Source organism: Nocardia crassostreae (genome assembly GCF_001613405.1).
In the GTDB taxonomy this organism is placed as follows: Bacteria; Actinomycetota; Actinomycetes; order Mycobacteriales; family Mycobacteriaceae; genus Nocardia; species Nocardia crassostreae.
The window spans coordinates 168,435-225,986 of sequence record NZ_BDCH01000003.1; the positions used below are offsets into that span (position 1 = coordinate 168,435).

Genomic DNA, 57,552 nt, shown 5'->3' on the forward strand with positions numbered 1-57,552 from the left:
CGAGTTCGTCGCGTTCCTTCTCGTCGCGTTCGGCGCTGACCTGCTTGGCCTCGTCGTCGGCGGACTTCACCAGTTCGTCGGCGGCGGCGTAGGCCGCGGCGGGGCGGGCGGTGGCGGCAACCAGGGCCAAGGCCCGCTTGCGGCGGGCGCGGGCGGAATCATCGGTGGCCAGTCGCCGGGCGCGGCCGACATGACCGCCACTGACGGAAGCGGCCCAGGCGGCGGTGTCGGCGTCCAGGCGATCGCGTTCGCGCAGCACGCGGGCAATGGAATCGACCGACGGGGTCGCCAAATGCACATGGCGGCAACGGGATCGCAGGGTGATCGAGATGTCCTCCGGATCGACCGACGGCGCGCAGAGCAGGAAGACGGTGCGGGCGGGCGGTTCCTCGACCACCTTGAGCAGAACATTGCCCGCGGCCTCGGTGAGGCGATCGGCATCCTCGACCACCACGACCTGCCAGCGACCGGTGCTCGGGCGGCGCGAGGCGACCTGGACGATCTCGCGCATCTCCTTGGTGCCGATGCTCAGGCCCTCCGGCACCACGCGGCGCACATCGCCGTGGGTACCGGCCATGGTGGTGGTGCAGGCATGACAATGCCCGCAGCCCGGTCGCTCCGGATCGGTGCACTGCAGCGCCGCCGCGAAACACAGCGCAGCGACCGAACGCCCCGATCCGGGCGGTCCGGTGAAGAGCCAGGAATGAGTCATGGCCGAAGACGCCGCCCCGGCGCCGCCGCGCGCGGCCACCGCGGCAGCGGTCAGTTCGGACTCGACCGCATCCTGGCCGACCAGCCGATCGAAGACACCCGCCACGTCGTACACCCTAGCGGCAGGCGCCGACAGCGAATGCAACAGCTCAGGCGCGCTGATAGGTGGTGTTCGCGCCGTCCAGGGCTTCGCGAATGATGTCGGCGTGCCCGGAGTGGTGCGAGATCTCCCGCAGAATGTGCAGGATGATGTGCCGCGCCGTCTGCCAGGTCAGCTCCGGCTGCCACGGTGCGGTCGGAATCGGAATGGACGCGTCCAGGCTGTCCAGCTCACGAATGAGCGTCGCCGTCTGCTCGCTCACCGCATCCCACTCGGCCAGCAGGCCCTCGAGGGTCTCGTCCGGCCCCATCCGATACTGCGAATCCATCTCCGACAGATCGAATTCCGCCTTCTCGTCCCGTTCGGTGACGACGGTCGTCCAATGCCGTTCGGTCGAGACGAGGTGGTACAGCAGCCCGCCGAGCGTCAGTTCACTGACCGTGGTGCGCTGCCGCGCATCGGCGTCGTCGAGCCCGCGCAGCGTGATCCTGAAGATGTCACGCTGCTCGGCGAGTATGGCGATCAGGTCCTGACGATCCTGGGCGACGGCCATCGAATGTCCTTCCGCTGGTGCGTTTTACAGGCACCAGGCTACGGCAGGGCACCGACAGAAACCGCCCGTGTAATGCGAAAACCCCCGCCGCGGCGGGGGTCTCCGATCAGGACTGCGAGGCGGCCGCCTTCTTGGCCGCGGCCTTCTTGGTGGTGACACCGTCGGCCGTCTTCGCCGCCGCTTTCTTGGCCGCCGCCTTCTTGACCACCTTGGTGGCGGTCTTGGCCGCAGCCTTCTTGGCGGCGGTCTTCTTCGCCGGGGCCTTCTTCGCCGCGGTCTTCTTGGCCGCCTTCTTCACCGGCCCGCGCGCCCGCCGATCCGCCAGCAGCTCCGAGGCGCGCTCATCGGTAATGGACTCCACCTCATCGCCCTTGCGGAGGCTGGCATTGGTCTCACCATCGGTGACATACGGCCCGAAGCGGCCGTCCTTGATCACCATCGGCTTCTCCGACACCGGGTCCACGCCCAGTTCGCGCAGCGGCGGCGCACTGGCCGCCTGCCCGCCGCGCCGCTTGGGCTCGGCGTAGATCTTGAGCGCCTCCTCCAGCGTGACGGTGAAGATCTGATCCTCACTCGTCAGCGACCGCGAATCGGTGCCCTTCTTCAGATACGGCCCGTACCGGCCGTTCTGCGCGGTGATCTCGGCATTGGACTCCGGATCCATACCCACCACACGCGGCAACGACAGCAGCTTCAGCGCATCCTCGAGCGTAATGCTGTCCAGGCTCATGGATTTGAACAGCGATCCGGTGCGCGGCTTGGGCGCATACGCCTTCTTGGCGCCCTTCTTGGCCGTCTCCTCCTCGGGCGGCGCGGGCAGCACCTCGGTCACGTACGGACCGAAACGCCCTTCCTTGGCCACGATCTCATTGCCGCTCTCCGGATCCACACCCAGCGAGCGACCCTCCTGCGGCGTCGCGAACAGCTTCTCCGCGACCTCCGGGGTCAGCTCGTCCGGCGGCAGATCATCGGGCAGATTGGCGCGCTGCGAGATCGGATCCCCGTCCGGGTCATCGGGATTGACGACCATGCGCTCCAGATACGGCCCGAACTTGCCGACCCGCACCACCACATCGCGACCCTCGTCGTCGCTGAAGAGCTTGATGGAGTTGACTTCTCGCGCATCGATACCGCCGAGCCGTTCGCCCACCATCTTTTTCAGGCCGCCCGACCGCGCGACCGAACCCTCGGCCCCGTGATCGCCGCCGAAATAGAAGGAGGACAACCAGTTTCCGCGCTGCTCGCGCCCACCGGCAATGGCGTCCAGATCGTCTTCCATGGCAGCGGTGAAATCGAAGTCCACCAGCCGCCCGAAGTGCGCCTCCAGCAGCCCGACCACCGCGAACGCCACCCAGGACGGCACCAGCGCGCTACCGCGCTTGTACACGTATCCGCGATCCAGAATCGTCTTGATGATCGAGGAGTAGGTGGACGGACGCCCGATGCCGAGCTCTTCCAGCGTCTTGATCAGCGAGGCTTCGGTGAAGCGCGCGGGCGGATTGGTGGTGTGCCCATCCGGCAGCAGCTCGACCGCGGTGACGCCCTGCCCCTCCGACAGCGCGGGCAGCCTCGATTCGGCATCGTCGGACTGGCCGCCCGCCTCCTCGTCGACACTCTCGACATAGGCCTTGAGGAAGCCCGCGAAGGTAATGGTCCGGCCCGAGGCCGAGAACACGCACTCCTCACCGGTATTCGCCACACCGGTGATCCGCACCGTCATGGTGGTGCCGCGCGCATCGGCCATCTGCGAGGCCACCGTGCGCTGCCAGATCAGCTCGTACAAACGGAATTCGTCATTGTCGACCCGCGAATGCAGCTGCCCCGGCGTGACGAAGGTGTCACCGGCGGGACGAATGGCCTCGTGCGCCTCCTGCGCATTCTTGACCTTGCGGGTGTACTGCCGCGGCGTCGGGCTCACGTACTCCGCACCGTAGAGCTGCGTCGCCTGCGACCGCGCCGCCGCGATGGCCGAGTCCGACAATGTGGTCGAGTCGGTACGCATATAGGTGATGTAGCCGTTTTCGTACAGCCGCTGCGCCACCCGCATGGTCCGCTCGGAGGTGAACCGCAGTTTCCGCGCGGCCTCCTGCTGCAGGGTCGAGGTCATGAACGGCGCATACGGTTTCCGCGTATACGGCTTGGACTCCACCGAGGTGACCGACAGATCCACCCCGTGCAGCGATTCCGCCAGTCGCCGGGCATACCCGCCGTCCAGCACCGTCACACCCGAGGTCTTCAACTGCCCATCGGAGCCGAAATCCCGTCCCTGCGCCACCCGCGACCCGTCGACGGACACCAGCCGCGCGCCGAAGACCCGCGGATTCCCCTCGCCCTGATCACCGGCGTCCAGCTTGGCCGCGATATCCCAGTACTCCGCGGACCGGAACGCCATGCGCTCCCGCTCGCGCTGCACGATGACGCGCGTCGCCACCGACTGCACCCGGCCCGCCGACAAGCGCGGCATGACCTTCTTCCACAGCACCGGCGACACTTCGTAGCCGTAGAGCCGGTCCAGAATGCGGCGCGTCTCCTGCGCGTCGACCAGATCCTTGTCCAGTTCGCGCGTGTCGGCGGCCGCGGCCCGAATGGCCGATTCGGTGATCTCGTGGAACACCATGCGCCGGACCGACACCTTCGGCTTCAGCGTTTCCAGCAGATGCCACGCGATGGCCTCGCCCTCGCGGTCGGGGTCGGTGGCGAGATAGAGCTCGTCGGCATCGGCCAGCAGGCTCTTCAGCTCGCTGACCTTGGCCTTCTTATCCGGGCTGACGACGTAGATGGCCTCGAAGTCATTGTCGACATCGACGCCGAGCCGCGCCCACTGCTGTCCCTTGTATTTGGCCGGTACATCCGCCGCGCCGCGCGGCAGGTCCCGGATATGCCCGACAGAGGCCTCGACGACATAACCGCGCCCCAGGTAGGGGGCGATTTTCTTGGCCTTGGTCGGCGACTCGACGATGACGAGACGACGCAGGGAGCGGCCCTGGGCAGGCCCGGTCGATGCACCGCGGTCTCGTGTTGCCACCGGCGAACACACCTTTCCTGTCGATCCGCGCGGCGCTGGTGTGCGCGCGATACGCGGCTGGGGCAAGCGGCTGCGACTAGATATCGCTGCCAGGAACATTTATACCGTCTGTATTGGCTGCACTCGTGTTGCAGCGACGATATGGCCCCGGGTCGTGATCGAGTGTAATGGGTCCAGATATGGGTCGTCCCCCACCGCCGGAGGCGATGGGGGACGGAACCCTGTGGGTAGGCCCGCTCAGCTGAGCGCGCGAACACCGGTGGCCTGCGGGCCCTTGGTGCCCTGGCCGACCTCGAACTCGACCTTCTGGTTCTCCTCGAGGGTGCGGAAGCCCGTCCCCTGGATCTCGGAGTAGTGGACGAAGACGTCAGCGGAGCCGTCCTCGGGCGCGATGAAGCCGAACCCCTTCTCCGCGTTGAACCACTTCACAGTTCCCTGTGCCATTCTGTTCCTTCTCTTTCCATACCGGAACGGCGGACAAGTAGGTTCGTCCGCCGGGTCCGTTCCGAGCGCTGTACTCTGTTCCCCCTGCAGGAAAGCCTCTAGTACACCGTTCGCAACATCGATCCTGCTGATGGTTTGGACTTTGGATCCGTTCCCTCGAACACAGAAGCTTGCGACCAGGAACCAGTGAACCATGTCTTCGCGCAATTCAACAGCTGAGTTACCCACAATTTGCAAAAAAGTTGATCTTGCGAATGCGCAGGTGAGGGTCATAATGCCCAAATCCGTACTTGAAGTTGGTTTGCTTCCAGATAACAGAGCGAGCATCTGGCAAACCGGGTGTGAGCCAGGCCGCTACTCTGTAGTGAAATGGCAGGTAGAGGACCGGACATACACACGTTTCGCACCCCCGGCGCGTGTCGCGTCGCCGCACCGATGAAAGCAGCCGACTCCATGAGCCGCGCGGGCGCGGAAAGCCACCACTCCTACGGTAGATCGTTGCTGAATCGTGTCCTAACCGGGTGCGATGCCGGTGACCCCCGCCTCACCCATGTCACGGAGCTACCGTCACGTGCTGCTCAGGTCACGAAATGGCCCGAATGGATATCCCCCGAGGTGATAGCTGCGGTGCGTGCCACGGGCGTGGAGGCGCCCTGGATTCATCAGAGCCGGGCCGCCGACCTGGCCTTTTCCGGAGCGCACGTGGTGGTGTCGACCGGCACCGCCTCCGGGAAGTCGCTGGCCTATCAGCTGCCCGTACTCACTGCGCTGCAAGCGGATCCGCGCGCCACCGCGCTGTATCTGTCACCGACCAAGGCGCTCGGGGCCGATCAATTGCGCGTGGCAACCGAGCTGACCGGGGCGGATGCGCTGCGCAGCATTCATCCGGCCCCGTACGACGGGGATACGCCCGCCGAGATCCGGCAATGGGTGCGGTCGAATGCGCGCTGGGTTTTCACCAATCCGGACATGCTGCATCTGGGTATGTTGCGCGGCCACGAACGGTGGGGACGACTGCTGCGGCAATTGAAATACGTCGTGGTCGATGAATGCCATACCTACCGTGGGGTTTGCGGATCGCATGTGGCGCTGGTCCTGCGTCGGCTACGGCGAATCGCCGCGCAGTACGGGGCGGATCCGGTTTTCGTGCTGTGTTCGGCGACCACCGCGGAACCCGCTGACACCGCCGCCCGGCTCATCGGCGCGCCGTGTGCCGCGGTCACCGAGGACGGGTCGCCGCAGGGGTCGCGGACGGTGGCGCTGTGGGAGCCGCCGCTCATCGGGGCGGGCCTGACCGGGGAAAACGGTGCGCCACTGCGCCGTACGGCCGGAGCGGAGGCCGCGCAGGTCATGGCCGAACTGGTGGCGGGGGGGGCGCGCACGCTCACCTTCGTGCGCTCCCGGCGCGGTGCCGAACTCATTGCCATGGACACCCGGCGCCTGCTGGCCGATCTCGACGCGACGCTGCCCGAGCGGGTGGCGGCGTACCGGGCCGGATATCTCGCCGAGGATCGGCGGGCCCTGGAAAACGCGCTGTCGGAGGGGTCTCTGCTGGGTGCGGCCACCACCAACGCGCTCGAGCTGGGCGTGGACATCGCCGGGCTGGATGCGGTTGTGGTGGTGGGTTATCCGGGCACGGTGGCCTCGTTCTGGCAGCAGGCCGGGCGGGCCGGACGGCGCACCCAGGGGTCGCTGGTGCTGCTCATCGCCCGCGACGATCCGCTGGACACCTACCTGGTGCATCACCCGCAGGCACTGCTCGGGCGGCCGGTGGAAGCCACCATCACCGATCCGCACAATCCGTACGTGCTCGGCCCGCACCTGTTGTGCGCGGCCATGGAACAGCCGCTCACCGATGCCGAAGTGCTCGAATTCCGGGCCTGGGAACTGCTTTCCGACCTGGCCCGGCAGGGTTTGATCCGGCGGCGGGCGGGTGCGGCGCGCGATGGTTCGGCGCGCTGGTTCGTCACCGCGGACGCCCATTCGCACGATGCGGTGGACGTGCGCGGCGGTATCGGCAGCGCCATCGCGGTCGTGGATGTCGAGACCGGGCGCCTGCTGGGCACCACCGATGCCGGGCGCGCCCCGGCCACCCTGTATCCGGGCGCCGTGCACCTGCATCAGGGTGAGAGTTACGTGGTCGACGAGCTGGACCTGGACGAGGGCGTGGCGCTGGTGCACGCCGAAACCCCGGGCTGGACGACCACCGCGCGGACGCTGACCGCCATCGAGATCGAGGCGACCACGGCCGAGCGCGAACACGGCGCGGTCACAACGGCATTGGCGAATGTGCTGGTCACCCGGCAGGTGGTGGGGTATCTGCGGCGGCTGCCCAGCGGTGAGGTGCTCGATATGGTGCCCCTCGACATGCCGGAGCAGACGCTGCCGACCCGGGCCGTGCTCTACACCGTCACACCGGAGTTGTTGGCGCGCGCGGGAATCGACGCGCGGCAGGCGGCCGGGGCGCTGCATGCCGCCGAGCACGCGGCCATCGGCCTGCTGCCGCTGGTCGCGACCTGCGATCGCTGGGATATCGGCGGCGTGTCGACGGCCGAGCATCCGGATACCGGCCTACCCACCGTCTTCGTCTACGACGGGCATCCCGGCGGGGCCGGGTTCGCCGAACGCGGGTTCGCAAGGCTGCGGCACTGGCTCACGGCCACCCGCGCGGCCATCGAATCCTGTGCGTGCGCGGTCGGCTGTCCGTCCTGCGTACAGTCCCCGAAGTGCGGAAACGGCAATAATCCGCTGGACAAGGCGGGTGCGTCGCGCCTGTTGGAGGCGGTACTGGCCGAGCTCGGCAATGGTGACGGCGATCACATCGAAACGTGATCGGGCCGTCGCCGGAGTGAGGCCGGAACTCTATCCGACCGGCCGGTCCGAGTCGGGCAGCTGAACGGTATCGGGGACGGGTCCGAGAGGCCCGTCACGAGCCCCGCGGGGCGTCGCGGATAGCCGAATAAAAAGGGATGTGATCCTGTTAACTGGATGATTGCTCCGTTCGATAATGTCGATTACGCATTTACCTGCGAATTCATTCGAAAGCGACTTCCGGAACGAATTGGAAAGCGATCGGTACCCAATCCTTTCGGTCGGGACTTTCATCCAATTCAGGTATCGATCGACCGTTGATGTGGCCCGCGCCATCCAATTTCTAACCAACCGCTCGGTATGAGATAGTGGCTGTCATTGCCATTACGCCAACTTCTACTCCACATGATCGATCGGCCCGGCCCGAGCCATGGCGCGCACGACTCGAGCGCCGAGCGGACCGAGCGCCATTCGGGCCTCGACGGTAACCGTCACATCCCAGTCCTCCACCACGCATCCGGACCCTCGCATCGCCATTCGGCCCGCGATCTCCGCCGCCCGCGCGCAGCCCGCCGCGGTGCCGCGAGTCAGGTCGTGGGCCGCCGCAAGCGCCGCCAGATCGGCCGCGGATTGCGCCTGGTGACGACCCGCCACCGCCACCCCGACCTGCGCCACCAGCAGCGTGACCGCCAACATGGCCAGAACGGCCAGACATGCGGCCACCGTCACACCCCCGGCCTCGCCATTCCGATACGAATCCCGCACCCGGCGCCGATGCACCGATCCACGCCGTGCGCTCATCGATCCACGCCGGGTGGTCATGGCTCCGCCTCGGGTTCCCGGGCGGCGACCGCCTCGGCGCGCAGAGTGAGCGGCAGCAGCGGCGAGCGGGCGCTCACCACCGCCACCACCAGGTCACCGTCGGCCCGCACCGTAATTTCGGCCCGCGGCGGGGCCACCTGCCGAGCAGTCGCCACGGCTTCGGCGTCACCCCGGGCAGCCAGCCGCGCCGCCTCCCGGGCAGCGTCGACGCAACGCACCTGCGCGGCGGCCGCCAGCAGCGCACCGGCGCAGAGCACGAGCACAACGACCAAGGCGGCCAGGGCTAGGCGGCCTCGACGGTCGCCATACCGGCCTCGCCCCGGCCGCTCACCCGGCCTGGGCCTTCAGGGCCTTGTCGATGATCTTGGTCAGGGCATTCACAATGCTGTCGCCGGTGACCACCGCGTACAGCACGGCCCCGAAGGCCGCCGCGGCAATCGTCCCGATCGCGTACTCCGCCGTACTCATTCCGTCCTCGCCCACCGCCAGCGTCAGCATGCGCCGCCGCAGTCCCCAGCCGAAGTTCCGCACTGTCGATCCCACCAGACTCTCCTTCCTCGAATCCGATGCGGCGGTTCCGCACCGGCACAGTCGTATTCACATCAGTCCCCCGCCCAGTACCCGGCCCGCCAGTCCGATCACCACCGGCACGATCCCCAGGCAGACGAAGGCGGGCAGGAAACACAACCCAAGCGGTCCTCCGATCAGCACCCCCGCCCGCTCCGCCCGCGCGGCCGCCGCATCCTCGACCGCACCCCGCCGCTGCTCCGCCAATTCCGCCACCGCCCCGGCCAATCCGGCCCCCGACCGCGCCGACCGCCGCACCATCCGCACCAGGGCGCCCACCACCTCGTCCGCGCACCCGGCCCCGGCCTGCTCCCACGCCGTCACCGGATCCGCCCCCAGCGCAAGCAGATCCGCCGCTCGCCGCAATACCGTCCGCAGCGGCTCCGGAGCACCGGCCGCCACCGCTCCCGCCGCGGTCGACGCGGGCAGTCCGGCCCGCAAGCACGCCGCGAAGAGATCGAGCGTCCCCGCCGCGCCGAGCGGATCGGTGGCAATCCGTCCGGTTCGAACCCTTTGCCCGCCAGCCCGACCCGCAAGCACCCGCAACCGCCGCCGCCCTCCCACCCGTCCGGGCAGAACGAGCAGCGCCAGTGCAACCAGCGCCACGGCCCCCGAGAACCCGCCCACCGCAACCCCTTCCCAAGACCATTGATCCGCGTTCAGCGCAGGACTTTCGCCTGGATCGCATCGGTCCACAGCAAGCCCGCGCAGGCCAGGCCCGTACCGAGCGGAAGCAGCACCGCACCGGTGGGGGTGAGGAACAGGACGCGCACGGGCGCCGCGCCCATGAGTTGTCCCAGACCGATGCCGAGCACGGGGAGCATGGCCAGGACGGCGGCCGTCGCGCGGGCACCGGCCAATGCGGCGCGCGTGCGGTCGCGGAATCGCTGGCGGGCCGATAGATCGGCGCGGGCCGCCGCGAGCAGTTCGGCCAGCGCCAGGCCGTGCCGCTCCGCCACCGACCAGGCGTCGGCAATGCGCGACAATTCCTGCGCGATGGCCGTTCCCGGCCTGCGCAGTCCCTCCGCCCCGGAACCGCCGAGACGGCTGCGCGCGGCGCTCGCGGCAAAGGCGCGCGCCGCCTCACCGGACGTCTCGCGGGCGGCGGTCGCGCTCGCGGCGCTGGGATGCGCCCCGACGCGCAGTTCCCCGATGACGGCCTCCATCCCCTCCAGCAGCTGCGTGATCTCCGCGGCCCGCCGCCGCTCCCACAGCGCTCGCCGCCTACGCACCGTGAGAGTTCCTGCCAGCAGCGCCGCAGCCACCAGCGCACCGATACCCGCGACCAGTGCCACGGGAACCGATAGCCCGGCCCCCACTCGAATCATCCGGCTGACCACAGGTTTTCGTAGCCGGTCCGGCGTGCCGAACACCCGCGCCAGCCGTCGGCGCACGGCGGGCTCGGGCATTACCAGCAGCGCCGAGGCGAGACAGACCAGGACCGCCTCGGAATGCCCCGGGACCGGAATCATGGGGTGTCGTCCCGGTGTACTTCGGGCTCCACTACGGCGCAGCCAACCGGGAACTCACAGGCGCGATGCCGACCGCCAGTGAAATCGGCTGCCGGGCAACGCACCTGGCGGCCTGGCGGATCCGGCGGTCCGGGATTCCCGCAATCGGGGCAAAATTCGCGATCCTCTCCCGAGGGCGGTTGCTTGGCATCGGAAGCCTTGGCGAGTGAGACCGGGAAATTAGGGCGCGGGTCGGCACCAGGTGGATGAGATTGCAGTTGTATGAACATGGGGTGACTTACGTCACTTGACGTTTCTGGTCGACATGGTGACGGCGCGACCGATTCGGAAGCGGTATCCGCGCAGTGGTTTCGCCAACTGAGCCGAGGGGACGGTGGTTTCGAGCGGCGCCAGCCGAAGAGGGCGGTGCAGAGCTGAGCCGACGGTCGGCAGGCGGCTTCGGGCGGACAGCAGGGAGGTTGGTGCGGATCCTCCGGGCGGAGAGGGGGCTTCACTGGTTCGCCCTTTCGTCGAGGAGGGTGGCGAGGAGATCGGATGCGGGAGTCGGTCGCCTGTCAGCGGTCCAGGCGGGGACTATGCGGACTTGGTCACCGGAGCGAGTGACCATGCCGATTTCGCGAAGGCGGCGAGCGCCGCCGGGATACCGGTGGACATGCAGGACCACGTGGATCGCGGCGGCCAGCTGGCTGTGCAGGGCGGTGCGGCTCATACCGCCCAGGGCCGCAAGGGCTTCCAGGCGGGCGGGAACCTCGCGCAGGGAGTTCGCGTGCACGGTGCCCGCACCGCCGTCGTGGCCGGTATTGAGGGCCGTGAGGAGGTCGACGACTTCCGCGCTGCGAACCTCGCCCACGACAATGCGCTCGGGCCGCATGCGCAGGGCCTGGCGGACCAGGTCGCGGACGGTCACCGCGCCAGCGCCCTCGACATTCGCGGGACGCGCCACCAGGCGCACCACATGAGGGTGGGGCGGGGCCAGTTCCGCGGCATCCTCGACACAGATAATGCGTTTGGCCGCATCGACTTTGGCGAGCAGTCCGGACAAGAGGGTGGTTTTGCCCGCGCCGGTTCCGCCGACGACGAGAAAGGCCAGACGGGCGCGAATTATGCGCTCCAGCAAGACTTTCGCCTCGGCGGTGACCGCACCGGCACGCGCCAAGGCATCCAGCCCCTGGGAGGCGGGGCGCAGGACGCGCAGGGACAGGCAGGTGCCGCCGCGGGCAATGGGAGACAGTATGGCGTGCAGCCGGACGCCGAACGAATTGCCCAGGGCCGCTTCGGTTCCGGTGAGTCGACCGTCCACCCAGGGTTGCGCGTCGTCGAGTCGGCGGCCCGCCGACAGGGCCAGGCGCTGCGCCAGGCGGCGGACGGCGGCCTCGTCGGGAAAGCGCACCGAGGTGCGGCGCAGACCCCGCCCGCGATCCACCCACACCGCATCGGGCGCGGTAACCAGCACATCGGCCACCTCGGGATCGTGCAGCAGCGGCTCCAGCGCACCGGCTCCGGTCATCTCGGTTTGCAGCAGGCGCAGTGCGCGCAGCAGATCGGTATCCCCCAGCACGCCACCGGCTTCGGCGCGAATGGCGGCCGCCACCTGTGCGGGCTCCGGATCGGCGGCGCCTTCGGCCAGGCGCTCCCGCACCCGTTCCAGCAACTCCGCCGATACCAGCCCGCTCATGGCCGGGCCGCCGCACCGAGCGGCCGCTGGACCGGAGCGGATACGCGAGACCGCGGTTCGCCGACGGCATCCAGCGCGGTGAGGACGGCCTCGGCGGCGAGGCGGAGCGGGCCGCGGCGGCGGACGGTGAGGCCGGTGTATTCGAGGCGCTCGGTCAAGCGGGGCTGCGGCGGGACCGAGGCGAGCAGGGGCAGGTGCAGCACTTCGGCCACCTCCTCTCCGCGCAAACCGACGGGAGCCGGGCCGCGAACGACCAAGTGCACATTGGGATTTCGGACGACCACGTGGGCGGCCACGGATTCCGCGGCGGCCACCGCGCGAAAACGCGCGGGCACGACCAGGATTACGGCATCCGCCGCGTCCAGGATCTGAGCGGCATGCGGGCCGCGTTCGCTGGAGAGATCGCAGACCACGAGATCGCCCGCGGAGCGACCGGCCTCCACGACGGACCGGACGGCCGTGGGTGCGAGTTCCGTTGCGCCCGCGCCTCTTCCGCAGGACAGCAGGGATACCCCAGCGGTTGCGGGCAGGGCGTCGTGCAGGGCGGCCGCGGCCACCCGGCCGTCCTCGATCACGAGATCGGGCCAGCGCAGGCCGGGCGTGTTCTCGAGGCCCAGCAGCAGATCCAGCCCGCCGCCGAACGGGGCCGCATCCACCAGCAGCGTGCGCTCGCGGAAATGCCCGGCGGCCGTGAGGGGTACGGCGGCGGCCAGGGTGGACGCCCCCGAGCGACCGCAGGCGCCAGCCACCGCGACCACCGCGCCGTCACCACGACCACGCTGGTCGCACGCGGCGAACGCGGCGATCAGGGCGTCGGCCGCGGCGGGCAGGGCGAGGACCTGCTCGGCGCCGACCGCGGTGGCCGCCTGCCAGTCGAGCAAACCCGGCTCACCAGCGGTTACCAGGAGAATTCCGGCACGGCGCGGATGGTCGGCACTCGCACAGCGCAGGGCGGCGGCGGTGTCCACAATGACCACTCCGGCGGTGGTCCAGGCGTGCCGGGCAGGGGGTAGGACGGGTTCGTCGAGGGGTCGGTCGGCCGCTGCGGCGATGCGGCGCACCTCATCGCGCAACCAGAGGTCGGAGAGCAGGGCGAGGGCCCGGGCGGGAGCGACGGCATCGGAGTTCATGCAGGTCAGCGTCGCTCGCCGCGCAGCCGGGAAAAAGAGCCCCAACGGCGAGTGTGGATAACACGCGACCTGTGGATAAAAAACGCGGAATGGGGAGTGCCGGAACTGTCCGGAAATAGAGGACGGCCCCAGCCGGGGGGGGGGGGGAGGAGGCTGGGGCCGTCGGGTTCAGCCCCGGGGGGTCGGGCTGAACGCGCCTGGACCATGTCCAGGTATCTGCGATACTACACCCAAGCCCTGGCACGTTTGCAAGTCCGCCGGGCGAGTCTTTTTCTCGCCAACCGGGCCCGGTTTCCAGCTGGCTAACTCGGGCAATTGCCCCATGACGCACCTCGATGCCCGGCGAAACATATTCTGGACCCCATGACGGCCGAAAGCGGACGAGTCGCCGCCTTCTTCGATCTCGACAAGACGGTGATCGCGAGGTCCAGCGCCTTCGTGTTCAGCAAGCCGCTGATGGACCAGGGCCTGCTCAGCAGGCGCGCGGTACTCGAAAGCAGTTACGCGCACTTCCTGTTCCTGCTCTCCGGTGCCGACCACGACCAGATGGATCGCATGCGCGAACATCTCACCAAGATGTGCGCGGGCTGGGATGTGGACCAGGTGCGCTCGGTGGTGAACGAGACGCTGCACGACATCGTGGATCCGCTCATCTATGCCGAGGCCGCGGATCTCATTGCAGACCACCGGATTCGGGGTCACGACGTGGTCATCGTCTCGGCCTCCGGCGAGGAGGTGGTGGCGCCGATCGCGGCCGCGCTGGGCGCCGATCACTTCGCCGCCACCCGCATGGTCATCGAAAACAACAAGTACGCAGGCGAAGTCGAGTTCTACTGCTACGGCGAGGGCAAGGTCGAGGCGATCAAGCGGCTCGCGGCGCGCGAGGGCTACGAGCTGGAGCGCTGCTACGCGTACTCCGACTCCGTCACCGATCTGCCCATGCTGAGCGCGGTCGGGCATCCCACCGCGGTCAACCCGGACCGGGCGCTGCGCCGGGAGGCCACCGCGCGCGGGTGGCCGGTGCTCACCTTCTCCAATCCGGTGTCGCTGTGGGCGCGGTTGCTACAGCCCTCGACCACCACGGTGGCGGCGAGCGTCGCGGTGGGACTGGGCGCGGTGGCGGCGGGGGCGCTGAGTTACCGCCTGCTGCGTCGGCGGCGGTAATGCGCGGTGGCTCTCGGCCGTGAAACACGCGGAGGCAAAATCATGCGGACACGCCGGATATTTGAAAGTTTCCCCAGCTCTTGATGTGGGGGGCATCACAGAGTAACAATGGACTCACGGAAGGACGGAAGGCCAAGATCGGATCGGAAGAGAAGATCCCCTCTCCCAACCCACCCTTCCCAGCACGGACACCAGGCACCCACGCGGAGCACGCCGCGACAAGGGCATGAGTGTTGTGGGCCTGCGTTATCCGCGGATTCGACGGCAAGGGCCTCGCGTAGATCGCGGGGATGAACCGCCGGAGCGTGGAGAGCTCGCCGAGGCCGAAGACACAACCCGAAAAGCACGCTTGGTAACCGGGTAGTCCGTGCTAGCGGGCGGTGAGGTCGCATATGCGGCAACGCCGCCCGCTTTGATGTGCACAACTCTCGTAGCTCTCAGGGGCTTCGCCCCCGAACCCCCAGGGGCTGTCTTGGGGGCTCCGCCCCCAAACCCCCGACGACCCTCGTAGGCTGCGCCCCCACCCCGACGACTCTCGTAGGCCCCACCCCGACGACTCCCCTGGGCTCCGCTCGACACGCTCACGGCCCCAGTGAGCTCTGTTCTCCAACCCGGTAGACCGCCAGGGGTCTTTACCCGGCTGCGGCGTCTGCGATCGATTTCGCTTCGCGGGCACCGTCTTCCAGTGCGCCGCAGGTGAAGATCACCCAGCCGCCCACGCCGTCGGGGGTGCCCATGCCGAAGGCTGCGGCGGCGTCGAGGTAGGGCTGGCGGCGGCGAAGCCAGAAGACTTCGGGGACGCCGAGGCTGTGGGGGTCCAGGCCACTGGACACGGCCACCAGGCGGGAGGCGGCGCGGGCGACTATGCCGTCGGCAGTGCCGAAGGGGCGCAGGGCCAGGAGTTCGCCGTGGACGATGGCGGCGATGACGGGAGCGGGGGCTTTGGTGGTCACCACGGTTTGAGCAAGCAGATCCAGACGTTCGGCTACGCCGGGGACATTGCGGGGGCGGCCCAGTTGCTGGTCGTCATCGACCAGATCGGCGGCCGCGAGGAGGTGCAGGCGGGCCAGGGCTAGGAGGGGCGCACGCTGCCAGATGGCCACGAGATTGGTGAGGGCCTCACCGTCCAGGGCTTGGCCGACGCGCAGGGCGCCCGCCAGGATGGGGTCTTCGACCACGCCGTCGGCGGGGATGTCGATGGTGCCGCCTTCGATGGCGGCGGAGGAGCGGGCCGCGCGGACGGCGGCTTCGGCGGCGGTGGTCGGCCAGCCGCGACGGTTCGTCTTGTGCCGATGTACTTCGGCGAGGGCGTCGCGAGCCTTGTCGGCGGCGTCGCGGACGCCGGGCAGGTCGACGAGGGGCTGTAGCGGGTCGGTCACGAAATAGGAGGCTACCGAGGGTGAGGCGGCGTCCGGCCGCCGACCGCCGGACACGGCGCGCAGGCGCCCGCGCATGCCGCGGTCGGACCGCCAGCGCTACACGCCGCGAATACGACCGCAGACGACACATGCGTCGAAGAGGCCGTGCACACGGCATCCGACCCGCCTACCTCCGAACACGTCGAAGCGGCCGCACACGGCGATCTGACGCCTACCGCCACGCACGTCGAAGACACCTCGCACGCTTCGGTTCGACTGCCGACCGGCGTACACAGGTGTGCGGACACTCGTGTACGCCGGGCCCGCCGCGCGGTGTGAGAGATCCGCGCGGCGGGGGCCGGAGCTAGCAGGCGAGCAGGTCTCGGCCGGGGATGGCGTCGAGGAGTTTTCGGGTGTAGTCCTGCTGGGGGTTGTCGAAGACCTCCGTGGTGGTGGCGGCTTCGACGACCTTGCCCTGTTGCATGACCACGACGTTGTCGGCGATCTGGCGGACCACGGCCAGGTCGTGGGTGATGAACAGGTAGGACAGGCCCAGTTCGGTTTGGAGCTCGTTGAGGAGGGTGAGGATCTGGGCCTGGACGAGGACGTCGAGAGCGGAGACCGCCTCGTCGCACACCACTACTTCGGGCTGTAGGGCCAGGGCTCGCGCGATGGCTACGCGCTGGCGCTGGCCGCCGGACAGCTCCTTGGGGTAGCGGCGCATGATCGAGGCGGGCAGGGACACCTTGTCCAGGAGATCGCGGACGGTGGCCTCCCGTTCCTTGGTGGTGCCGATGCCGTGGGTGCGCAGTGGCTCCTCGATGGTGCGGTAGATCGAGTACATGGGATCCAGTGATCCGTAGGGGTCCTGGAACACCGGTTGCACTCGCCGCCGGAAAGCCAATGCGGCCTTGACTTTCAGGGACGCCACCTCTTGGCCGTCGAAGCTCACCCGGCCGGAGGTCGGCGCGAGCAACCCCAGGACCATTTGCGCCACAGTCGATTTGCCGGAACCGGATTCGCCGACAATGGCGGTGGTGGTGCCGCGCCGCAGCCGGAAGGACACCTCGTCGACGGCCTTCAGCGGCGTGGACTTCCACGGTGTGCTGCCGCGCACCTGGAACACCCGGGTGAGCCGGTCGGCGATCACCACATCGTCCGGGCTGTCGGCGAATCCGGTATCGGTCTCGACGAGTTGCCCGGCCATGCGCTCGGCCTGCTCGCGCACCTCGGCGCGCTTGCGCACCGAGGAGAGCCGCTGCGAGGCCAGCGAGGGCGCGGAGTTCACCAGCTTCTTGGTGTACAGATGCTGTGGATCGCGCAGAATCCCCAGTGCCGGACCGGATTCCACCACCTTGCCGCGGTACATCACCACCAGGTGCTCGGCGCGTTCGGCCGCCAGGCCCAGATCGTGGGTGATGAGCAGGACGGCGGTGCCGAGTTCGCGGGTGAGCCCTTGCAGATGGTCGAGAATCTGCCGCTGCACGGTGACGTCGAGCGCCGAGGTGGGCTCGTCGGCAATGAGCAGTTTGGGCCTGCAGGACAGGCCCATGGCAATGAGCGCGCGCTGACGCATACCGCCGGAGAACTCGTGCGGATACTGATTGACCCGCCGCGCCGCATCGGACATGCCCGCCTCGTCGAGCAGTTCGATGGTGCGCCGCTTGGCGGCGAAGCCCTTGGCGATCCCGTTGGCCTCCAACGTTTCCCGAATCTGGAACCCGACCTTCCACACCGGGTTCATATTCGACATCGGGTCCTGCGGCACGAAGCCGATGCCGCGGCCACGCACCGCGACGATCTCGTGCGGAGACGCCTTCGCCAGATCCTTGCCGTCGAAACGGATGGAGCCGGAGGTGATCTTCCCGGTGCCGGGCAGCAGGTTGATGACCGCGTGCGCGGTGGTCGACTTCCCGGAGCCGGATTCGCCGACGATAGCGACGGTCTGGCCCGGATACACCGTCAGATCCACCCCGCGCACCGCCGAGGTCTGCTTGCCCTCGGAAGTGAAACACACGTTCAGATCACGTACTTCGAGTAGTGGCTTGTCCATGGCCGTCACCTCTTTCAAGCCTTGGGATCCAGCGCGTCACGCAGTGCATCGCCCAGCATGATGAAGCTGAGCACGGTGAGCGCCAACGCTGTTGCGGGATAGAACAGGATTGCCGAGGTGCGGATCTCCTTCTGGTTGGTGGCGATATCCGAGCCCCAAGACACGACCTCGCGAGTCAGACCCACCCCGAGGTAGGACAGGGTCGCCTCGGTCACGATGAAAACACCGAGCGAAATAGTGCTGACAACGATCAGCGGCCCGGTCGCGTTGGGAAGTACATGACGAACCAGGGTCCGGGCTCGTGAGACTCCCAAGGCCTTTGCCGCCGTGACATATTCACTGTTCTTGGCCTGGATTACCGAACCGCGCGCGATGCGCTGAGCCTGCGGCCAGCTGAACGAGGCCAAAATGACCATGACCGTCCACACGGTGCGCGTTTGGATCATCGTCATGAGCACGATCGCGACGAGCATCAGCGGCAGCGCGTAGAAGATCTCTGCGATCCTGGACATGATGGAGTCCAGTAGACCGCCGAAGTAGCCGGAGATGGCTCCCAGAGTGCCGCCGATCAGCACGAACAGCACGGTCGCGCCGACACCGGTGATCACCGATGCGCGGGCGCCGTAGATGGTTCGTGCGTAGACGTCACAGCCCTGTCTGTCGTAGCCGAACGGGTGCCCGCCGGTGGGTGGGTCCATGCTGAAATCGCCGCTGCAGAAGCGCGGATCCTGGCTGGTGAACAGTCCCGGCCAAGCGACGACCAGCAGCACCAGCGCGATCAGCACCGCGGCGGCTATGAAGATCGGGTTGCGTCGCAACTGCTTCCAGGCTTCACGCCACACACTGGTGGGTGGGGCGGTCTCGTCCAATCGGTCGGTGGCCACAACCTCCACCTCGTCCGGTGGAGCGACGAAATGCGCCTGTCCCGGCCGATGCTCTTGTTCCTCTGTCGGATTCTTACGAGTCGAAATCGCCGCTGGTTCAGGCATAGCGGATCCTCGGGTCGAGTGCGGCGTACAGCAGGTCGACGATGACGTTGGAGATCAGCAGGATCACGATGATCACCGTCACGAAGGCGACCCCCGTGGGCGGTTCGCCGCGAATGATTCCCTGGTACAGCTTCCAGCCGACGCCGGGGACGTTGAAGATCCCTTCGGTGACAACCGCGCCGCCCATGAGGAATCCGAGGTCGGCACCCACGAAGGTGACCACCGGAATCATGGAGTTGCGCAGGATATGCACGACGATGACCCGTCGCCGGCTCAGCCCCTTCGCGGTGGCGGTGCGGACGTAATCAGCACTCATGTTCTCCGCCACCGAGTTTCGGGTCAGTCGCAGTACGTACGCGAACGACAACGAACCGAGCACGAATGCCGGAACCAGCAGGTCGGTGAAGGATGCCTTGCCACTGACGGTTACCGGGGCGATCCCCCATTTGACGCCCAGCAGGAACTGGGCAAGGAAGCCGATCACGAAGATGGGGACCGCGATGATGACCAGGCTGACCACCAGCATGGTCGAGTCGAACCACTTGCCTTTGCGAAGACCGGCGATCAGGCCGAAGCCGACGCCGAACACAGCCTCGATGGCGACCGCCATGACGGCCAGCCTGAAGGTGATCGCGAAGCCGTCTATCAACTCCTCTCGCACCGTGCGGCCGGAGAACGAGACCCCGAAATCGAGGGTGACGATGCCCTTCAGATACTCCCAATACTGAATGAAGAAGGGCTGATCCAGATGATACCGAGCCCGCAGAGCGGCCTCGACCGCCGGGGTCAGCTGCCGTTCACCGGCCAGCGCTCGGATGGAATCGCCGGGTAGGTAGAACACCAGCGTGTAGAGCAGCAGCGTAGCTCCGAGAAATACCGGAATCATCTGGAGCAGCCGCCGAATGACGTACCAAACCATATTTCACTCCGATGCCAGGCGGGGGCCGTGCCGCACACCATTGTGTGTGGGCACGACCCCCGCTAACAGCTACTTCTCGATGTTCTCGAAATCGAACAGGCCGGACCAGGTGACCTCGGCCTTCTGCACCTTGTCCGAGCGCCCGGCCGCGACGTTGTAGTCGAAGATCGGGATGTCGGCCATGTCGCGGAAGAGCACCTGCTGGGCCTTGGCGACCAGGTCGTAGGCGGCGTCGGTGGTCGGCGCGGCCTGCGCGTCGGCGAGCAGCTTGTCGAACTCCGGGCTGGAGTAGTGGGCGTTGTTGGTTCCGGATCCGGTCAGGTACAACGCGGTCAGGAATTCGAACATGGACGGGTAGTCACCCTGCCAGCCGTAGCGGAACGCCTTGCCGATGGTGTTGTTGCTGATCTCGTCGCGAATGTTCTTGAAGGTCGGGTACGGCACGCCGACCGCCTCGATGCCGAGCACGTTCTTCGCGCTGTTGGCGACCGCCTCGATCCAGCTCTGATGGCCGCCGTCGGAGTTGTAGGCGATCTCGTACTTGCCCAACCACGGCGAGATGGCATTGGCCTGCGCCCACAGCTTCTTCGCCTCGTCCGGGTTGAACTTCAGCACCTCGGAACCGGGCAGGTTCTCCCGGAAGCCGTCGAGGGTGAAGGCGGTGAAGTCCTGGGCGGGCACGCGGGTGCCCTGGAAGATGTTCTGCGCGATCTGTTCCCGGTTGATGGCCATGGAGATGGCCTTGCCGCGCAGCACGCCTTCCTCACCGGCGAAATGCGCGGTGGTCGGCTGGACGCCGATGTGCTGGCTGTAGGCGATCGGCTTGGTGATGGCGCGGTCGCCGAGATCCTACTTGAAGGAGGTCAGCGCGGTTTCGGGGATGACGTCGAGCGCATCGAGGTTGCCTGCCAGCAGATCGGCGTAGGCGGTGTCGTAGGACTGGTACATCACGAACCGCAGGCCCTTGTTCTTGGCCGGGCGGCCACCCGGGTAGTCCGGGTTCGGCACCAGATCGATCTGCACATTGTGCTGCCAGGCATCGGGTCCGGCAAACTTGTAGGGACCGTTGCCGATCGGGTTGTTGCCGTAGGCGTCCATGTCCTTGTAGGCCGACTCGGGCAGCGGGTAGAACGGCGCGAAGCCCAGCTGCAGCTCGAAGTCGATGGAGGGCGACTTCAGGTCGACGGTGAAGGTCTTGTCGTCGACCACCTTCAGACCCGACATGGTCTTGGCGGTCGGCGGATCCGCCGAGACCTCGTCATATCCGGCGATGGAGGCGAAGGCCCAGTTCTGCTTCTGGCCATTGGTGCCGAGCGAACCGTAGTTCCAGGCGTCGACGAAGGACTTCGCGGTGACCGCGGTGCCGTCGGTGAACTTCCAGTCCGGCTTGAGGGTGATCTTGTAATGCTGCCGGTCGGTGGACTCGATGGATTGTGCGACCTCGTTGTACGCCTTGCCGTTTGCGTCGTAGTACTTCAGACCCGCCCACAACCGGTCGACCACGCGGCCGCCCATATTCTCGTTCACATTGGTCGGCACCAGCGGATTCTGCGGCTCGCCACCGTTCACGGTGACAATGTCGGAACTGCCGCCGCTGTCCGAGGAGCAGGCCGTCAATGTGAGGCTCGTGGCCAGGGCTGCCGCGGCCAAGGCGGCAATCATCTTTGCTCTCAACGCATTCTCCCGATTTCAGGAAGGCGGACCCGTCAGCGCGCACGGGGATCCGCCAGTCCGCACCGAAAGGTCGTCTTAGGTGAAACGGACAGTAGCCATCCGGCCGGAGATTCGCAGCGGATCGCGTCGGGTTTGTTCAGCTTGTTAGCAAGACAGCAACACGCACGACCCAAAACAGGGCGCTTGGGTGACACTCTGCACACTTCGCGCAACGTTCACGGTTCGATCATGAACGGCCGGGCAGGCTCGGTGGCCAAACCCCCCGACCCCACCTGCCGGGACCCGGCCGCGGCACAGGTCACAGTCCGTTAGGGTCGGAACGTGGCCGCGGTCACCACCCGGCCGAAGCGCATGCGAAAGAAGAGACGAGAGATGACCGAAACCGCCGATCACCTGGATGCCTATCCACCGAGCGCTGAGTTCGCCGCCTCCGCCAACGCCGATGCGTCTCTCTACGATCGGGCCGCCGCGGATCGGGACGCGTTCTGGGCCGAACAGGCCCGGCGACTGCACTGGCATCAGCCCTTCACCCAGGTGCTGGACTGGTCGGACGCCCCCGTCGCCCGCTGGTTCGCCGACGGCAAGCTGAACGTCGCCTACAACTGCGTCGACCGCCACGTCCTCGACGGGCACGGCGAGCAGGTCGGCATCCGCTGGGAGGGCGAACCCGGCGACTCCCGCGCCATCACCTACAACGAGCTGCTGGCCGAGGTCTCGCGGGCCGCGAACTACCTGACCGAACTGGGCCTGCACGCCGGTGACCGCGTCGCCATCTACATGCCCATGGTTCCCGAGGCCATCGTGTCCATGCTCGCCTGCGCGCGGCTGGGCCTGACCCACTCCGTGGTCTTCGCCGGGTTCTCCCCCAGCGCGCTGCGGCAGCGGGTGGACGATGCCGAGGCGCGGCTGGTCATCACCACCGACGGCCAGTGGCGGCGCGGCAAGCCCGCCCCGCTCAAGGCCGCGGTCGACGAAGCCCTTGCCGCCGACGGTGATTCGACCGTCGAGCACGTGCTGGTGGTGCGCCGCACCGATATCGACACCCCGATGACCGAGGGGCGCGATCTGTGGTGGCACGAGACCGTCGCCCAGGCCTCCGATGAGCACGAGGCCCAGGCCTTCGACGCCGAGCACCCGCTGTTCATCCTCTACACCTCGGGCACCACCGGTAAGCCGAAGGGCATCCTGCACACCACCGGCGGCTACCTGACCCAGGCCGCCTACACCCATCACAACGTCTTCGACCACAAGCCGGGCGCCGACGTGTACTGGTGCACCGCCGATATCGGCTGGGTGACCGGGCATTCGTACATCGTGTACGGCCCGCTGGCCAACCGCGCCACCGAAGTGGTCTACGAGGGCACCCCGAACTTCCCCGACGAGCACCGGCACTGGCAGATCGTCGAAAAGTACGGCGTCAGCATCTATTACACCGCTCCGACGCTGGTGCGCACGTTCATGAAGTGGGGCCGCGAGATTCCCGACGCCCACGATCTGTCCTCGCTGCGGCTGCTGGGTTCGGTCGGCGAGCCGATCAATCCGGAGGCGTGGCGCTGGTACCGGGATGTGGTGGGCGGCAACAAGACCCCCATCGTGGACACCTGGTGGCAGACCGAGACCGGCGCGATCATGATCTCCCCGCTGCCCGGCGTCACCGCCGCCAAGCCCGGCGCGGCCATGACTCCGCTGCCCGGTATCTCGGCCAAGGTCGTCGACGAGGAGGGCAAGCCCGTCATGCTCGGCGAGACCGAGGCCAATGGTTATCTGGTCCTGGATCAGCCGTGGCCGTCCGTGCTGCGCGGCATCTGGGGCGATATGGAGCGCTACAAGTCCACCTACTACGAGCGCTACGCCGCGCAGGGCTGGTACTTCGCCGGTGACGGCGCCAAGCTCGACACCGACGGGGATCTGTGGGTGCTGGGCCGGGTGGACGATGTCATGAACGTGTCGGGCCACCGCATCTCCACCGCCGAGGTCGAGTCGGCCCTGGTCGGCCACTCCGGCGTGGCCGAGGCCGCCGTCGTCGGCGCCTCCGACGAGACCACCGGCCAGGGCATCGTCGCCTTCGTGATCCTGACCGCCGAGGCCAAGGACACCGGCGAGGAACTGATCAACGAGCTCAAGGCCGAGGTCTCCCGCGAGATCAGCCCCATCGCCCGCCCCCGCGAGATCCACGTCGTGCCCGAGCTGCCCAAGACCCGCTCCGGCAAGATCATGCGCCGCCTGCTGCGCGATGTGGCCGAGGGCCGCGAGCTCGGCGACACCTCGACCCTGGTCGACCCGAACGTCTTCGAGGCCATCCGGGCCGGTAAGGCGTAACCCGGCACAGCCGTACCGAAAACCCCCTCGCGACCGGGTCGCGAGGGGGTTTCGCATGTCGGCGGTCAGGACGAATCAGGCAGACCGTTAGGATTACGTAGAAATACAAAAGGTGTGCCGGGAAGTCTGGTCGGCATGCGGTAGTGCATTCGGCCGGAAACTTGGTGGTTCGCACGCCGCTGGTCTTGTCGAACGTCCGGCTGAAAGGTGCACCAGTGTTCTCCCACGTTCGCTCCGAGCTCACTCGTTATCTGCGAACCGAAACCGTCGGTGGTGCACTGCTTCTCATTGCGGCCGCGCTGGCCGTGTTGTGGGTGAACTCGCCCTGGGAGGCGAGCTACACCACCATGATCGACACCAAGCTGGCCATTCCGGCGCTGCATCTGGACCTCACCCTGGCGCAGTGGACCAAGGACGGTCTGCTCGCCATCTTCTTCTTCGTCGCGGGCCTCGAGCTCAAACGCGAGCTGGTGGTGGGCGAGCTCGCCGATCGCAAACGCGCCACGCTCCCCATTATCGCAGCCGTCGGCGGCGTGGCGCTGCCCGCGGTGATCGCGATGGCGGTCGGCTGGGGTGTGGAGGGCATGGATCGGGGCTGGGCCATTCCGGTCGCCACCGATATCGCCTTCGCACTGGCGGTGCTGGCCCTCACCGGCTCGCGAATTCCGGCCAGCGCCCGCATCTTCCTGCTCAGTCTGGCGGTGGTCGACGATCTGATGGCCATCATCCTGATCGCGGTGCTGTTCACCACCACCGTGGCCTTCCTCTGGCTGCTGGTGGCGGCGCTGAGCTTCGCGGCCTGGTCCTTCGCGCAGTACAAGCGGTGGAGCAGCCCGATCACCTATGTCCCGCTGGCGCTGGTGGCCTGGTATGCCCTGCACGAGGCCGGAATTCACCCGACGCTGGCGGGCGTCATCCTCGGCTTGCTCACCCGGGTCCGGCCCGATCCCGACGAGGACGAGTACTGCGTGCCCGCCGCCAATCTGGAGCACTTCTTCCAGCCCATCTCCGCGGCCATCTGCGTTCCGCTGTTCGCGCTGTTCGCCTCCGGCGTGCCGCTGGATTCGGAGGTGTTCTCGCAGCTGTTCACCAACCGCCTGTCGCTGGCCATCATTGTGGGCCTGCTGGTCGGAAAGACCGTCGGCATCTTCGGATTCGGTTGGATGGCGGTGCGTCTGGGTATTGCCGAGAAGCCCGGCGATCTCGGTTACCGAGACATGTTCGCCCTGTCGGTACTCGGGGCGATCGGCTTCACCGTTAGCCTCTTGGTGGCAGAACTCGCACTGGAGGACGTCGGCGACGGCTCCGCGGCGGAACTCGCAAAAGCGGCAGTGTTGCTGACGTCATTGGCGGCTTCCCTGGCGGGTTCGGCGCTATTGTTGCGTCGGGGACGTGCCCATCAGGCACTACGTGACGAGCGGGCGCTGCTAGGACAAGAGTGAGTTCACGGGCAGTACCGGGACATGGAGAAGGGTCGAGCAATTGAGCTTCACACAGGGCGGTAACGGACAGGACTTCGGCCGCACCCGCACCATTACCTCGATTCCGTTGTCCGATGTCGACGCCCACGGCTCGGCGACCATCGGCACGCTGGTGCGCGATGCCACCGAGCAGATGTCGACGCTGGTGCGCGCCGAGGTGGAACTCGCCAAGGCCGAGGTGACCGGTGAGATCCGCAAGGGCCTGCAGGGCAGCATCTTCTTCATCGCGGCGCTGACGGTCCTGCTGTTCAGCTCGTTCTTCTTTTTCTTCTTCCTGGCCGAACTGCTGGACGTGTGGGTGTACCGCTGGCTGGCGTTCCTCATCGTCTTCCTGTCGATGATCGTGACCACGGCGGCGCTGGGCTTCTTCGGCTATCTCAAGGTGCGCAAGCTGCGTGCCCCAGCGAAGACCATCGAATCGCTGAAGGAGGCGAAGACCGTGCTGCCCAGCGGTTTCGGCGGCGCGGCCGAGCACGGCGCGGAGGCGTCGGTGGAACTCGGCAAGTCCCGGCGGTAGGTCCTCGACTACGCTTCCGGCGTGTCGTCGAATTCGCTGCCGGATCCGTCCGCCGTCCGCTACGACGGACCGTGGACCCATCGGGACGTGCATGCCAACGGCATTCGCTTCCATGTGGTCGAGGCCGTCCCCTCCGGTCCGGGCCTCGCCGATCCGGATGCCCCGCTGGTGGTGCTGCTGCACGGTTTCGGCGACTTCTGGTGGTCGTGGCGGCATCAGCTGACCGGACTGGCCGAGCGCGGCTACCGCACGGTGGCGGTGGATCTGCGCGGTTACGGGGATACCGACAAGCCGCCGCGCGGCTACGACGGCTGGACGCTGGCCGGTGATGTCGCCGGTCTGATCCGCGCGCTGGGCCACACCGAGGCCACCCTCGTCGGGCATACCGAAGGCGGCCTGGTGTGCTGGGCGACCGCGGTGCTGCACCCGCGGGTGGTGCGCTCCATCGGGCTCATCTCCTCACCGCATCCGGTGGCCCTCAAACGCGCCGTGCTGCGCGATCGCAGGCAGCGCCGGGCCTGGCTGCCGAACTTCCTGCGCTCGCAGCTGCCGCGCTATCCGGAGCATGTGCTCACCACCGACGACGGCGCGGAGCTGGAACGGCTGCTGCGCAAGCGCGCGGGCGAACGCTGGTCGGCCACCGCGGAATTCGCCGATACCGCGCAGCGCATGCGCACCGCCATCCGGATTCCGGGCGCCGCGCACTGCGCCCTGGAATACCAGCGCTGGGCCTTCCGCAGCCAATGGCGGCCCGACGGCACGCGTTTCATGTCGACCATGCGCGAGCCCGTGCGCATTCCGGTGCTGTCGCTCTACGGCGCGCACGATCGGTACATCCTGGCCGGGACCATCCGCCGGGGCGCCGATCTGGCGCCCGAGCGCCGGGTGCTGCCGATTCCCGGCGCCGGGCATTACGCCCACCAGGAGAGCCCGGAGGCCGTGACCGCTGAGCTCGCCAAACTGCTGGGGCACAGCGTCGCGTAGCGACTCCGTGAGGGGTGGTGGCCGGGCGACGGGTGGGCTAACTCAGTACGCAGCTGCCGGTGCCGACCGGGGCCGAAGCGGCCGGGGCGGCATCGATTTCCGGGCGCACCTCGTCGAGGGTCAGCACGTAACCGGTGTCCTCGTCAGTCACGGCCGCGCCGAAGACCACGCCCAGCACATTGCCGTCGGTGTCGACCAGCGGCCCGCCGGAGTTGCCCGCCCGCACCGAACCACGCACGGTGTAGACCTCGCGCTGCACATTGTCGTCGCGATAGATATTGGGGCCCTTGAGGTCCAGCGTCTCACGCACGCGCGCGGCGCTGGCCGTGTAGCGGCCGCCGCCCGGATAGCCGAGCACGATGGCGCTCTCGCCGGACTGGGCGGGCTTGGCGGCCAGCGGGATCACATCCGCGGTCAGCCCGGGCACGGCGAGCACCGCGACATCCTTGAACGGATCGAACAGCACCACGGTGGCATCGAGGGATCCGCGCGGGGTGTCCACGCTCACGCTGTTGGTGCCCGCCACCACGTGCGCATTGGTCATGATCCGCTCCGGCGCGACCACGAAGCCCGTACCCTCCAGCTGCCGTTGGCAACTCGGCGCGATACCGCGGATGCGCAGCACACTGCCCTGCAGCGATTGCGCGACCGGCAGTTGCAGCACGCTCGGATCCGGCGGCTCCACGGCGGCGATGGGCACCCGCCCGAACGGCCCGATGACATCCGGCAGCCCGGAGGTGTTGAGCAGGTTGGAGAATTCGTTGGGTACCTTGCGCAGCCAGTCCGGCGCGACATGGTCCACATTGATCAGGACCTGAGAGTTCTTGACCGCGGCCGCGATTCCCGGCTGCGAGGAGTTGGTCAGCGGCAGCGCCAGCAGCCAGGCGGTGGCCAGCACCGCGACCGCCTGCAGGCCCGCGCCCACCACGCTGTCCACACTGCGGGTGAACGGATCGCGCATACCGCTGCGCGCCGCCCGGCCCAGCACCATGCCCGCGACCTCGCCGACGATCACCAGGGCCACGATCAGCAGCACGCCGACCAGCACCCGGGAGCGGCCCTCGCTCAGGTGGATGAGGATGTGCGGCGCGATGAGAATGCCCGCCACCGCGCCCAGTACGACACCTAGGAAGGCCAGCGCCGACGCCACCGCGCCCTGCCGCCACCCGGAGGTCGCGGCCAGCAGCGCGAGCAGCACGATCGCTATATCGAGCCAGCCCGAGGAAGTCATAACGTCATCCCAACCGCGGCCAGCGAGGCCTGCAGATCACGCACATCGTGATGGTCCCATTCGTGTTCCCAGCCGGAAACGGCCAGCAGCCCGGCCAATACGCCCGCGGTGAAGCCCCACACCAGCATGCCCTCGACCGCGAAGGCCGGGCCCATATAGCCGAGCGGATGCCGCACCACGAAACGATTGGCCGGATCGAGCAGATCCTTGATCGGCACCCGCACCACCCGCGCCGCCTCGGTCTCGCTCACCACGCCGACCTCGCCGGGCGTGCGCCAGTAGGCGACCACTGGCGTCACATCGAAGCGCGAGGGCGGTACGAAGATCTTGGGCAGCACCGCGAACGGCTCCACCCCGGCGCGGTCGAGCCCGGTCTCCTCCCAGGCTTCGCGCAGCGCGGTATCGATCGGCCCGTCGTCGCCCGGCTCCACGCCGCCGCCGGGAAAGGCGACCTGGCCGCTGTGCTGGCGCAGGGTGGCGGCGCGCTGGGTCAGCAGCACGTCCGCGTCGGCGGGCAGCCCGCCCAGGGCCTCCGGATCCGAGTCCGGCGAGCCGCCGAACAGCACCAGCACCGCGGCCTGGCGCGGGCGCGCGGCCGCGGCGGCGAAGCGGCGCATGGCTGTGCGCCGCAGCACCGGATTCACCCCGGTGGGATCGGCCGGATCGTGGTCGGCGACGCCGCGCAGCCACTCCGGAATCGGATGGGCCGGTACGAATTCGGTCATTTCCGCGCTCACGCCCGCACCCCTAGCTCGGCGGCGACGGTATCCGAGATATCGGCCACGCTGGTGAACGCGCGCACCTCGACCTTGGCCACGGTGCCGTCCGCGCGCAGCAGGACCGAGACCGGGAGCACCGCGGGCGCCCCAACGGCCTTGCGGACCTGCGCATTCGGATCTTCCACACCGGGCAGGTGGATACCAAGACCGGTCAACCGAGACAATCCTTTCGCGATGCCCGGATCGCTGTGCACCGTGAGCACGGTGATCGCGTCTCCCGCCTGCTGCGAGAACTGTTGCAGCATAGGCAGTTCTTCCGCGCACGGTCCGCACCAGTAGGCCCAGAGATTGAGCAGGGCGGGCTTTCCGGCGAGGGCGGCGGTCAGCTCGACGGGCTTGCCGTCGGCGAGACAGTTCAGGGTGAGCCCGCGCAGCGGGCTGTCGCCGACGGGGGCGCCGGAGGGTTGCGGGCAGGTCGCCAGCGCGGCGGCCGACCGCTGCGCGGCGGCGACGGATTCGGCCGTGGTCTCGGTTGCCACGCCCTGCGCGTGCTCATTGTCGCCCCCGCCGACCGCACCGGCCACCACGATGGCGACGGCCACGGCGACCACCACGGCCGCGAGCGCCCAGCGCCACCAATTGTTCGTTGCCGTCACAGGCCCACCAGTTCGAGCAGATGCTCGGTCTCGGGCCCCTTGATCAGTTTGGCGGCGGTCACCGGATCGGTCGGCCCGGTCCCGAAGGACGGGCAGTCCTTGGCCAGGACGCAGGCGCCGCAGGCGGGCTTGCGGGCATGGCAGACACGGCGGCCGTGGAAGATGACCCGGTGCGAGAGCATCGTCCAATCCTTGCGCTCGATGAGCTCGCCGACGATCTTCTCGACCTTCACCGGATCCTCTTCGTCGGTCCAGCCCCAGCGCCGGACCAGGCGGCCGAAATGAGTGTCGACGGTAATACCCGGAACGCCGAAGGCATTGCCGAGAATGACATTGGCGGTCTTGCGCCCGATACCCGGCAACTCCACGAGTTGTTCCAGCTTGTGCGGCAGCACCCCGTCGTACCGTTCGACCAGCGCCTGCCCCAGCCCGATCAGCGAGCTGGTCTTGTTGCGATAGAAACCGGTGGGCCGGATGAATTCCTCCAGCTCGGCGCGGTTGGCCTCGGCGTAATCGCGGGCGCTGCGATAGCGCGCGAACAACGCCGGGGTGGTCATGTTGACCCGCACATCGGTGCACTGCGCGGAAAGAATTGTGGCGACGGCCAATTCGAGGGGTGTGGTGAAATCCAGCTCACAGTGCGCGTCCGGGAATGCCTGCGCCAGCGTGCGGTCCATGCGGCGGGCGCGGCGCACCAATCCGAGCCTGGTCTCCTTGGCGCGTGACTTCGCCTTGGCTGCTTTGCCGCTGGTGGGCACGGCGGTAACGCCGGATTCGGCCCCGTTCGCGGCCACAGTGGATTTGTCGACACGCACGCGTCCACCTTACGGAACCAGCCTGGCCCGACAACCGGGCTGAGCACCTCCCGTGTTCCATCTGAGACCTTCGCCGTGTTTACTGCTGCCTATGCAAGGACTCGCTGTGGTGCTGTTTCCGATAGCGCTGATGCTGTTCGCATTGGTGATGGAACGGGTCGAGAACAAGCTTCGGAAGCTCCTCGAGCCGGACCCGGAGGTTCAGCAGTACCTCGATCGAGCCACGAACGCCGAGGTCAGTGACCTCACGAAACTGGGTCTGCCCGCCGCGGCCGCACGTCCGCGCCGCGCCCGGCCGGCCGCCAAGGGCATGGATGTCGCCCAGGCCAGTTGACCTTTTCAGGTCTGCTGATGACTCACCTGGTACAAACCAGGACAATGCTCTTTAGCACGGATCCTGATCTTCCTTAGGGTTATCGGCGGCGTGTCGGCGTGCGTGTCGCGTAATCGGGCCGTCTTGGCCGATAAGCACGGCGAGCGTGCCGGAGAATGAGCACGCTGCGTGGTGTCTATCACTACCCGGCGGTATTGCAAAGTAGACTGCACTGTCGGCCGAATCGCTTCGGTCCAGGACAGAGCCATTTCCCATAAGGAGCACATTCGTGGACGAGGCCCTCGCCAGAGCAGGCATCTTCCAAGGCGTAGAGCCCACCGCGGTGGCGGCTCTCGCCAAACAACTTCAGCCTGTGGACTTTCCGCGCGGCCATGTCATCTTCAATGAGGGCGAGCCCGGCGATCGGCTGTACATCATCACCTCCGGCAAGGTGAAGATCGGCCGTCGTTCGCCCGATGGCCGTGAAAACCTGCTGACGATCATGGGTCCGTCGGACATGTTCGGCGAGCTGTCGATCTTCGATCCGGGTCCGCGCACCTCGACGGCCACCACCGTCACCGAGGTCCGCGCGGTCACCATGGACCGGGACGCCCTCAAGGCGTGGATCGATCAGCGGCCCGAGATCGCCGAGCAGTTGCTGCGGGTGCTCGCCCGCCGCCTGCGCCGCACCAGCAACAACCTGGCCGACCTCATCTTCACCGATGTTCCGGGTCGTGTCGCCAAGGCGCTGCTGCAGCTCGCACAGCGTTTCGGCACTCAGGAATCGGGCGCGCTGCGCGTGACCCACGACCTGACCCAGGAAGAGATCGCCCAGCTGGTCGGCGCCTCCCGCGAAACCGTGAACAAGGCCCTGGCCGACTTCGCGCACCGCGGCTGGCTGCGGCTGGAGGGCAAGAGCGTGCTGATCTCGGATTCCGAGCGGCTCGCCCGCCGCGCGCGCTGATTCCGGTCCGACACGGACGCAGAGACCGGGCCTCACGGGGAGTGACGGCCCGGTCTCGACGTGTTCTCAGCCCCTGCGAACTTGCTCAGCCGTGTGAGCGCAGATAGGCCAGCTGAGCCTTGACCGAACTGTGCGCGGCGGGCCACAGCCGCTTGTCCACATCCGCGTAGACCTTGGCGACGATCTGCAGCGCCTTGGCGTTCGGGCCCAACTCCGCGAGGGCCGCGCGCACCTGGTTCAGCCGTTCCTCGCGGTGCGAGAGGTAGTACCGCAGGACTGGTTCCGCATCGGGGTGTTCGGGCCCGTGTGCGGGCAGCAGCGCGCGTCCCGCGCCCGCCTCGATGAGTTTGTGCAGCGACGCGAGATAGTCCGCCAGCGCGCCGTCCCGGGACTCGAGAACGGTCGTCCCGCTGCCGAGCACGGTGTCGCCGGTGAGCAGGACCCGCTCGCCGTCCGGACCGTCCACGAGGAAGCTCACCGAGTCCTCGGTGTGCCCCGGCGTCGCGAGGACCGTGATGCGCAGCCCGGCCGCCTCGATCGACTCGCCGTCGGCCAGTGGCGTATTCGAGCCGTGCAGGAATTCGGGGTCCAGGGATCGCACGACCGTCCCGGTCTCCTTGACCAGACGCGCAATGCCGCCGGTGTGGTCGTGGTGATGATGGGTGACCAGCGTCAGCGCGATGCTCCCGCCGGTTTCGCGCACGATGGCCTCGGTGTGCTTGCGATCCTTCGGGCCCGGGTCCACCACCACGCACTCCGGGCTCCCCGGTGCGCGCAGGATCCAGGTATTGGTGCCCTCCAGCGTCATTCCGCTGGGATTGTCGGCCAGCAGTACCGAGGCCGACGGGGTGACCGGCCGCAATTGCTCATAGGCGGGATGAGTGAGGGTCATACATTCGTCCTAACGCACGAAGCGCGGCGCGTCCATGGTTGAACGCACCGCGCTTGCCTTGCGCTGCACACGCTTTCGCGTCAGCGCACTTCCGCGATGAGCTCCACCTCGACCGCGCTGTCCAGCGGCAGCACCGGGACGCCGACGGCCGAGCGCGCATGCACGCCCGCATCGCCGAAGACCTCGCCGAGGAAATTGGAGGCCCCGTTGATGACACCGGGCTGGCCGGTGAAATCCGGTGTGGAGGCGACGAATCCGACGACCTTCACGATCCGCACCACATTGTCGAGGCCGACCAGGGCGTGCACGGCCGCGAGCGCATTGAGTGCGCACAGCTGGGCCAGTTCCTGGGCTTTTTCGGGGGTGACGTCCGCGCCGACCTTGCCCGCGGCGGGCAGTTTGCCGTCCACGAACGGCAGTTGGCCGGAGGTGTAGACCAGACTGCCGGTCTGCACGGCGGGTACGTAGGAGGCCACGGGCGGCGCGACCGCGGGCAGGGTGAAGCCCAGCTTTTCGAGGTTGGCGGCCCAATCCGTTGCGGCGGCCATCAGTTCTTGGCTCGCTTCAGATAGGCGACATGCTGTTCGCCGGTCGGGCCGGGCAGCACGGTGACGAGCTCCCAGCCGTCCGCGCCCCACTGATCCAGGATCGCCTTGGTCGCGTGCGTCAGCAGCGGCACCGTCGCGTATTCCCACACGGTCACATCACTCATGCTGTGACATTCTGCCCTGCGCTTCGCACATGCGGATGAGCGGCCGCAAGTACGAGTGGTGTATCAGACAGTCGCGTTTCGGTGCTGGGCAGGAATCAGGAACGAGTTATAGGCTCGCGATTGTGGGAGTACCGATAGCAGTGCCCGTTTCGGTTGAGCCGGGGGTCGAAGCAGGTTGGCCGGAGCGGGCGGACAAAGCCCGCCTGCATTACGTATCCGGCAAGGGTGGGACCGGAAAGTCCACGGTCGCGGCCCCATTGGCGCTGGCGCTGGCGGCCGGGGGCCGGAAGGTGCTGCTGGTCGAGGTCGAGGGCAGGCAGTCGATTGCCCAGCTGTTCGATCTGCCGCCCCTGCCGCCCACCGAAACCAAGATCGCCACCGCGGACGGTGGCGGCGAGGTGATCGCGCTGGCGCTGGATGTCGAGCATGCCTTCCTGGAATACCTGGACATGTTCTACAACCTGGGCTTCGCCGGGCGGGCCATGCGCCGGGTGGGCGCCATCGAGTTCGTGACCACCATCGCGCCGGGGCTGCGGGACGTCATTCTCACCGGCAAGATCAAGGAATGCGCGGTGCGCGTCGACAAGTCGGGTAAGCCCGTCTACGACGAAATCGTCATCGACGCACCGCCGACCGGTCGCATCGCCAGCTTTCTGGACGTCACCCAGGCCATGGCCGAGATCGCCGGGGGCAGGCCGATCGCCTCGCAGGCCGTCGGCGTGTCCAAGCTGCTGCACTCCCCGCAGACCATGATCCACCTGGTGACGCTGCTGGAGGCGCTGCCGGTGCAGGAGACCGCGGACGCCATTGCCGAGCTCACGGCCAATGAGCTGAATATCGGCACGGTCATCGTGAACCGGGCCGGTGAGGGCTATCTGCCGAAGTCGCTGCGCGCCAAGGCCGCCGCGGGCGAACTGGACGCCGACGCGCTGCGAGAGGGCCTGGCCGAGGCCGGAATCAGCCTGTCCGAGGCGGACTTCCAGGGCCTGGTCACCGAGACCCTCGAGCATTCCGCTCGCCTGCAGGCGCAGGACGAGAGCGCCGCCGAACTGGCCCAGGTCGACATCTCGCGGCTGTACCTGCCGTCGCTGGCCGACGGTATGGATCTGGGCGGGCTCTACGAGCTGGCCGAAGTCTTGAGCGCACAGGGGGTCCGCTGACCATGATCGTCCCGGCTAGCACTGTCCCGCTGGACATCTCGAAGATCGTCACCGATCCCTCCGCGCGCATCGTGGTGTGCTGCGGCTCCGGCGGCGTCGGCAAGACCACCACCGCCGCCGCCATTGCGCTGCGGGCCGCCGAAATGGGCCGCAAGGTCGTGGTGCTGACCATCGACCCGGCCCGGCGGCTGGCCCAGTCCCTGGGCGTCAGCGATCTCGGCAATGTGCCGCAGCGGGTGGAACTCGGGCCCGAGGCCAAGGGCGAACTGTTCGCCATGATGCTGAACATGCGCCGCACCTTCGACGAGATGGTGCTCGAGCACACCAGCCCGGAGAAGGCGGAGCAGATCTTCGCCAATCCGATCTATCAGACCGTGGCGTCCTCCTTCGGTGGCACCCAGGAGTACATGGCGATGGAGAAGCTGGGCCAGCTGGCGTCCAAGCGCGAGTGGGATCTGATCGTGGTCGACACTCCCCCGTCGCGGAACGCCCTGGACTTCCTGGACGCGCCCAAGCGGCTGGGTAACTTCCTCAACGGCAAGATGATCCGCGTCATCATGGCCCCTGGCCGGGGCGTCGGGAAGTTCGTGGCCGGGGCCATGAGTCTGGCGCTGCGCGGCGTCTCCACCATTGTGGGCGGGCAGCTGCTCAAGGACGCCTCGGTGTTCCTGCAGTCCCTGGAGTCCATGTTCGGCGGCTTCCAGGACCGCGCGGACCGCACCTACGCCATGCTGTCGCGGCCCGGCACCCACTTCATCGTGGTGGCGGCGGCCGAGCCCGACGCACTGCGCGAGGCGTCGTTCTTCGTGGACCGGCTCTCGCACGACAAGATGCCGCTGGCGGGTCTGGTGCTCAATCGGACGCATCCGGTGCTGCTGGGGTCGCTGTCCGCGGAGCAGGCTCAGGTGGCGGCGGACCGTCTAGCCCCGGAGACAATGGCGGCGGTCGATGGCGAATCCGAGACCCCGGCCGCGCTGGCCGCCGCCGTCTTGCGCATTCACGCGCACCGGGCGACGACCGCCAAGCGCGAAACGCATCTGCTGCACCGCTTCACGGGCGCGCACCCCAGCGTGCCGATCGCCGCGGTCACGGCGCTGCCGTTCGAGGTCGCGGACCTGGAGGCGCTGCGTGCGGTGGGCGATCAGCTGGCCGAGGCGGGTACAGCGCGGACCGCGTAGGAGCAGGGCGCGATCTGCGTGATTTGCCCGATCTGTCCCCAGAAACGGACCGAGCCCGCGAAAGCGGGCTCGGTCCGTTCTGCTTTTGGGGATACTCGGCTACATCGCTACTTTCTGTGCACGCTGGACCCGGAAGAAATCGGCCCAGGATATCACCTCCGGATGTTGTTTGAGCAGCGCGCGGCGCTGCCGCTCGGTCATGCCGCCCCACACTCCGAACTCGACTCGATTGTCCAGGGCATCCGCCCCGCACTCCATCAGCACCGGGCAGTGCCGGCAGATGGTCGCTGCTTTGCGCTGTGCTGCGCCACGCACGAACAGCTGGTCGGGATCCACTTCCTTGCATCGGGCCTGGGAAACCCAGGCGATTCTCGCTTCGGCCTGCTCCACGTCCAATCGAGCGATCGGGGTAGTCATGTGCATTTGGTGTGCCCCTTTGCAGTCCGAACACCGGGTCACGGCGCTCCAGAATCGCGTGTACAGCGCGCAGCTACCCAACCCCACTGCGTCCTGTACCACATTCCACTTTGAGTGTTAGCTCTATCACACTGGGTTCTCAATCTAGGTAAGAGTGTGCGGCTTGCGCAAGACCGTCCCGAGATTTTCTGGTACATCCGTCCATGCATTCGTCACCTAAAACCGGGCAGTCGGCACCTTTGCGACGAACTGACACCCGAGCGACACGGGCACCGACTGTGCGGAAGGCCAATTAGGCTAGGGATCGTGCCGATCACACGAACGCTCGCGAGACTGGCCGGCAGCTGCGTCCTGGCCGCCGTCCTCCTCGCCGGGCTGCTGTTCCCACTCGCCGGCGGCTTCGGCTATATGTCGAACCGCGCCGCCGACGCCGTCGACAATGTCTCCGCCGAACTGGTGGAAGGCACGGTGCCGGCGGTATCGACCATGGTGGATACGAACGGCACGCCGTTCGCGTGGCTTTACGAGCAGCGCCGCTTCGAGGTCCCCAGCGAGAAGATCTCCAACGATATGAAGCTGGCCATCGTCTCCGTCGAGGACCGGCGCTTCGCCGAGCACGGCGGCGTCGACTGGCAGGGCACCTTCCGCGCCTTCCTCACCAACACCACCGGTGGCGAAGTGCAGCAGGGCGGTTCGACCATCGACCAGCAGTACGTGAAGAACTATCTGCTGCTGGTGGTCGCCAAGACCGATGCCGAACGCCGCGCCGCCATCGAGACCACGCCCGCCCGCAAAATCCGCGAGATCCGCATGGCGTTGACGCTGGAGAAGGAACTCACCAAGGACGAGATCCTCACCCGGTACCTGAACCTGGTGCCCTTCGGAAACTCCTCCTACGGCATCCAGGACGCCGCGCAGACCTACTTCGGCATCGACGCCAAGGATCTGAACATCGTGCAGTCGGCCATGCTCGCGGGCATGGTGCAGTCCAGCTCCAAGCTGAACCCCTACACCAACCCGCAGGGCGTGCTGGAGCGGCGGAACACGGTGCTGGACACGCTCATCCAGAACATTCCGAGCCGGGCCGAGGAATTCCGCAAGGCCAAGGCCGAGCCTCTGGGCGTGCTGGCCGAGCCCAAGGGGCTGCCGCGCGGCTGTATCGCCGCCCAGGACCGCGGGTTCTTCTGCGATTACGCGCTGCAGTATCTGGCCAATGCCGGGATCAGCCGCGATCAGATCGACAAGGGCGGGTACCTGATTCGCACCACGCTGGATCCGGCGGTGCAGGACTCGGTGAAGGCCTCGGTCGTCCAGAACGCCGATCCGAATCTGCCGGATATCGCGCAGGTCATGAATATCGTGGCGCCCGGGCAGGATTCGCATCCGGTGCTGGCCATGGCGTCGAGCCGGACCTACGGTCTCAATGGCGACGCCAACGAAACGGTGCAGCCGCAGCCGTATTCCATGGTCGGCGATGGCGCGGGCTCGGTTTTCAAGATCTTCACCACGGCCGCGGCCATGGAGAAGGGGCTCGGCATCAGCGCACAGCTGGATGTGCCCGGGTCCTTCGCGGCCAAGGGCATGGGTAATTCGGGCACCCCGGGCTGCCCGGCCGAGACCTACTGCGTGAAGAACGCCGGCGCCTACAAGTCGCCCATGTCGGTGACCGAGGCGCTGGCGACCTCGCCGAACACCGCGTTCGTCAAGTTGATCCAGTCGGTGGGCGTCACCCCGACCGTGGATATGGCGGTGCGGCTGGGCATGCGGTCCTACACCCTGCCCGGCACCTCCGGGCACGGCAATCAGAGCCTGGCCGACATGATCAAGGACCAGAACCTGGGCTCGTTCACCCTCGGCCCGGTCGCGATCAATCCGCTGGAGCTGTCGAATGTGGCGGCCACCATCGCCTCCGGCGGCAAGTGGTGCCCACCCACCCCGATCCGGGAAGTGGTGGACCGCGGCGGGAAGACGGTGCCGCTCACCCAGCAGGCCTGTGAACAGGTCGTCGAGCCCGGATTGGCCAATACCCTCGCCAATGCGCTGGGCAAGGACGATGTGAGCGGTACCGCGGCCGGCGCCGCTCGCGCGGTGGGCTGGAACGCGCCGCTGTCGGCCAAGACGGGAACCACCGAAAGCCACCGCTCCTCGGCCTTCCTGGCCTTCACCAACTCCTTCGCGGGTGCGGCCTACATCTACGGCGACAGCCCGACGCCGGGCGAGATCTGCTCGTTCCCGCTGCGGAACTGCGGCGCCGGCAACCTGTTCGGCGGTAACGAACCCGCGCGAACCTGGCTCGGGGCCATGAAGAACGTGCTCGACCGGTTCCCGCCCGCCGGATTGCCGCCGCTGGACGACAAGTACGTGCAGGGCGCGAACAATTCACGCATCCCCGACGTCATCGGCATGACCCAGGCGGAGGCGACCTCCACCCTCATCGGCGCGGGCTTCCAGGTCTCCATCGCCTCGGCCCCTGGCGCCGCCAAGGGCACGGTCCTGAGCATCTCCCCGGACGGCTCGGCCATCCCGGGATCGGTCATCACCGTCTACATCAGCGACGGCACCCAGATCCCGCCACCCCAACCGGCCGCCCCGGCTTTGCCGACCCTGCCCGGACTACCGGGAATCCAGCTGCCGCCGATCCCGATTCCCATCCCGATTCCCATCCCGATTCCCCGGTAGGCCCAACTCTCGGGAAGCTCTCAGGGGCTTCGCCCCTGAAACCCCTGACCAACGAAAGAGGCCCCCGCGTCCACTGGACGCGGGGGCCTCTCGCTTCCCGCGACTTCAAGGGCCCAGCCCCGTCGTCCCCGCGGCGTCGGACCACAGCCCCTGACAGCCCTGCGGCTGTCAGGGCGAAGCTCCTGTCGTCCTTTTGGGGGGTTCGGGGGCGAAGCCCCTGAGAGTTCCGAGAGTTGGTTACAGGCGGGCTTTGACGGCGGCGGAGATGCGGGAGCCGTCGGCGCGACCGGCGGCCAGGGCGGTGGCGATCTTCATGACCTGGCCCATCTGCTTCATGCCGGGGCGCTCACCGATCTGCTCGGCGATGGCGGTGTCGGCGATATCGGCGACCTCGGCCTCGGTGAGCGGGGTGGGCAGGTATTCGTCGATGACGGACTCTTCGGCGCGCTCGTTGGCGGCGAGTTCACCGCGACCGGCCTGCTCGTAGACGACGGCGGCCTCGTTGCGCTTCTTCGCTTCCTTGGCCAGCACGGCGATCACGTCGGCGTCGGTGAGCTCGCGCGCCTGGGCTCCGGCGACCTCGGCGTTCTGGATCGCGGCCAGCAGCATGCGCAGCGTTCCGAGGCGCAGCGCGTCCTTCGCCTTCATCGCAGCGGTCATGTCCGCATGCAGCTTCTCTTTGAGTTCCGACATGCGGCCACGGTAGCGCCTACCGGTGTGGTGGCCCACCTCATTTAAAGCGGTGTTTCCGCCGCCGGTCGCCTATTCTGGGCAAATGCCCGTTATCTCGACCTCCGCCCTCAGCCGTGCCGCACTGGGAGCCGCCGGGGCCGCGGTCGCCGGAATCGGTTACGCCTCGCTGATCGAGCGCAATGCGTTCATGCTGCGTGAGGCGACACTACCGGTGCTGGAACCGGGTAAACCTTCGCTACGAGTGCTGCACATCTCCGACTTGCACATGATGCCCGGTCAGCAGTTGAAGCAGGCGTGGCTGCGGGAGCTGGATCGGCTGGAACCGGATCTGGTGGTGAACACCGGCGACAATCTGTCGCATATGAAGGCGGTGCCTTCGGTGGTGCAGTCGCTGGGCGGGTTGCTCGGGCGTCCGGGTGTTTTCGTTTTCGGGTCCAACGATTATTTCGCGCCGGTGCCGAAGAATCCGCTGAAGTACTTCAACAAGGACCACAAGCGCGTTTTCGGTGACCCATTGCCGTGGCAGGATCTGCGGGCCGCGTTCACCGAGCGGGGCTGGCTGGATCTCACCCATGTGCGCCGCGATATCGAGGTGTCCGGAGTGCGGATCTCGACGGCGGGCGTGGATGATCCGCATTTGCAGCGCGATCGCTACGACACCATCGCCGGATCGCCGAATCCGCTGGCGGACTTGAGCATCGGGCTCACCCATTCGCCGGAGCCGCGGGTACTGGATCGGTTCGCCGAGGACGGGTACGACCTGGTGATGGCCGGTCACACCCATGGCGGGCAGCTGTGTCTTCCGTTCTACGGCGCGCTGGTCACCAATTGCGGTATCGATCGGGCGCGGGTCAAGGGTGCGTCGAAGTGGGGCGCGCACACCCGGCTGCACGTCTCGGCCGGTGTCGGCACCTCGCCGTGGGCGCCGTACCGGTTCTGCTGCCGCCCGGAGGCGACGCTGCTGACCCTGGTGGGCGCGCCGCCCAAGAAACCGGTTTCGGAGTCCGGTCGCGGACGAACCGTAACGGAGACTGTCGCGCGTTGAGCGTTTGCCGCGATATACAACGCGGTATGTAGTCGTCAGTCAGGGGACAACCGTGACCAGTGGTAACGATAAGGACGATCCGGGGCAGCGCGGTCCGGAGCCGGACTGGTGGCAGCAGGGCACTCCGGCACAGGATCCGAATTACGCTGGGCAGCAGTCGGATCCGACCTTGGTGGGGGGTTACACCTCGCCGCCGCCGACCGCGCCGATCACGGGTGGGCAGTATCCGCAGGATCCGCATCAGGGGCAGCCGTACACCGGGCCGCAGCCGTATCCCGGACAGTCGCCGTATCAATCGGGGCCGCAGCCGTATCAGTCAGGGCCGCAGCCCTATCCGGGGCAGCCGCAGCAGTTCGGGCAGCCGGGATATCCGCAGCCGTATCCGCCGCAGCAGTCGCCGGGTGGCGGCAAGGGCAAGATCTGGTTGTTCGCCGGTATCGGCGTGCTGGTGCTGGCGATCATCGGGGCGGTGACGGTGGCGCTGGTGAACCGGGATTCGAGTGAGCCTTCGGCGCAGTCGAATACGACGCCCTCACTGATCAGCGCGCTCACTCCCACCAAGACCTCCACCGGGCCGACGACCAAGACGACGACCACGCCCAAGACCACGGGTCCGGCCGCGGTGGTGCCTGGCTATCAGGTCGTCACGATCCCGGACAATGGTGCGGCGTACGACATTCCGAAGAATTGGACGGTCGACCGCACCGGTCAGAGCACCTTCGATTCCGGCGGGGATTCCATCCCGATCGCCGGGCTCGCACAGGACGGCGTCGGTTACTGCCCGAATTATGTGCGCACCAACGTCTTTCTGACCCAGTCCACCGAGACCGATCCGACCAAGGCCGCGACGGATATCGGGGAGCGCATGGGCCGTATCGGCTGGTCCCCCACCTCCCTGAACGCCTCCACCCCCGAACCCTTCAGCTCCACCGACAATGCCCTGCACGGCGTCTACGCCGAAACCACCGGCACCTTCACCCCACCCGACCCGACCTGCGCCTCCACCTACGCCATCTACACCTTCGCCCTAGGCGGCGAATCCGGCGCCCTGGTCCTCACGATCGCCGCCGACACCGGCGTAGACCGCGCCGTAAACCGCGGCCTGGCCCGCCGCCTCCTAGCCACATTCCGCCTAATTTAGCCACCTGACCAGCCGATTTAACGACCACACCGGCCATGCGCTAAGCTACTGCAGGTTCACTTCACGGGGTGTGGCGCAGCTTGGTAGCGCGCTTCGTTCGGGACGAAGAGGTCGCAGGTTCAAATCCTGTCACCCCGACGTGTTGGTTGAGACACAGTAGAAGGGCCCTGACCACCAGCTGGTCAGGGCCCTTCCTCGTTCTCCTCACCCCAACCGCTCTTCTTGCGGCATAGACGGACTCGAGGTGACGGCTGTTGCCGGTGCCACCTCTTATCCGTATGCGGTGATCAGGAAGGTGCGGGTTAGCCCAGGTGCAGGCGCTTCATGAGGCGGAGGGTGATGAGGGTGGATTTCAGTTGCTTTTCGTAGGGCATGTTCGAGCGGGCGGCCATGATTTGTTTTTTCTGAACGCCGATATTGATGGTGTCGGTGTATTTGAGGAGGCCTGCGGCGCCGTGGCGGGTGCCTACGCCGGATTGTTTGATGCCGCCGGAGGGGGTGCCTTTGGCGGCGTAGGTGGTGACGAAGCCGTCGTTGATGTTGACGGCGCCTGCTTCGATCTTGGCGGCAATTCTGGTGGCGCGGTCCAGGTTTCCGCTCCAGACGCTGGCATTCAGGCCGTAGGTGGTGGCGTTCGCCAGGCGGATGGCCTCTTCCTCGGTGGAGAACTTGTAGATGGATACGACGGGGCCGAAGGTTTCGAGGGTGGCGTGGGCCATGTCCAGGGTCACGTCGGTCAGGACCGTCGGCTCGTAGAAGGCGGGGCCGAGGTCGGGGCGGGGCTTGCCGCCGGTGAGGACCTTCGCGCCCTTGTCGCGGGCCTCGTCGACGTGGGAGGCGACGCGCTGCATGTGATCGACCGAGACGAGGGAGCCGAACTCGGGATCGAAGGTGTAGGAGGCGCCCGCCTTCGAGCCCAAATCCTCTGCGGCGGCGACGAATCGGCGGACGAACTCGTCGAAGACGCGGTCCTGGACGTAGATGCGTTCGATGTGCATGCACGCCTGGCCGGTATTGCCGTAGACGGCGAAGGTGGCCGAGGGAATGGCCTCGTCGAGGTTGGTGTCGTCCAGGACGATCATGGGGTTCTTGCCGCCGAGTTCCAGGGAGCAGCCGATGAGGTTGCGGCCCGCTTGCTCGCCGATCACGCGGCCGGTGGCGGTGGAGCCGGTGAACATGACGAAGTCGACATTGTCGATGAAGGTCGGGCCGACATTCGGACCGCCGCCGCAGACCACCTGGATCAGCCCGCGCGGCAGGCCCGCCTTGTGCAGCAGTTCGATGCCGTAGAGCGTGCACAGCGCGGTCTTGTTGTCCGGCTTCATGACAACGCCATTGCCCGCGATGAGCGCGGGGGTGGAATCGGACACGGAGATGGCGAAGGGGAAGTTCCACGGCGCGATGACCGCGACCACGCCCTTGGGCCGGTGCTCCTCGGTGGAGCTGGTGATGACCGGCATGGGTCCGCTGCGCTTCTTGGACTTCAGCGTCTTCTCGGCCGTCTTGAGGTAGTGCGCGATCACCATGGGGGTGTCGCAGGCTTCCTCGATGGCCATGCGCCGGGTCTTGCCGCAGCCGATCTGAATGAGGTCGGCAATGGTCTCGATCTCGGAGAGAATCAGCTCGTGCGCCCGCTCGAAGACCTCGAGCCGCTGCCTGAGTGGCCGGGCCGCCCACTCCTTCTGGGCGGCGCGCGAGATCTCGACCGCGGATCGCACATCCTCGGGCGAGGATTGCGGCAACTGCCCGACGATATCGCCGGTGTAGACCTCGATCATGTCGTACGGTTCGCGGGTCTCGCCCGCCGTGCCCGCGGTCACCATGGCGGTGAGCCGGTTGACGAGGGATTCCGTAATGCGCGGGGGCAGCTTCGCCCGCGAGCCGCTCTGCGTTGTGCTCATGGTGCTCTCTCCATTACTTGCCGCCCGTGAAGGCGGTCACCATGATCCAAACTAGAACACGTTATTGTTCAGTACAACGGCGCGAGGTAGTTTCATCCCGGAATCGACGGTTGGATCCTGCGGAAAGAAAGGTCGGCGATGACCACAGCCACTGCTGAAACGAGTAGCAACACCGAGCCGCACGCTCTGGTGGAGAAGCGGGGCGGGACGCTCATCGTCACCATGAACCGGCCGAACGCCAAGAACGCGCTCACCGGCGAGATGCTGGCGATCATGACCGAGGCGTGGGAGCGGGTGGACAGCGATCCGGAGATCCGGTGCTGCATCCTCACCGGCGCGGGCGGGGCGTTCTGCGCGGGCGCGGATCTGAAGAATATGGCGAAGTCCAACCCCGGCGACAATATGACCAGCGGCAGCTCGTTCGATCCGACGCGGATGCCCGGACTGCTCAAGGGATATCGGCTGTCCAAGCCGCTCATCGCGGCCGTGGAAGGCCCGGCCATTGCCGGTGGGACCGAGATTCTCCAGGGCACCGATATCCGGATCGCCGGGGAGAGCGCCAAATTCGGTGTGTCCGAAGCGAAGTGGAGCCTGTTCCCGATGGGCGGGTCGGCGGTGCGGTTGCCGCGGCAGATTCCGTACACCGTGGCCGCGGAGCTGCTGCTCACCGGACGGCACATCACCGCGGCCGAGGCGCTGAAGTTCGGGCTCATCGGGCATGTGGTGCCGGACGGGACCGCGCTCGACAAGGCCCTCGAGATCGCCGAGCTGATCAACAACAACGGTCCGCTCGCCGTGCAGGCGATCCTGAAGGTCATGCGCGATACCGAGGGCATGCACGAAGAGGAAGCCTTCAAGATCGACGCCAAGGTCGGCCTGCCGGTCTTCCGCAGCGAGGACGCGAAGGAGGGCCCGCGCGCCTTCGCCGAGAAGCGGAAGCCGAACTTCCAGGGCAAGTAAAACTTTCGGGGATCCGGCCGCAATTCGCATCACGGCCGGATCCTCGTCAGCGGGCGACAACCTCCTCGCCGAGGAAGCCACCCGATTGATGCCGCCACAGCTGCGCGTACGTTCCTTCCGCGCGTAGCAGGTCATCGTGGGTGCCTTGCTCGACGATGCGCCCGCGGTCGAGCACCACCAGCCGGTCCATACCGGCCACGGTGCTCAGCCGGTGCGCGACCACCAGCGCCGTACGCCCATCCATCAGCTCCCAGAGTGCTTGCTGCACAAGCAGTTCGCTCTCGGAGTCGAGGGCGCTGGTGGCCTCGTCCAGGAGCAGAATGGGAGCGTCGCGCAGGATGGCGCGGGCCAAGGCGACGCGCTGCCGCTGACCGCCCGAGAGCTTCACGCCGCGCTCACCGATGAGCGTTTCCATGCCCTGGGGCAGGGCGTCGGCGAACTCGGTGACGTGCGCGTCCTTGGCGGCGCGCAGGATCTCCTCGTCCGTGGCGTCGGGGCGGGCGAAGCGGATGTTCTCGCGCAGGGTGCGGTGGAACATGGCCGGATCCTGTGGCACATAGGCGATCAGACTGCGCAGATCGGCCTGGCGCAGCCGGGCGATGTTCTGCCCGCCGATGCGGATGGTTCCCGACTGGATGTCCATCAAGCGCAACAGCAGCTGGGTGATGGTGGTCTTGCCGCCACCGGATCGCCCGACCAGACCCACCTTGGCGCCGCTCGGCACATCCAGATCCAGGCCCTCGAACAGCTGCCGCGCACCCGCGTGCGTGAAGTGCACCTGCTCGAACCGCACATCGAAACCCTTGGGCCGCAGCGGTTCCGGGTCATCCGCATCCAGCACCGTCGGTTTGTCCATGAGCAGTTCGGTGAACTGCGCGGCCTCGGTGAGCACGCTCTCCAGCCGCCGGTAGATCTGGTTGAACCGGAACATGATCCCGGTGGCGTTGAAGTAGTAGGTGAACGCCACCACGATGGCCTCCACCCCCGCATTCCCGCCACTGAGTCCCAGCGCGATCAGCAGCCCGATCACATTGGTGAGCACCACGATCGGCGCCACCAGCGTATCGATGCGCAGGTTGGCGTAATCCCAGGAGCGCAATGCTTTTCGCCGCTGCCAGGCAACCCGCCGCTGATGCTCGGCCGCCTCCTGCGGTTCGGCCGCGAAGGCGCGCACCACCTGCATATTGGCCAGGCTGTCGGCCACATGCCCGGAAACCCGCGCGATAGCGGCCTCCCGGTCGTCCACCAGTTTCTGGCGACGCTGAATGAGCGGCATGATGACCAGCGCGGTCACCACGATCATCCCCAGCAGTACCACGACCAGCATGGGGTCATAGCGCCACAGCACCACCGAGGCGAACACCAGCGGCACCAGGGCGGCCAGAATCTCGAAGGCGAGCGTGTCCACGAACTGCTCGAACCGCGACGCGAAACTCAGCGAGCGCTTCGTCAACGACCCCGCGAAATTGTTGTGGAAGAATGCCGCATCCTTGACCAGCAGCTCATCCATGGCGCGCACGTACAACGCCTCGATACCGTAGGCATCAACCCGGTTCAAACAGTGAATCCCGATGCGCCACATCACTTCCACGAGCAGCAGCACACCACCGAAGGCGAGTATGTAGGGCGCCAGCGCCCCCACACTCGCATCGCCGGTCACCGCAACCCGGCCCACCATCATGGCGACCAGCAGCGGTGCGATGTACAAGTTGCAAATATTGCCGAGCGCCGGCGCCAGCAGCGCCGGAATCGTTATGGCCTTACGGGCGGCCATCTCCCGCCCGTAGTAACGCAGCACCAGCCTGATTGCCGTTGCGCGTGAACTCATGCTTCCCCTCTCGACTCGGATTACGAGCGATGCAGGTGAGCTATGATCTCGCGCCCCCGGGGGTTCCGGCCACCGAATATTCGCCGAGCGCTAGCTGCCGCACGTCACAGCGTAATGAGCCGGGCTCATTGCCCCAGAGCACGGAACAGGTCGTTGGTCTCGGCGGTCAGGAGCTTGATCTCGCGGGCATGGCCGTCGATATCGATGCCGACCGGTCGCAGGTCCGGCACCAGCCCGCTACGCAGGGCTTCCGGTTCGAGAAACTGCTCGTAGTGACCCGGAATCCACCAGAAGATCCGTTTGGTGAGCGGTTTCGATCCGCTGTCGAACAGTCGCTGTGCCACATCCTGAACGTCGACCAGCGATTCGACGGGTCCGGTCTGGCCGAGCGGGTAGATCATCACGTACTCGGGGAGGGGGAAGGCGACCAACGCGCCGTAGGGCAGCGCGACCGACGCGAAATGCCTTGCCAGCACATGTATGTGAGAGCCGACGTAGCGGTGCCTGCCGCTGATGAAGGTCACGTGTCCATGGCTTAGCTGCGATGTGTCGACAAGGTGCTCTTCGCTACCGATCGACAGCGCGAGCGCGGCGGCGAAGATATCCTCCTCACGCGCCTCGAGTTGGCCACGATTGAGCACCGACATGTGCTGGGGAGTATCGAGAACCACGGTCTCCAGCAATCCCGGAGCCAGCGGGCGGGCGACAAGTTGGTCGAGCATGCCGTCGAGGGCACTCTCCGGGTACAGCCGCATCCGCAGGTTCAGTTTGGCCGGATCACCGGTCTGGCGGTGTGCCGCAAGCACTTCCGGTGGAATTCGCTGGTCCATGATCCGATCCCCTCCACAGCCGAGGGCATCGCCCCTCCCCATGCCACCTTAATGGTCGCGAACTCGATCAGGTCCACTACAGCGTCGGAGTCCGGCCCGGCTCGTCGTTGCACCGCTCGGTTCGCCCGCTCAGGGCCGCGCGGATCAACCTTCGAGCTGCTTCGCCTGTAACCGATTGGCTCGCCAAGGTGTCGAATGCTCGCCCGTAGAGCGCGACCTCCCTCGGCTGCGTCACGGTGAGCTCGGCGGTGTGCGCTTCGACTTTCACCGTACGGTTGTCGAACATCATGAAGCCTTCGACGACGACGAGTGCTTCGGATGTCAGCGGGACGATACCCAGAGTGACGCGGGGCATTCCGATGATCGTCTGGAGTCGGTCGAGTTGGCCCCGCATCACGTCGTCGTCGCCGACCGTCGTGTACAGCGAAGTCTCGCCGATGAGGAAGTGGAACCGATTGCCTCGGCGGTACAGGACCTGTTGCCGTTCCATGCGCTTGGATACTCCGGCATCTAGGTCGTCGGGTAAGCGGTAGAACTCGATTACGCGCTTCAGCTTGGCCTCGGCATATGCGGCCGTTTGCAGCAGTCCGGGAACTATCTGCGGCTCGTAGTTTCGGATGAGGGCCGTCTCGGCCTCGAGCCTCAGCGCCAGTTGTTGGCCACGCTTCACGCCCGTTCCGAGTAGTCGCCGCCACTCGAGCCATGCGGAATCGATGTTGTGGAGGCTGGCAAGCAGGTCGGGCAACTGTTCGTTCGCGTCGCAGTGCGAACAGTAAGCGCGCAGATCCGCCGTCGATGGCGTGGCCTTGCCGTGCTCGATGCGCGAGACCTTGGACTCGTGCCAGCCTTCACGAGCGGCAAGCTCCCGGCCGGTGACTCCGGCGTCACGGCGAATCTCCCGGAGCCGCTTGCCAAGAGCCTCCCGCGCTTCCTGTACCGAATCGGTCACTACCGGCTGTTCACCGGAGATTCGTTGATGTACTCCCAATAGGGCGTCGCTACGGCCAGCAATCGGTCCTTCACACCACGGCAGTACGCCGCGATCTTCGGATCGGTCGTGACCGCGACACCGGCCGGTCGGCCCGCCTGTTCGACAAGGTTGAAAGCGACGCGGCTGCCGTCGAACAACCACCAGTCATCGGAAGGGATGTCCGCCGGTTCAGCGAGATGCCTTGGCAGATAACGGATATCCTCGCCTGCCTCGACGTTCTTGCCGGTGACCGACAGTAGCCAGCGCTGGTAGTCGCTGTGCGGCACTGTGACGACCCGGACGCGGCTGACCGCGACGCCGCGGCCCGTCATTTCCCGGATAAGGTCGATCCAGTCGGACTTGTCGTAGTCCGGCGGCGGCTCGCCCTCGAGGAATCGCCGGAGCGGCTCGGATTCGCTCGCGACCGCGTAGGTGTCGCGAACCTCCATGTGGTACGCCGATTCTCGGCACTCGTGAAACAGATGGTCCCAGTCGTCAACGCCGCGAAATTCCACCGAAGTAAATCCTCTCAGCTCTCGGAACCTCGATCGCCGTCTCGAAGTCTTCCATGGTCAACTGCTCGAGCGTTCCGCTATCGGTGATCGGCCGCCCCGACACGATGAAGGACCCTCTCCCCGTGTCGGTCATCGTTGCCGCGATGAAACCCTCCTCGCCCGCGAAACCGAGTAGCGCATGGGGAATCTCGATGGTTTCAGGGTGGTCGGTCCGCCAGCCCTGGACGACGAAACTTCGCTGATCGGTGGCGTAGAGCGTGGGGCAGTTCTTCTTATCGGAGCCGCACTTACCGAGGAAATTCAAATGCATGATCTCAGCCTCCGGCTGACTACTTGCGTGAATTTGAACTAGCAACCTCCATGGTCCTCTAGCTCAGTGAACCTTGCCAGCAATTGGGTTCGATCGCGCAAGTATCCGCAAGTTCATGGACGCGGAGCGCGCAGCTTCGTAGCGTTTCCGACACCGAGAACAGCCGACTGCGGCCAAGGGGGCTGAGATGGCCTATCAGCGAAGGATCTATGAGTTCCCCGGTGGTTTCCTGGAAACCAATGCCTACGAGGACGACGACTCAGGCGTGTATCTGGAGCTCTTTCGGTCGGGCGAAGACGACAGCCGCGACGACGAACGACCGGAGGTGGGCAATGCGTTATAAGGCAACGATTCTCGGATATCTCCGAACCGACGTGTCCGGGATGAGCCAGCTTTGGGACGAGTCGCAGCTTCGGAGGCGTGCTGCTCAGCTGGGGTATGACTATGCGGGGACGGTTGTGTTCGATCCGGCGTCGGGGCGGCCGCCGCTGGCTCGGTTGAAGGCGCAGGCCACTCGGCTCGATGCTGACGCGGTCATCGTTCCGGGGACCGCGCACTTCGAGGGTGGGCAGGTGCCCGGGTCGCTGGTGAGGAGGGTCGACGTGATCACTCTGTACCCCGCGGAAACCTATGCGCGGCGTGGGGCGTGAAGTAGCGCTGGGCAATCGCAGAGCCCCGATTGCCCAGCGCCGGGTGCGGATGCCGATCGGAGCACGTGTCGGGATCCGCGCGACGGAGCTAGTCCGTCGGTTTGACCATGCGGGCGAGGACCCGGCGCATGAGGGCGGGGGCGAAGCGGCGCATGTAGTACTGGGGGGCGGCGGGGCCGGGGAAGACGAAGAGGGGGCCTTTGGGTTTGGCTAGGGCTTTTTCGAGGGCGTCGACTACAGATTCGGGGGTTACGCCGCCTGCGCCGCCTAGGACGGAGGCGTTCTCTTTTCGGACTGCGTCCAGGAAGGGGGTTTCCACCATGGGTGGGCACAGGGCGAGGAGGCGGACGCCGGATCCGGCCAGTTCGTAGGAGAGGCTGTCCACGAAGCCGATTACCGCGAATTTGGACGCCGAGTATCCGGCCATGCCGGGGGACGGGAGCCAGCCTGCTACCGAGGCGAAGAGGACTACGGCGCCTTTGCCTGCCTGTTGCATGGCGGGGATGACGGCTTGGCAGAGGTTGACGGCGCCTATGTAGTTGACGTCGATCATTTTCTTGATCTGCGCGACATTGTGGTCCAGGGCGTGGGCGTGGACGTGGCACATGCCTGCGGCGTGGACCAGGCGGTCGATGGGGCCCAGTTCGGCGCGGACCTTTTCCACGACCGCGGTGACCTGTTCCGGATCGGAGACGTCGCAGGTGTAGGTGTGCATGTTGGGGGAGCGTTGGGCGGTTTCGGTGAGGCCGTCGGGGTTGAGGTCGACGGCGGCGACGCGCCAGCCCGCGGCGGCGAGGCGTTGGACGACTATGCGGCCCATGCCGCTGGCCGCGCCGGTTACCAGAGCTGTCTGGGTCATTGTCCCTCCCGGGTTTGCGACACCGTGGTGGCGTCGTCGAAAGTCATGTGGAGTGCGCCGATTCCGCTGGAGAACAGGGCGGTTCGGGGCAGGCCGAGCGAGCGGAGCTGGTCGGAGATGGGGTGATCGCCGAGTTCGACTCGGGCGCCGCCGGGGCGTCCACGGACGCCGCCGGGATTCATTACCCAGGGTGTGCGGCGCAGTAGGCCGTCGCGGTAGGTGTAGGCGTCGATGGAGGCGCCGCCCGCACCGCCGGGCATGGGCAGGCCGTTCGCTATGCGCAGCGCGACCACCAACCGGCCGTTCTCGCGGACCTCGCAGCGCTTGCCGCCGCGCACGGGCGTGATGTCGATATCGGCCATGAGCTTGGGGAAGCCCCAAATCGATCGGCCCGCTTCGCAGGTGAAGGTCTGGTTCACCGGGAGCCAGTGGATGTAGGCCCCGGTGGTGTGCTTGCGGCCGGGTTGGCGCGCCATGAGCGAGAAGGCGAATTCGTGGTACGGGCCGAGATCGCCGTCGACGTAGCGCACGAAGGCCAGCAACACCACGGCCCGGCCGAGGACGGTGACCGGTTCCAGCCCGGTGGCCGCGAGGATCACCCGGGCGGCCGCGACATCGGCGGCGAACAGGGCCGAGGACGCGTCCGCATGACGGATCCGCACCGGCATTCGGACTTGCTCGCCCTGGATGATATGCGCCTCCGCCATGCTCGAATTAGAACAGGTTCCTGTGGGATGTGCCACAGGTTCTGCCGGGTTATCCCGTTGAACGGGCCCGGCGGTGGCATTCGAATCCATAACCGGTTACCGCACCTCATGATCGGCCGGGCGCGCGGCCGCGTACGCCTTCGCCCAGCGATAGTCGGGTTTACCGCTCGGGGTGCGTCCCACCGTGTCCGCGATCCAGATGCGCCGCGGCACCTTGTATCCGGCCAGGTGCGCCCGCACATGTCGTTCGAGGTCGGCGAAGTCCACACCGCCCGCACCGGTGGAGACGATGGCGGCCACCTGCTGGCCCCAGCGTTCGTGCGGTATGCCGATGACGACCGCGTCGTAGACGCGGGTGTGCGCCTTGACGATGGCCTCGACCTCTTCGGGAAATACCTTCTCCCCACCGGTATTGATGACCATGTTCCCGCGCCCGATGAGCGTGACCGACCCGTCCGCCTCGACCCGGGCGCGATCATCGGTGATGACCATGCGCACCCCGTCCACGGTGCGGAAGAGCTTGTCGGTCTTGGCCGGATCCTTGTAATACCCGATGGGCACATTGCCGGTCTTGGCCACCCAGCCCTCGCCCCCGGGCGCCACCGCATGCCCGGCGTCGTCGACGACCACCGCGCCGCGGCCCACGCTCACCCGCGGCCCGCGCCCCGGATCGTCGTCCTTCTGCGCGAAACCGATTCCCCCGAACCCGGTTTCGGAGGACCCGATGGATTCGGTGATCAGCGTCGACGGGAACAGTTCCAGCAGTTCGTTCTTCACCGGCTGCGTCAGCTGCGCGGCCCCGGAGCCGATGGAGAACAGCGAGGAGGCGTCCACGGGCGCGGCCCGGTAGGCGTCGACCAGCGGGCGGGCAATGGCGTCGCCGGTGATGACGAGGATGTTCGCCTGTTCGGCCGCCACCACCCGCCAGATCCGCGCCGGATCGAAACGGGGTTCGAAGATCACCGCATGGCCGGACCACAGCGCCGTGAAGGTCGGCATCATGGCGGCGGCGTGAATGAGCGGCGGCAGCACGAACCAGCGCAGCTGCTGAGCCTGGGATCCATTGCGGGACTGCTGATATTCGTCGGCGACCGGTTCACCGGTGTAGAAGTCGATGCCGCCGCCGAGCACCCGCCACATGTCCTCCTGCCGCCACATGACGCCCTTGGGGAGCCCGGTGGTGCCGCCGGTGTACATGATGAACAGGTCGTCGGGACCGCGCGCACCGAAATCACGGTCCGGGGAACCGCTTTCGAGCGCCTGCTCGTAGCCGACCGACCGGCTGGCGAGTCCGGCTCCGCCTTGATCGTCCTCGACCACCAGCGCGTGCCGCAGCTTCGGCAGTTGCGGCCGGACCTCCTCGATGAGCGGTGCGTAGCAGCGGTGGTGGACCACCATCTCCAGATCGGCATTGTCGTAGACGTGGCGCAGTTCCTCGGCCCGGTACCGATAGTTGATATTGATCGGCACCGCGCGAATCTTGAAGCAGCCCAACAGTGTTTCGAGAGTCTCGATGCTGTTGTGCATATGGAACCCGATATGCGTGCCCGGCCCGGCCCCGGCGGCGGCCAGATGGTGCGCCAGCCGATTGGCGCGCCGGTCGAGTTCGGCGAAGGTGAGCCGCCGCCCGGCCTGCACCACCGCGGTCCGGTTGGGTACCGCATCGGCGGCGTGTTCGAAGAGGTCGGCGAAATTACACGCCATGACTGCTCCTGGTGCTACAGAACGGTGAGTGGCAGGGGAATGCCTCGATCGGTGAAGGTGAAGGCGGCCCCGGAGCTGAAGCGGGTGACGGCGACCTCCGGCGCTTCCGGAAAGGCCGACTCCGCGAGCGCGATCCCGAGGGTCAGCGCCGCGTCATCGACGGCCCGGACCCGGACTTCGAAGCGTGGATTCACCCCGCGCACCAGTGCATTCAGCGCGTCGAGATGTTCGGCGTCGACGAGCGCCGCCCAGGCCCCGTCGGCGACCGCGCCGCAGTCGCGGCCCAGCCGGAGCTCCACGACCCGATCGCCACCGTGCACTTCGCTCGATACCTCGGCCCGCACATACGGCGCGGGATTGAAGGCCGGATGCAGCCGCAACACCTTGGCCAGCGCGGCCGCGTCATCGCCGAGCCCGAGGGCGGTGCGGATCCGTTCGGAGGTCAGCCCGGCGATGCCCGTGAACTGCTTGCGCGCGATTTCCACCGCGACCTCGGGTCGCGCCCGCGCAGCCACGGCGACGCGGAAGCCCAGGGTGAGCAGATGATGTTGCAGGGCAATCTCGTCCGCGATCCGAATGAGCGCCGTGCGGGAGAATTCGCCCCAGGGCACATCGCTGAGCAACGGCCCCGAATAGTCGTGCAGCCCTGGCACTTCGGCGTCGATGGCACCGAGTTCCATACGTGCCGCGTGAGATTCCGCGAGCACCGACTCCGCACCCACGAGCGGTTCGCCTCCCGGATCGATGGTCACCGTCCACGCGCACACCGGCGTCCGATCGGCGGGCGCCCGCGGCGGCCGGTGCACCGGCCGCACCCGCGCATACGGATTCGTCGCCATGGCCGTCGCGTCGAAGGTCGGATCCTCGATGTGATGGCACATGGCCACCACGTACTCCTCCCCTATCGGCTCCACATCCGCCAGCGCGCCGCAGTGATCGAGGTGGAATTCCCCGTGATCGTGGTCGTGCACCCGGAACCGGAAGTCCATGAACTGCGGCGGTGCGCCGATATCGAACTGGAAGCATTTGAAGATGGCGTCCACGCCATCCCCGGTGATGCCCAGCGCTTTTCGCAGTCGCCGCGTGTACACCGGGCTGGCCAGCCGCCACTCTTCGATCGCGACCTCGGTCATACCCTCGCGCCCGAAGGCCCCGATGGCGTGCGCCATACCGGACCGGTCGATCAGGTGCCCGCACAACAGCAGTTCCGGCACCAGCACCGCCAGCTCGGATCGCGACAGGGCCGCGTATCGACTGCTCACCACAGCGGGACCGGCCCCTCCCCCACCCGATACCAGCCGGGCAGCCGCTTACCGGTCATGGACCGTTCGATGCGCTGTTGCATGCCGTCGGAGAGTGCGTTGTCCGACATCATCTCCACGAAAAGCGCTGTCACATTGCCGAAGTCGAAGAAGTCCCGCTGCCAGCTCCACTGCCCGTTGCCGCCGTAGCGGAACCAGCTGCCGCCGATGCCCTCCGGGCTGTAGGGCCGCCCGTCCGGTCGCGACTTCTCATTGACCTGCTTCCAGAATCCGATGACACTGCCGCGGCGTTCGTCCACCACGAAGTCCTGATACGGGTAGGTCCAGCCCTCCAGCCCGAACATTTCCTGATCGAGCGCGAGATCGCGGATCTCGTCCCGGCCGACGGCCATGAATTCCTGTGCGGGGCCGTAGTTCCAGCCGTAGGTGGCGGCCTCGGTGTAGAAGTCGGCGAGCGGTTTCCAGTCGCCGAGCGCCTCGCAGCGCTTGTTCTCCTCGATCCAGCGCTCGATCATGTCGTCGAGTTCGGCGCGTTCCCAGCCCATGGCGGCCTCTTTCAATCGTCGAGCAGGGACAGCGCCTGCGTCGGGCAGTAGCGGACGGCGAGCCGCGCCGCCGCCAGATCGGTTCCGGGATCGGCGCGCAGTATCCGCACCTGTCCCTGTTTGGGTACTTCGAACAGCTCGGGGGCTTCGTCCTGACAGACGGCATGCCCCTGGCACAGCTCGAGATCGACGACGAGACGCATTTACTTCCCTCCCGAATCCTGTTCCCGCAGGGGCGCTTCCGGCTGCACCTCGACGAGCACGAGATGCGCGCCGCGCGGCGTGGACACCACGGCCGTGACCGCCGCGGCGATATCGGAGGCCCGCAGGAGATACGGATGCCGGGCGAAACCCCATTTCACCCAGTCCTCCAGCAGCGGCCCCACCACCTCGGGCGTGGCCGTCATGCCCATTCCGGTCTGGGTCTGGCCGGGTCGCACGATGGACGCGCGCACCCCGGTGCCCTCCAGTTCCATGCGCAGTTGCCGGGCGAACGCCTCGACGCCGCTCTTGGCCGCGTTGTACGCCCCGACGCCCGGCCGGGTGTGGTCGGCGCAATCCGAGCCGATGACGACGAAGTCCCCGCGCTGCCGCTCGACCATGCCGGGCACGAGGCGATGCGCGAGCCGCTGCGCGCCGACCAGATGGACCAGGATCTGCGCCTGGAAGACCTCCGGATCCATGGTCCAGCCGTGCGAGAACTCCAGATCACCGGCGCCGGAAATGACGATTTCCAGTGGTCCGAGCGCCTTTTCGGCGGCCGTCACGAACTCGTCGACCGAGGCGCCGTCGCCGACATCCAGCCGATGCGCGAAGGCCTCGCCCCCGTCGGCGCGGATCTTCTCGGCGAGCGTCTCGCAGACGTCCACGCGGCGCGCGCCCAGCGCGACCGGATATCCGAGTTCGGCGAGGGCGACGGCGGTGGCGGCCCCAATCCCGGAGGACGCGCCCGCAATGAGCGCGGGCCGCCGGTGCGGGTGTGGTGCGAAGCGAGGCATTACCGCACCTCCACGGATACCGGCAGTTTGGCGAATCCGCGCACATTGACCGAGTGCACGCGCTCGGCCCCGGCTTCGCCGACACCGTAGGCCCGCACCCGGGAAGCGAACTCCCGCAAGATGATCGCCGATTCCAGCCGAGCCAGATGCGCGCCGAGGCAGAAGTGCACGCCGCGCCCGAAACTGATCAGCCCGCCCTTGTCCGCCCGCTCGATGTCGTATCGATCCGGCTCGTGGAAGGCTGCCGCATCGCGATTGGCGGATCCGACCAGCAACAGGACCTTCGACCCCTGGGGGATCGTCCGCCCGTAGTACTCCAGATCCACCGCTGCCGTCCGCGCCAGGATCTGCGAGGACGCGTCGTATCGCAGCGTCTCGTCCACCCAGCCCTCGACCAGTTCCGGATGCGCCACGACCTTGGCGTACTGCTCCGGATTGCGCCCGGCCCAATACAGCGCGTTCCCCAGCAGTTTCGTGGTCGTCTCGTTTCCCGCGACCACCATGAGGAACATGAACCCGATGATTTCGTTCTCGGTGAGCCGGTCCCCATCGGCCTCGGCCGCCACCAGCGCGGAGGTCAGATCCGAGGTGGGCCGCTTGCGCCGCGCGGCGACCATCTCGGCGTAATAGCCGATCAGGTGCAGCGAGGCTTCCATGGCGGCGACGGGCACATCGAGCACGCCCTCTTCGCGGTGCACGAGAATATCGGCGAGCCTGCGCAATTTGGCCCGGTCGGCCTCGGGCACTCCGAGCAGTTCGGAGATGACGTCCATCGGCAGCTTGCCCGCGACCTCGTCTATCCAGTCGAAACTCCCACTGGCCAGGGCGGGTTCGAGATGCCGCAGCGTGATCTCCCGGATCCGCTCGCTCATCTCGTTCACCCGCCGCGGCGTGAAGCCCTGGTACACCAGCTTGCGCAGGCGCAGATGTCCCGGATCGTCCATGGCCAGGAAGGACATGGTGCGATGCGCGTGCGGCCCCCAGGCGGCCGGATCCAGCGATACCCCATTGGCGCTGGACAGCCGCGCGTCGTCGCGGAACCCGGCGGTCACGTCGGCATGCCGTGACAAGGCCCAGAAGTCCAGCCCGGGATTGTGATAGAGCGGCGCTTCGGTGCGCAGCCGCTCGTAGACCGGATACGGATCCTCGTGAACGCCGTAGTCGTAAGGGTCGAAGAGCAGCGGCTCGAGGGAGGCTGCGGTCATCGTCTCTGCACCTCGTTTTCGATAACGCGTTCAGCGGCAGCACGGAACGCCCGGCAGCTATGGGGACACGTAGCTGGACATGCGTCTGTACGGCACTAGCGCGGCTGGTCCCTGACAACGGAATCCAGAATTTGGCCGGAAACGGGAATGGCCGGAAAACGCCATTTCTGAAACATGTTCTTGCGCGCCTGGAAGTACCGAACCTATAGTCCGTACATGTGTCCGGACAGCATGGGAGCTACCGATGAGCTCGAGCAGTCTCGTTCCCGACGGCAACTCCGCGCTGCTGATCGGCGGCAAACTCGTGCCCGGCCGGGCCGGGGTGTTTCCCACCGTCAATCCGGCCGACGGCACCGTGCTCGGCCATGCGGCCAATGCCGATGCCGCCGATATGGACGCCGCCATCGCCGCCGCGCGCACGGCCTTCGACACCACGGGCTGGAGCCGCGATCCCGGTTTCCGGGCGCGCTGCCTGCGCCAATTGCGCGATGCGCTGCGGGCCAATATCGAGGAGCTGCGCGAGATCACCATTGCCGAGGCCGGGGCGCCCCGCATGCTCACCGGCGGGCCGCAGCTCGAGGGCCCGGTCGGCGATCTCGGGTATTTCGCGGATCTGGCTGAGAACTACAGCTGGGAAACCGATCTCGGCGTCGCCGCGCCCATGGGCATCAAGAGCAGCAGGCGGCTGCGGCGCGAACCCGTCGGCGTGGTCGGGGCCATCACCCCCTGGAACTTCCCGCATCAGATCAATTTCGCCAAGCTCGGCCCGGCGTTGGCGGCGGGCACCACGGTGGTGCTCAAGCCCGCGCCCGATACGCCCTGGTGCGCGGCCGCGGTCGGCCGGATCATGGCCGAACAGACCGATATTCCCGCCGGTGGGGTCAATATCGTCACCGGCGACGACCATGCGCTGGGCGCGCAGCTC

At 67.1% G+C, this 57,552-nt stretch carries 53 protein-coding genes, 1 tRNA gene and 2 pseudogenes (2 of these 56 running past the window's edge); 17 read left to right on the forward strand and 39 right to left on the reverse strand.

What is annotated here, in order from left to right:
• From NC4_RS02080 to NC4_RS02095, 4 genes are all read right to left on the reverse strand, one after another.
• Positions 1–817 carry the 5' portion of a DNA polymerase III subunit delta' gene (locus NC4_RS02080; protein WP_067531718.1) on the reverse strand. 401 nt of this gene lie to the left of the window's left edge, so 817 of the gene's 1,218 nt are visible here — the first part of the coding sequence; the start codon lies at positions 815–817; its stop codon lies off the left edge, out of view.
• A 43-nt stretch (positions 818–860) separates the two neighbouring features.
• Positions 861–1,364, reverse strand: coding sequence for a DinB family protein (locus NC4_RS02085; protein WP_067531558.1), 504 nt, complete (start codon positions 1,362–1,364; stop codon positions 861–863).
• 106 nt (positions 1,365–1,470) lie between these two features.
• Positions 1,471–4,389: a type I DNA topoisomerase gene (gene topA / locus NC4_RS02090; protein ID WP_067531561.1), complete on the reverse strand. Its 2,919-nt coding sequence runs from the start codon at positions 4,387–4,389 to the stop codon at positions 1,471–1,473.
• Positions 4,390–4,626: 237 nt separating this feature from the next.
• Complete coding sequence (locus NC4_RS02095) at positions 4,627–4,833, reverse strand: cold-shock protein (RefSeq protein WP_019044597.1); 207 nt, start codon at positions 4,831–4,833, stop codon at positions 4,627–4,629.
• A 453-nt stretch (positions 4,834–5,286) separates the two neighbouring features.
• On the opposite strand from NC4_RS02095, the gene NC4_RS02100 reads away from it, so the two are divergent.
• A complete protein-coding gene (locus NC4_RS02100; protein ID WP_067531563.1) occupies positions 5,287–7,665 on the forward strand; it encodes a DEAD/DEAH box helicase in 2,379 nt (792 codons plus the stop codon).
• Between the two features lie 375 nt (positions 7,666–8,040).
• Here the strand turns inward: NC4_RS02100 and NC4_RS02105 are convergent, their stop codons facing one another.
• The 7 genes from NC4_RS02105 to ssd all read right to left on the reverse strand — a co-directional run bounded on the left by NC4_RS02105 (position 8,041) and on the right by ssd (position 13,310).
• A complete protein-coding gene (locus NC4_RS02105) occupies positions 8,041–8,445 on the reverse strand; it encodes an Rv3654c family TadE-like protein (RefSeq protein WP_067531720.1) in 405 nt (134 codons plus the stop codon).
• A gap of 17 nt (positions 8,446–8,462) precedes the next feature.
• On the reverse strand, positions 8,463–8,729 hold the full coding sequence (locus tag NC4_RS02110) for a TadE family type IV pilus minor pilin (protein ID WP_245721447.1): 267 nt from the start codon (positions 8,727–8,729) through the stop codon (positions 8,463–8,465).
• A 64-nt stretch (positions 8,730–8,793) separates the two neighbouring features.
• Positions 8,794–8,964 carry a DUF4244 domain-containing protein gene (locus NC4_RS02115; protein ID WP_084528365.1) on the reverse strand — a complete coding sequence of 57 codons (171 nt, stop codon included), beginning with the start codon at positions 8,962–8,964 and terminating at the stop codon, positions 8,794–8,796.
• Between the two features lie 99 nt (positions 8,965–9,063).
• Entirely contained in the window at positions 9,064–9,660 is a 597-nt protein-coding gene (locus tag NC4_RS02120; RefSeq protein WP_067531567.1) for a type II secretion system F family protein, read from the reverse strand.
• A 32-nt stretch (positions 9,661–9,692) separates the two neighbouring features.
• A complete protein-coding gene (locus tag NC4_RS02125) occupies positions 9,693–10,505 on the reverse strand; it encodes a type II secretion system F family protein (RefSeq protein WP_067531568.1) in 813 nt (270 codons plus the stop codon).
• Between the two features lie 490 nt (positions 10,506–10,995).
• A complete protein-coding gene (locus tag NC4_RS02130) occupies positions 10,996–12,180 on the reverse strand; it encodes a TadA family conjugal transfer-associated ATPase (protein ID WP_067531570.1) in 1,185 nt (394 codons plus the stop codon).
• A complete protein-coding gene (gene ssd / locus NC4_RS02135; protein WP_067531572.1) occupies positions 12,177–13,310 on the reverse strand; it encodes a septum site-determining protein Ssd in 1,134 nt (377 codons plus the stop codon). The genes NC4_RS02130 and ssd overlap by 4 nt, the downstream gene beginning before the upstream one ends.
• 363 nt (positions 13,311–13,673) lie before the next feature.
• Here ssd and NC4_RS02140 point away from each other — a divergent pair, with 363 nt between their 5' ends.
• Positions 13,674–14,474 carry an HAD family hydrolase gene (locus NC4_RS02140; RefSeq protein WP_067531574.1) on the forward strand — a complete coding sequence of 267 codons (801 nt, stop codon included), beginning with the start codon at positions 13,674–13,676 and terminating at the stop codon, positions 14,472–14,474.
• Positions 14,475–15,106: 632 nt separating this feature from the next.
• Here NC4_RS02140 and NC4_RS02145 read toward each other — a convergent pair.
• The 5 genes and pseudogenes from NC4_RS02145 to NC4_RS02165 all read right to left on the reverse strand — a co-directional run bounded on the left by NC4_RS02145 (position 15,107) and on the right by NC4_RS02165 (position 21,467).
• Positions 15,107–15,853 carry a Fic family protein gene (locus NC4_RS02145; RefSeq protein ID WP_067531722.1) on the reverse strand — a complete coding sequence of 249 codons (747 nt, stop codon included), beginning with the start codon at positions 15,851–15,853 and terminating at the stop codon, positions 15,107–15,109.
• Between the two features lie 343 nt (positions 15,854–16,196).
• Positions 16,197–17,885: a dipeptide ABC transporter ATP-binding protein gene (locus tag NC4_RS02150; RefSeq protein ID WP_067531575.1), complete on the reverse strand. Its 1,689-nt coding sequence runs from the start codon at positions 17,883–17,885 to the stop codon at positions 16,197–16,199.
• Positions 17,886–17,899: 14 nt separating this feature from the next.
• Positions 17,900–18,874, reverse strand: coding sequence for an ABC transporter permease (locus NC4_RS02155; protein WP_084528358.1), 975 nt, complete (start codon positions 18,872–18,874; stop codon positions 17,900–17,902).
• Positions 18,867–19,793, reverse strand: a complete 927-nt coding sequence (locus NC4_RS02160) for an ABC transporter permease (protein ID WP_067531577.1) — start codon at positions 19,791–19,793, stop codon at positions 18,867–18,869. The genes NC4_RS02155 and NC4_RS02160 overlap by 8 nt, the downstream gene beginning before the upstream one ends.
• 69 nt (positions 19,794–19,862) lie before the next feature.
• A pseudogene (locus NC4_RS02165) lies at positions 19,863–21,467 on the reverse strand (peptide ABC transporter substrate-binding protein).
• Between the two features lie 372 nt (positions 21,468–21,839).
• Here NC4_RS02165 and acs point away from each other — a divergent pair.
• From acs to NC4_RS02185, 4 genes are all read left to right on the forward strand, one after another.
• Positions 21,840–23,786 (forward strand): acetate--CoA ligase, encoded by a 1,947-nt coding sequence (acs, locus tag NC4_RS02170; protein WP_067531579.1) that lies wholly within the window; start codon positions 21,840–21,842, stop codon positions 23,784–23,786.
• Positions 23,787–24,001: 215 nt separating this feature from the next.
• Positions 24,002–25,228 carry a Na+/H+ antiporter NhaA gene (gene nhaA / locus NC4_RS02175; protein ID WP_067531581.1) on the forward strand — a complete coding sequence of 409 codons (1,227 nt, stop codon included), beginning with the start codon at positions 24,002–24,004 and terminating at the stop codon, positions 25,226–25,228.
• A 40-nt stretch (positions 25,229–25,268) separates the two neighbouring features.
• On the forward strand, positions 25,269–25,784 hold the full coding sequence (locus tag NC4_RS02180) for a phage holin family protein (protein WP_067531582.1): 516 nt from the start codon (positions 25,269–25,271) through the stop codon (positions 25,782–25,784).
• A 21-nt stretch (positions 25,785–25,805) separates the two neighbouring features.
• Positions 25,806–26,768 (forward strand): alpha/beta fold hydrolase, encoded by a 963-nt coding sequence (locus tag NC4_RS02185; RefSeq protein ID WP_067531584.1) that lies wholly within the window; start codon positions 25,806–25,808, stop codon positions 26,766–26,768.
• A 37-nt stretch (positions 26,769–26,805) separates the two neighbouring features.
• Here NC4_RS02185 and NC4_RS02190 read toward each other — a convergent pair whose 3' ends face one another.
• Genes NC4_RS02190 through nth form a run of 4 tightly spaced genes read right to left on the reverse strand, consistent with a single transcriptional unit; the run spans position 26,806 to position 30,132 of the window.
• A complete protein-coding gene (locus NC4_RS02190; protein ID WP_067531586.1) occupies positions 26,806–27,999 on the reverse strand; it encodes a MarP family serine protease in 1,194 nt (397 codons plus the stop codon).
• Positions 27,996–28,724, reverse strand: coding sequence for an NUDIX hydrolase (locus NC4_RS02195; protein WP_067531726.1), 729 nt, complete (start codon positions 28,722–28,724; stop codon positions 27,996–27,998). Before NC4_RS02195 ends, NC4_RS02190 begins: the two co-directional genes overlap by 4 nt.
• A gap of 8 nt (positions 28,725–28,732) precedes the next feature.
• Positions 28,733–29,374 (reverse strand): TlpA family protein disulfide reductase, encoded by a 642-nt coding sequence (locus NC4_RS02200; protein ID WP_067531587.1) that lies wholly within the window; start codon positions 29,372–29,374, stop codon positions 28,733–28,735.
• Complete coding sequence (gene nth / locus NC4_RS02205; protein ID WP_067531728.1) at positions 29,371–30,132, reverse strand: endonuclease III; 762 nt, start codon at positions 30,130–30,132, stop codon at positions 29,371–29,373. The genes NC4_RS02200 and nth overlap by 4 nt, the downstream gene beginning before the upstream one ends.
• A 163-nt stretch (positions 30,133–30,295) precedes the next feature.
• On the opposite strand from nth, the gene NC4_RS02210 reads away from it, so the two are divergent.
• Both NC4_RS02210 and NC4_RS02215 read left to right on the forward strand, forming a co-directional pair.
• Positions 30,296–30,523 carry a hypothetical protein gene (locus tag NC4_RS02210; protein ID WP_084528359.1) on the forward strand — a complete coding sequence of 76 codons (228 nt, stop codon included), beginning with the start codon at positions 30,296–30,298 and terminating at the stop codon, positions 30,521–30,523.
• A 268-nt stretch (positions 30,524–30,791) separates the two neighbouring features.
• The gene (locus NC4_RS02215) at positions 30,792–31,466 is read left to right on the forward strand and encodes a Crp/Fnr family transcriptional regulator (protein ID WP_067531591.1); all 675 of its coding nucleotides are present in this window, start codon (positions 30,792–30,794) and stop codon (positions 31,464–31,466) included.
• Between the two features lie 85 nt (positions 31,467–31,551).
• Here NC4_RS02215 and NC4_RS02220 read toward each other — a convergent pair whose 3' ends face one another.
• The 3 genes from NC4_RS02220 to sp36 form a co-directional block, all read right to left on the reverse strand.
• Positions 31,552–32,358: an MBL fold metallo-hydrolase gene (locus NC4_RS02220; protein ID WP_067531592.1), complete on the reverse strand. Its 807-nt coding sequence runs from the start codon at positions 32,356–32,358 to the stop codon at positions 31,552–31,554.
• Between the two features lie 80 nt (positions 32,359–32,438).
• Positions 32,439–32,906, reverse strand: a complete 468-nt coding sequence (locus NC4_RS02225) for a RidA family protein (RefSeq protein WP_067531594.1) — start codon at positions 32,904–32,906, stop codon at positions 32,439–32,441.
• Positions 32,906–33,070 (reverse strand): Sp36 family protein, encoded by a 165-nt coding sequence (gene sp36, locus NC4_RS39875; RefSeq protein ID WP_122190876.1) that lies wholly within the window; start codon positions 33,068–33,070, stop codon positions 32,906–32,908. The genes NC4_RS02225 and sp36 overlap by 1 nt, the downstream gene beginning before the upstream one ends.
• Before the next feature lie 140 nt (positions 33,071–33,210).
• Between sp36 and bagA the strand changes: the two genes are divergently transcribed.
• Together bagA and bagB are read left to right on the forward strand one after the other, a co-directional pair.
• Positions 33,211–34,230 (forward strand): ATPase BagA, encoded by a 1,020-nt coding sequence (gene bagA, locus NC4_RS02230; protein ID WP_067531596.1) that lies wholly within the window; start codon positions 33,211–33,213, stop codon positions 34,228–34,230.
• Between the two features lie 2 nt (positions 34,231–34,232).
• A complete protein-coding gene (bagB, locus tag NC4_RS02235) occupies positions 34,233–35,408 on the forward strand; it encodes an ATPase BagB (protein WP_067531597.1) in 1,176 nt (391 codons plus the stop codon).
• Between the two features lie 99 nt (positions 35,409–35,507).
• On the opposite strand, the gene NC4_RS02240 is transcribed toward bagB, so the two are convergent.
• Positions 35,508–35,831 (reverse strand): WhiB family transcriptional regulator, encoded by a 324-nt coding sequence (locus tag NC4_RS02240; RefSeq protein WP_067531598.1) that lies wholly within the window; start codon positions 35,829–35,831, stop codon positions 35,508–35,510.
• 300 nt (positions 35,832–36,131) lie between these two features.
• Here NC4_RS02240 and NC4_RS02245 point away from each other — a divergent pair, with 300 nt between their 5' ends.
• Complete coding sequence (locus NC4_RS02245) at positions 36,132–38,504, forward strand: penicillin-binding protein (protein ID WP_067531599.1); 2,373 nt, start codon at positions 36,132–36,134, stop codon at positions 38,502–38,504.
• Positions 38,505–38,741: 237 nt separating this feature from the next.
• Here NC4_RS02245 and NC4_RS02250 read toward each other — a convergent pair whose 3' ends face one another.
• Positions 38,742–39,197, reverse strand: a complete 456-nt coding sequence (locus tag NC4_RS02250) for a GatB/YqeY domain-containing protein (protein ID WP_067531601.1) — start codon at positions 39,195–39,197, stop codon at positions 38,742–38,744.
• 82 nt (positions 39,198–39,279) lie between these two features.
• On the opposite strand from NC4_RS02250, the gene NC4_RS02255 reads away from it, so the two are divergent.
• The 3 genes from NC4_RS02255 (at position 39,280) to NC4_RS02265 (ending at position 41,521) form a co-directional block, all read left to right on the forward strand.
• Positions 39,280–40,242 carry a metallophosphoesterase gene (locus NC4_RS02255; protein ID WP_067531603.1) on the forward strand — a complete coding sequence of 321 codons (963 nt, stop codon included), beginning with the start codon at positions 39,280–39,282 and terminating at the stop codon, positions 40,240–40,242.
• 52 nt (positions 40,243–40,294) lie between these two features.
• A complete protein-coding gene (locus NC4_RS02260) occupies positions 40,295–41,383 on the forward strand; it encodes a DUF8017 domain-containing protein (protein WP_067531605.1) in 1,089 nt (362 codons plus the stop codon).
• A 64-nt stretch (positions 41,384–41,447) separates the two neighbouring features.
• Positions 41,448–41,521 (forward strand) — tRNA-Pro (locus tag NC4_RS02265).
• A gap of 164 nt (positions 41,522–41,685) precedes the next feature.
• Here NC4_RS02265 and NC4_RS02270 read toward each other — a convergent pair.
• Entirely contained in the window at positions 41,686–43,284 is a 1,599-nt protein-coding gene (locus tag NC4_RS02270; RefSeq protein WP_067531607.1) for a succinic semialdehyde dehydrogenase, read from the reverse strand.
• Between the two features lie 138 nt (positions 43,285–43,422).
• On the opposite strand from NC4_RS02270, the gene NC4_RS02275 reads away from it, so the two are divergent.
• Positions 43,423–44,244, forward strand: coding sequence for a crotonase/enoyl-CoA hydratase family protein (locus tag NC4_RS02275; RefSeq protein ID WP_067531609.1), 822 nt, complete (start codon positions 43,423–43,425; stop codon positions 44,242–44,244).
• A 46-nt stretch (positions 44,245–44,290) separates the two neighbouring features.
• Here the strand turns inward: NC4_RS02275 and NC4_RS02280 are convergent, their stop codons facing one another.
• The 5 genes from NC4_RS02280 to NC4_RS02300 form a co-directional block, all read right to left on the reverse strand.
• Complete coding sequence (locus NC4_RS02280) at positions 44,291–46,072, reverse strand: ABC transporter ATP-binding protein (RefSeq protein WP_245721443.1); 1,782 nt, start codon at positions 46,070–46,072, stop codon at positions 44,291–44,293.
• 125 nt (positions 46,073–46,197) lie between these two features.
• On the reverse strand, positions 46,198–46,902 hold the full coding sequence (locus tag NC4_RS02285; RefSeq protein WP_067531611.1) for a hypothetical protein: 705 nt from the start codon (positions 46,900–46,902) through the stop codon (positions 46,198–46,200).
• A 76-nt stretch (positions 46,903–46,978) separates the two neighbouring features.
• The gene (locus tag NC4_RS02290) at positions 46,979–47,851 is read right to left on the reverse strand and encodes a helix-turn-helix domain-containing protein (protein ID WP_067531612.1); all 873 of its coding nucleotides are present in this window, start codon (positions 47,849–47,851) and stop codon (positions 46,979–46,981) included.
• Positions 47,851–48,387, reverse strand: a complete 537-nt coding sequence (locus NC4_RS02295) for a DUF6879 family protein (RefSeq protein WP_067531613.1) — start codon at positions 48,385–48,387, stop codon at positions 47,851–47,853. Before NC4_RS02295 ends, NC4_RS02290 begins: the two co-directional genes overlap by 1 nt.
• Entirely contained in the window at positions 48,368–48,697 is a 330-nt protein-coding gene (locus NC4_RS02300) for a hypothetical protein (protein ID WP_067531615.1), read from the reverse strand. The genes NC4_RS02295 and NC4_RS02300 overlap by 20 nt, the downstream gene beginning before the upstream one ends.
• 187 nt (positions 48,698–48,884) lie before the next feature.
• On the opposite strand from NC4_RS02300, the gene NC4_RS39880 reads away from it, so the two are divergent.
• Positions 48,885–49,040, forward strand: a complete 156-nt coding sequence (locus NC4_RS39880; protein WP_157554155.1) for a hypothetical protein — start codon at positions 48,885–48,887, stop codon at positions 49,038–49,040.
• Between the two features lie 395 nt (positions 49,041–49,435).
• On the opposite strand, the gene NC4_RS02310 is transcribed toward NC4_RS39880, so the two are convergent.
• The 8 genes from NC4_RS02310 to NC4_RS02345 form a co-directional block, all read right to left on the reverse strand.
• Entirely contained in the window at positions 49,436–50,206 is a 771-nt protein-coding gene (locus NC4_RS02310) for an SDR family NAD(P)-dependent oxidoreductase (protein WP_067531619.1), read from the reverse strand.
• Complete coding sequence (locus tag NC4_RS02315) at positions 50,203–50,913, reverse strand: acetoacetate decarboxylase family protein (protein WP_157554158.1); 711 nt, start codon at positions 50,911–50,913, stop codon at positions 50,203–50,205. Before NC4_RS02315 ends, NC4_RS02310 begins: the two co-directional genes overlap by 4 nt.
• Positions 50,914–51,009: 96 nt before the next feature.
• Positions 51,010–52,617: an acyl-CoA synthetase gene (locus NC4_RS02320; RefSeq protein ID WP_067531621.1), complete on the reverse strand. Its 1,608-nt coding sequence runs from the start codon at positions 52,615–52,617 to the stop codon at positions 51,010–51,012.
• Positions 52,618–52,631: 14 nt separating this feature from the next.
• Positions 52,632–53,882, reverse strand: coding sequence for a hypothetical protein (locus NC4_RS02325; protein WP_067531623.1), 1,251 nt, complete (start codon positions 53,880–53,882; stop codon positions 52,632–52,634).
• Positions 53,876–54,424: a nuclear transport factor 2-like protein gene (locus NC4_RS02330; protein ID WP_067531625.1), complete on the reverse strand. Its 549-nt coding sequence runs from the start codon at positions 54,422–54,424 to the stop codon at positions 53,876–53,878. The genes NC4_RS02325 and NC4_RS02330 overlap by 7 nt, the downstream gene beginning before the upstream one ends.
• Positions 54,425–54,435: 11 nt before the next feature.
• Positions 54,436–54,627, reverse strand: a complete 192-nt coding sequence (locus NC4_RS02335; RefSeq protein WP_067531627.1) for a ferredoxin — start codon at positions 54,625–54,627, stop codon at positions 54,436–54,438.
• Entirely contained in the window at positions 54,628–55,422 is a 795-nt protein-coding gene (locus tag NC4_RS02340; RefSeq protein ID WP_067531629.1) for an SDR family oxidoreductase, read from the reverse strand.
• Complete coding sequence (locus tag NC4_RS02345) at positions 55,422–56,627, reverse strand: cytochrome P450 (RefSeq protein WP_067531631.1); 1,206 nt, start codon at positions 56,625–56,627, stop codon at positions 55,422–55,424. The genes NC4_RS02340 and NC4_RS02345 overlap by 1 nt, the downstream gene beginning before the upstream one ends.
• Before the next feature lie 244 nt (positions 56,628–56,871).
• Here NC4_RS02345 and NC4_RS02350 point away from each other — a divergent pair.
• Positions 56,872–57,552, forward strand: a pseudogene (locus tag NC4_RS02350) (aldehyde dehydrogenase family protein); it runs 569 nt beyond the window's last position.

Bases quoted from the DNA above. Each gene is read 5' to 3' on its own strand.
- NC4_RS02085 (WP_067531558.1), bottom strand. From the start codon at position 1,364: ATGGCCGTCGCCCAGGATCGTCAGGACCTGATCGCCATACTCGCCGAG.
- NC4_RS02095 (WP_019044597.1), bottom strand. From the start codon at position 4,833: ATGGCACAGGGAACTGTGAAGTGGTTCAACGCGGAGAAGGGGTTCGGC.
- NC4_RS02100 (WP_067531563.1), top strand. From the start codon at position 5,287: ATGAGCCGCGCGGGCGCGGAAAGCCACCACTCCTACGGTAGATCGTTG.
- NC4_RS02105 (WP_067531720.1), bottom strand. From the start codon at position 8,445: ATGAGCGCACGGCGTGGATCGGTGCATCGGCGCCGGGTGCGGGATTCG.
- NC4_RS02115 (WP_084528365.1), bottom strand. From the start codon at position 8,964: ATGCTGACGCTGGCGGTGGGCGAGGACGGAATGAGTACGGCGGAGTAC.
- NC4_RS02125 (WP_067531568.1), bottom strand. From the start codon at position 10,505: ATGATTCCGGTCCCGGGGCATTCCGAGGCGGTCCTGGTCTGTCTCGCC.
- NC4_RS02130 (WP_067531570.1), bottom strand. From the start codon at position 12,180: ATGAGCGGGCTGGTATCGGCGGAGTTGCTGGAACGGGTGCGGGAGCGC.
- ssd (WP_067531572.1), bottom strand. From the start codon at position 13,310: ATGAACTCCGATGCCGTCGCTCCCGCCCGGGCCCTCGCCCTGCTCTCC.
- NC4_RS02140 (WP_067531574.1), top strand. From the start codon at position 13,674: ATGACGGCCGAAAGCGGACGAGTCGCCGCCTTCTTCGATCTCGACAAG.
- NC4_RS02150 (WP_067531575.1), bottom strand. From the start codon at position 17,885: ATGGACAAGCCACTACTCGAAGTACGTGATCTGAACGTGTGTTTCACT.
- NC4_RS02155 (WP_084528358.1), bottom strand. From the start codon at position 18,874: ATGCCTGAACCAGCGGCGATTTCGACTCGTAAGAATCCGACAGAGGAA.
- NC4_RS02160 (WP_067531577.1), bottom strand. From the start codon at position 19,793: ATGGTTTGGTACGTCATTCGGCGGCTGCTCCAGATGATTCCGGTATTT.
- acs (WP_067531579.1), top strand. From the start codon at position 21,840: ATGACCGAAACCGCCGATCACCTGGATGCCTATCCACCGAGCGCTGAG.
- NC4_RS02190 (WP_067531586.1), bottom strand. From the start codon at position 27,999: ATGACTTCCTCGGGCTGGCTCGATATAGCGATCGTGCTGCTCGCGCTG.
- NC4_RS02195 (WP_067531726.1), bottom strand. From the start codon at position 28,724: ATGACCGAATTCGTACCGGCCCATCCGATTCCGGAGTGGCTGCGCGGC.
- NC4_RS02220 (WP_067531592.1), bottom strand. From the start codon at position 32,358: ATGACCCTCACTCATCCCGCCTATGAGCAATTGCGGCCGGTCACCCCG.
- NC4_RS02225 (WP_067531594.1), bottom strand. From the start codon at position 32,906: ATGGCCGCCGCAACGGATTGGGCCGCCAACCTCGAAAAGCTGGGCTTC.
- sp36 (WP_122190876.1), bottom strand. From the start codon at position 33,070: ATGAGTGATGTGACCGTGTGGGAATACGCGACGGTGCCGCTGCTGACG.
- bagB (WP_067531597.1), top strand. From the start codon at position 34,233: ATGATCGTCCCGGCTAGCACTGTCCCGCTGGACATCTCGAAGATCGTC.
- NC4_RS02240 (WP_067531598.1), bottom strand. From the start codon at position 35,831: ATGCACATGACTACCCCGATCGCTCGATTGGACGTGGAGCAGGCCGAA.
- NC4_RS02250 (WP_067531601.1), bottom strand. From the start codon at position 39,197: ATGTCGGAACTCAAAGAGAAGCTGCATGCGGACATGACCGCTGCGATG.
- NC4_RS02255 (WP_067531603.1), top strand. From the start codon at position 39,280: ATGCCCGTTATCTCGACCTCCGCCCTCAGCCGTGCCGCACTGGGAGCC.
- NC4_RS02270 (WP_067531607.1), bottom strand. From the start codon at position 43,284: ATGAGCACAACGCAGAGCGGCTCGCGGGCGAAGCTGCCCCCGCGCATT.
- NC4_RS02275 (WP_067531609.1), top strand. From the start codon at position 43,423: ATGACCACAGCCACTGCTGAAACGAGTAGCAACACCGAGCCGCACGCT.
- NC4_RS02280 (WP_245721443.1), bottom strand. From the start codon at position 46,072: ATGAGTTCACGCGCAACGGCAATCAGGCTGGTGCTGCGTTACTACGGG.
- NC4_RS02285 (WP_067531611.1), bottom strand. From the start codon at position 46,902: ATGGACCAGCGAATTCCACCGGAAGTGCTTGCGGCACACCGCCAGACC.
- NC4_RS02300 (WP_067531615.1), bottom strand. From the start codon at position 48,697: ATGCATTTGAATTTCCTCGGTAAGTGCGGCTCCGATAAGAAGAACTGC.
- NC4_RS39880 (WP_157554155.1), top strand. From the start codon at position 48,885: ATGGCCTATCAGCGAAGGATCTATGAGTTCCCCGGTGGTTTCCTGGAA.
- NC4_RS02310 (WP_067531619.1), bottom strand. From the start codon at position 50,206: ATGACCCAGACAGCTCTGGTAACCGGCGCGGCCAGCGGCATGGGCCGC.
- NC4_RS02315 (WP_157554158.1), bottom strand. From the start codon at position 50,913: ATGGCGGAGGCGCATATCATCCAGGGCGAGCAAGTCCGAATGCCGGTG.
- NC4_RS02320 (WP_067531621.1), bottom strand. From the start codon at position 52,617: ATGGCGTGTAATTTCGCCGACCTCTTCGAACACGCCGCCGATGCGGTA.
- NC4_RS02330 (WP_067531625.1), bottom strand. From the start codon at position 54,424: ATGGGCTGGGAACGCGCCGAACTCGACGACATGATCGAGCGCTGGATC.
- NC4_RS02335 (WP_067531627.1), bottom strand. From the start codon at position 54,627: ATGCGTCTCGTCGTCGATCTCGAGCTGTGCCAGGGGCATGCCGTCTGT.
- NC4_RS02340 (WP_067531629.1), bottom strand. From the start codon at position 55,422: ATGCCTCGCTTCGCACCACACCCGCACCGGCGGCCCGCGCTCATTGCG.
- NC4_RS02345 (WP_067531631.1), bottom strand. From the start codon at position 56,627: ATGACCGCAGCCTCCCTCGAGCCGCTGCTCTTCGACCCTTACGACTAC.